Below are 57,671 nucleotides of genomic sequence, written 5' to 3'. Positions count from 1 at the left end.
GCGGGATAGCCGCAGCTCGCGGGCGATCGCCTGTCGGTCGTCGGGCTCCGGGTCGGACTCGGCGTTGTCGGGTTCGGCTTCACGCAGGTCGGCGCGGCAGGTGATGACGGTCTTCTCGACCGCGTCGCACAGGTTCTGCCAGAGATGGAGCGATCAGCCACTTGCGTGGCCTCAGGCGCCCCGGTCCTGGCGCCGTTGGCGTAGCCGCCGGCCCGGTCGCGGCAGATCACCTGGATCCCGGGGTGGGCCTCCAGCCAGGCCGCGAGGGTGTCGGCGGTGCGGTCGGCCAGGATGTCGATGAGCTGATGCGTGTCCATGTCGATCAGCACGGTGGCGTAGGAGTGCCCGCGTTTCTTCGAGAAGTCGTCGACGCCCAGGACGGTGACCTGGCCGATCTTCGGGTCGGGCAGGGCGCGGATGAGGCCGATCAGCGTGTCCTTGCCCACGTGCACGCCGAGTAAGGCCAGCAGCCGGGAGGCGGCCCGTCCGGCCGGCGCGAGCGACATCAGCTCCAACAGCCGGCGCAGCAGCATCGTGCGGCGGGCATGTCGCTGGGTCAGGCCGGGCACCGGCTCGGCGAACGTTCGCACCGGGCAGGCCGGGTTCTGGCAGATCAGGCGGCGGACCGTGAGCGCGATCAGGACCGGGCGGCCTGCGGCGGGCAGGTCACGCAGCAGCCGGCGGTAGTGGCCGTGCACCCGAGCCGAGGGCGAGCCGCACGCCCAGCACACCGCCGGCGCATTCGGGGTACGCGCCGTGACCAGTACGTATTGACCGTGGTCGGTCACCTCGTCGACCACCAGGGCGGCCAGGTGGGGGAATAACATCTTCAGGCAGCAGGCATCGCCTGCTACTGCATGCTGCGCACAGGGCACAGTGAACCTCGCGGCCGCTCAAGTGGTGATCAAGTTCTTGGACAAACAAGATCTTCACGGAGCGGCTGCGCCTACGCGCGGCGTGTTGCACGATCGCGATCAGCACTTGGACGAAATTCCGGCCACTATCCGTGACGGCACCACACAAAGATCGCCAGAGCCAAAATCACAGAGCGCCATCAGCGCCACCGCCTACCGCTACATCCACAAAGGAATCGACGTTCTCGCAGTTCAAGCGCCACATCTGCCCGAAGCTATCGAGCGCGCACAAGCCGACGGCCTGGCCTATGTGATCCTGGACGGCACCCTGATCCCCATCGACCGATGCGCCGAACAGACCATCAGCGTCAAGGGCGAACCCATCGACGCCTGGTACTCAGGCAAGGCCCACCAGCACGCCGGCAATCTCCAAGCACTGACGGCGCCAAACGGGCTGCCTTGTGGATCGCCGAGGTCATGGACAGAGCCGGACTCGACCTCAATGTGTTCTCCCGCCGTGTGGTCGGCCGTAACTGGCCAGGAGTTGCCGGACAGCAGGAGGAACAACTGAGAACCGCCGACCGTACAGTTCGACCCGCAGGGTTCTTCATCGAGCCGTGCGCCTCGTTGACGTCAACCGACGTCAGCTTGTCTCACGGCCCCCGGCGATCACGGCGGGCCTGTCGTTTCGCACACCACCCTCGCCACCTCGATGATCGGCGGCGCCGGTGCGTGGCCACGCCCCCGGAGTGGGTGCGGCGCTACGACCCGGGACGGACCGTTACACGTGTGCTCATGGTGAAGGGAAACACGACATACATAAGAGCGACGATCGTCAGAACCGAGGCGATGCCCATCAAGACCCAGCGCCGCTCCCGCAGGCCCGTCACCAGGACGTAAACATTGACAATGAGTCCCGCCGGCGCGTAGAGAAACGTCAGGATCGCTCCGGCGAGCATGTACATCTCGGTTCGCAGTTCACTGTTCATGATCTCATCGATTCGTGGGGAGAATGGAGCCATCACCATCACGCGTCAACGAGTGACAACGCGCGAGTGGTGCGGAGCCTTCCAGTGAAGTCCCCGCACCACGGCGATGCGAACGTCATACTACCGGAAACCGGCCCATTTAGCTGTAGACCCGATAATCTACGTTGCCGTTATTGTGCGCCCAGATATTGACCACCGGCTGCCAGACGCCGTCCCAGAAACCGGCCAGCGAGCCGGCCCGGAAGGAGAAGTCGAACTGCACACGGTAGTGCACACCGCCGTTGTTCCTGCCCGCTCGGTAGTATCCGCGGATCTTCTCGTAGACCGGCTGGTTGCGGACACATCCCAGAATGTTGACGGAGAACCATCCCACGCAGCGCGCTGACCAGTCTCCATCCCAGTTGGAGACAGTTTTTCCATTGTAGCATCGATAAACGCGCGCATACGCCTCCGCGAACGTGGACCCGCCACTGGAGGCGCTCGCCCCTATCCAGCCGGTCCAGTTGCAACGCTTCTTCGCCGCTTCTCCCGTCAGGTCGAAGACTTCGATCGGATTCTGGTTCGCGTAATCATAGGACGTCGCCGATCCACCGGCCACTGGATCGGTTTGCAGGAAACGCCCCGTCGACGGGTTGTAAATCCGGACACCCATAAGGCCGATTCCAGCCAGTCCGGCGAAGGACCGCTCATACTTACCGAGCCAGGCGTACCTGCTGGGGTTGGTGATGTTGTCGGCGCGCGGTGACCCGTATTCGGTCTGCTCGAAGTACGAACTGATTCCGGTCGCGGACGGGCTGTTATCGGCGGTGGCCACGATGTCACCGTGAAGGTTGCTGAGTTGCAGTGTGATGATGCCATCACTTGACTGAGTGGCCGCCAGTCCGGCGATGCCCACGACGTTACGGGTCCAGGTGCCGTCGGCCTCGGCGATCCAGACGGGGGAATCCCCGGTTGTGGCGTAGTGGTTCGTCATGGTGCCGGACACAAGGCCGCCACTACTGGTCATGGCGCGAACTCGGCCGAGCGGGTCCAGCGTGAACTCCCGCGTGTGCAGACCTTGAGTGAGAGAGGCGACCATGTCGTCGGCGTGGTAGCCGACATTGAGGTCGACCCCACCAGAGACGTGGCCGGCCGGGACGGTACTGGTCCGCCCGAACTCGTCATATGTATAACCGGTGGTCGTGAGCCTGTCGGCGGCGTCGTAGGTGTAGGCCTGGGTGACGGGTGTGGTGGCCGTACTGCAAGCTCCACCGCCAGCGGCCGGGTAGGTGGTCAAACTGGTCCGGTTGCTGTTAAGGCTGAACCCGTACTGCCGAGTGACACACGTCCCCGCATAACTGTCAGTCGCATTCGACAGGCGTGCGGCCGCGTCGTACGCGTACATCTGCCTGCTGCCACCGGAACCGGTCTGAAGGACGGTATGCCCGTCGTTGTCAGGGGTCGCGGTGAACTCCAGCCAGGTACTCCCAGCCTTGGCGTAGGTCAGCGCCACTGACTTGCCGGCGTTGTCATACCGCCACATGGCGGTGAGCCCACCGGGGTGGCTCTGGACACGCGGCTGACCATTGGCGTCGAAGGCCGCGCCGACTGTTCCGGGGGTGCCGGTGTTGACACTGGTGATCATCCCGCGTCGTTCGGCCTGCCCGGAGGCGTCGGTTCCGTCGTAGGTGTAGGTGTACGACCCCTTGCCGTCGTTCAGGCTGGCGAGACGGCCATAGGTGTCGTAGGTGGAGACGGAGGAGTTACCGTCGGCGTCGGTGATCGAGCTGACGCGGCCCAGCGCGTCGTAACTTCTGGTGACCGTGGCTCCACCCGCACTCACCGTATTGGGCAGACCGGTGCTGGCATGGTAGGCGAAGGTGACGGCGGGAACGGGCGTCCCAGTGGCGGAGGTGGGGCTAGCGGCGACCGCCCGGGTGGCCGGACGGCCCGCGGTGTCGAAGGTGACAGTGGTGGTGCGGGTCGCAGAGCCCGAGGTTTCGGTCTTGACGGCTTCCTGGCCGTAGTAGCCGTAGGTGATCGTGGTCGCGGGTATCGTCTGGCCGCCAGGTTGTGCAGCCGGAGCCGTACGGCATGTCAACGTCGCCCATTGAGGCTTGTTGCCACACGCGGCCACCGATGGGTGGGTCCCGGCTGTGTAGTAGGCGGTGATGGTGGTACCGGCGTCGGACCCGTTCGAGGCGGGCATGTGACGTTCGATCTCGCGGCCGGCCGCGTCGTAGCGCGTTCGCTTGACGATGTCGGTACCGCCAGGCATGACCGTGGTGAGGCTGGTCGACTTGAACAGGTCCCAGCCTGTGGTGTCGCCGGACACGATGGCGTTATAGCCGGTCTTGGTCGTCCGGGTGTCAGCGGGCCCGGGGGTTACGGTGCCGTCTATAACCCGGGGCTGGACCGTGGTGGTGGTCACCAGGTGGTAGTTGACGTTCGGGTCGGGTTTGCCCTCGTCGTAGACGCTGCTGGTGCGCTGCCGGGCCGAGACGACGGATCCGGAGGCAAGCTTCACCTGATGGGCCGGTCCCTCTCGGGCGAGAAGATCACCGTCCGTGTTGTACGTCGAAATGGTGGCCAGCAGGTCAGCGCGCGCGGTCGGGCTGGTGAGCCCGCGAACGTAGGGATCGGTATCGGCGGCGGGAGTGAGCGCCTGGAGGCGGTTACCGGGAGTGAGATCCCAGACGGTGTTCCCGTTGTCGTCATAGCGGGTCGCGGAGATCTGCCAGGCGCCGGCCCCATATGAGGCGGTGTTGACCGGGCGGCCGTTGACGTCGATGTAGGTGAGCCGGCCGTACTCCCAGTCGGCGGTGGCGGGCTGGTAGGCGCCGCTGCCCGCGCGGGCCGGGACGCGCCAGGCGGGGAAGACGGCGGCGCCGACGCGCGGCAGGTCCACCGACTGGCCCCACGTCGCTGTGGTAGCGCCGGTGAGGTCGATCGGCGAGTTGCCCAGGCGGCCCCGGTCACCACGGCGCCCGTGAGTCGCGGCGACCTTGCCCGACGTTCCCGCCTCCCACATCGCGGGCGCGGCCGCGGCGGCGACCAGTTTCTTCTTGCCGCCGGTCAGTTCTAGGCGGCCGTCCGCGGTGGTACCTGCGGTCAGCCCCTCGGTTCTGAGGGGAACCTTGAACTCCACGTTCCCGCGCGGACGCTCCCGCAGCACGATGTCGAAGCGCATGCCGGTCGGCAGGGCGGTGACGACCAGATCCCCGCCCGGCCCGGCGACCCCGGCGTAAGTGGCGGTGTTGTCCTTGATGACCGGCTTGGGCAGCTCAGAGGGCCACGACAGCGCCAGGGACCTGCCCGGCTCCCGGGTCATCTTGGCGAACGGCGTCCGGCCGCCCGCGGAGAACTCCAGCTCCGGCTTCACGGCCCTGGCCTTCAGCACGCCGTTGCCAGCGTCGGACAGCCGAGGGTCGACCGGGGTCCAGCGACCGTCCTTCTGGACCCGCGCCACCCCGCTCACGGTCTCGACGGTGAAGGTCCCGTCCCCGTTGGCGTAGGTCTGACTGGACTCGGTTGTCTCGCCACTGATCAGCACCCGGCTGCCCTGAAGCCGCGCCGCCAGCGCCGCCGACACCCGGTCGGGACGCTCGGTGACGCGCTCCGGGGCGGCGGCACGCTTGGTGACGCGCGAGACGGAGGCGGCGGACGCCACAGGGACACCCGGCAGGCTGGAGACGCCAACCGCCAGCGCCAGCGCCGCCACGCCCGCTTTCAGCCGGGCCCTCCCTCTGCCCGGCGCCACGGGCGGCCGGGGCTTCACGGATAAGAACGCCATGTTTACTCCACGTGTTCTGGCCAGTTGACAAACATGTGGAAGGTACGAAACACCCGGCATATTCGCGGCATACGCGTGGCACATCGAAAATGTACCGAGCGCATTCGGGCGATCTTGTCACGGTTCACAGGAAGCTTTAAGATAGCGAGGTCGGTGGGAATCACGACGTTATGCCACGGGGGCGGATGTAGTGCTTTTTCGAGTGCTCGGACCTCTTTCGCTCAGCGGCCACAACGGAAAGTTCATCGACATTTCAAGGAAAAGGCACCGGGGGCTTCTGGGTCTCCTGCTGCTGCACGCGAACGTCGCCGTTTCGCAGTCTTATCTGGTCGAACACCTTTGGGACGGCCGTCCTCCCAAGTCCGCCGACGGCAATCTCAAGACCTACGTGTCCCAGCTACGACGTCTTCTGTCGTCGACCGGCGTTCCAGACCTGCGCATCGTCACGTCCAGCAACGGCTACGCGATCACGGTGGACCCCGAGGACCTCGACGCGACCGTCTTCGACCGTCTCGTCGCGGACGGCCGCGCGCGACTCGCCGACGACGATCTGGCAGGTGCGTACGAGGTTCTGGAGAGCGCTTTGGGACTATGGCGGGGGGACCCTCTTCACGGGATCGACCTGGCCGGGGATCTGGCTCCGTGGGCGGGCCGCTTACGGGAAGAACACGTCTCGGCCACGGAGGACTTTTTCGACGTGAAATTACGGATGGGCCGTAACTGGGAATTGCTCGGCCGGCTCCGTGCGTGGACTTCCGTGCACGGGTTGCGGGAGCGGCCTCATGCGCAATTGATGCTCGCACTGCATCGCTCGGGCAGGCAGGCCGAGGCGCTGGGCGTCTACCGCAATCTCTGGCGCTCGCTCGTGACGCACGCGGGTACGGAGCCGAGTGGCGATGTGCGCGACCTGCACCAGCGAATTCTCAGAGGTGATCCCGCGTTGCTTCCCGAGGCCGGAGGCAGGGAGCTCTGGCGATTGTCGGTGCGGTGAACCGCGCGGTACCCGGATCGTCTAGGGAGTGCCGGCCCTGTCCACGCGGCGGCGCAGGAACTCGATCTCGCGGCGCAGTTCGGCCATCTCACGCTTGAGCGCCTGGACCTCCCAGAGGGCGTCCCGGACGTCCTGCCGGTGGTCGGCCCGTGTGACGTACCGCCCGTCGAGCCGCCGAAGCACGGCACGCCGCACCCGCATGGGCAGTAACGCCCGCATGACAAACCGCGCCATGACGGTCACCCTAGCGGCAAAACATGATCTACCCGAACCCGACGAAGGCCGTGAGCTTTCGACCCGTGGCCCCCGTCGTTCCCAGGTCTCGCAAGTCATCCACAGCAATGTGGGAACGTCAGTCCCGGATCTCTTGCCGGGCTTCCGGTCTCGGCTGCAAGCGGATCTCTTGGCGCGCCTGTGTCGCGCCGCCGACCGAGAGTTCTCGATCAGCGAGCCGGCGGCCGATCTCGACTACCCCATCAGCACCACGCAGCGCGAGGCCGATCGGCTGGTGGCGGCCAGGCTGCTGCGGGAACGGAGAATCAGGCGTACCCGACTGCTCCAGGCCAACAAGGTCGATGAGCATTCAGCGGCCGGTGAAGTCGGGCTTGGTTTTTTGGGTGAAGGCCGTGAGGCCGGTGTGGGCGTCCTCGGTGGCGAAGAGGGCCGAGAAGTGCAGGCGTTCGATCTCGAGGCCGGTGTCCAGGTCGACGTCGAGGCCGTGGTCGACGGCCTGCTTGGCGGCGCGCAGGGCCAGGGGCGGCCCGGCGGCGAAGCGCTCGGCGAGGGCGAGGGCCTCGGTGTACACGTCGGCGTCGGGGACGACCTTGTCGACCAGGCCCATGGTGAGGGCCTCGGCGGCGTCGACGTGGCGGCCGGTGAAGATGAGGTCCTTGGCGCGGGCGGGTCCGATCAGCCGGGGCAGGCGCTGGGTGCCGCCCGCGCCCGGGATGATGCCGAGCGCGATCTCGGGCTGGCCGAGCTTGGCGCCCGCGCCCGCGACGCGGAAGTCGGCGCAGAGGGCGAGCTCGCAGCCGCCGCCGAGCGCGTACCCGGTGATCGCGGCCACGACGGGCTTGCCGATCTTCGCCACGGCGGTGAAGCACGCCTGGAGGCCGCCTGAGTGCGCCGACATCTCGGCGTAGCCCATGTGGGCCATCTCTTTGATGTCCACCCCGGCGGCGAACACCCGCTCGCCGCCGTAGATCACAACGGCGCGCACGTCCGGGTCGGCGTCCACCTGCCGGGCGGACGCGCCGAGCTCTTCCTGCATCTGGCCGTTGAGGGCGTTCATCTTCGGCCGGTCCAGGCGGATCGTCGCGATGCCGCCGCCGGACTCGACGCGCACGAACTCTCCCATGACGCCCTCCTCAGGGGTGTGGCGCCGCGCCCCCGGCGGCGCGGCACCCCCCACCTTAGGGTGCCGCCGATCACCGGCGGCCCGCGGGTGCCGCGCGCGTGAGGGCTCCGCCCCGGAAGCCGGGGCGGAGCCCTCCGTCAGCGCAGGGTGCCGTTGGTCATCCCCACCGGCTCCTCCGGCGAGGCGATCAGCCCGAGCTCGGCCGGGGAGGACATCAGCGTGTGGAACGGCACGACGCGGACGGTGTACCCGAACGCGCCGGTCCGGTCCAGCGGGACCACGCCGGTGTAGGTGGCCTTGCCGTCGTCGCCCACCGCCTCCACGGCCAGCGAGACGTACGACGGCTTGATCAGGTCGTCGTGGCCGCCGACCTTGCCGTAGGCCGCCTGCACGCTCACGTCGTCCGGGGACAGCTCCCCGAGCGCGATCGTGGCGCGCACGGCCATGGACGCCCCCAGCTCGGGCGTGTCGCCGATGCCGGAGGTCTCGACGTGCTCCACGCGGACGCCCGGCCAGGCGCGGGTGACCCGCAGCTTCCAGGCGGCGAACTCACGCGCCCGGACGTGGTCGGCCTTGGACAGCTCGCGTGCCGACCCCGCCGCCGGGGTGTAGAGATCGACGACGTAGTCGCGCAGCATGCGCCCGGCCAGGACCTTCGGGCCGAGCGAGCTGAGCGTGTGCTTGACCATCTCGAGCCAGCGCCGGGGGTACCCGTCGGCGGCGCGGTCGTAGAAGCGGGACGAGACCTCGCGCTCGATCAGGTCGTACAGCGCGGAGGCCTCCAGTTCGTCGCGGCGGTCGGCGTCCTCGACGCCGTCGGCCGTCGGGATGGCCCACCCGTTGTCGCCGTCGAACCACTCGTCCCACCAACCGTCCTTGATGGACAGGTTGAGGCCGCCGTTGAGCGCGGCCTTCATGCCGGAGGTCCCGCAGGCCTCCAGGGGACGCAGCGGGTTGTTCATCCACACGTCGCAGCCCTGCACCATGAGCTGCCCGAGGTTCATGTCGTAGTCGGGCAGGAAGACGATGCGGTGCCGGACGTCCTCGCCGTCGGCGAACCGGACGATCTGCTGGATCAGCTTCTTGCCGCCCTCGTCGGCCGGGTGCGCCTTGCCCGCGATGACGATCTGGACGGGGCGCTCCGGGTCGAGCAGCAGCTCCTTGAGTCGCTCGGGCTCCTTCAGCATCAGCGTGAGCCGCTTGTAGGACGGCACGCGCCGGGCGAAGCCGATCGTCAGGACGTCCGGGTCGAGGGCCTCGTCGATCCAGCCGAGCTCGGCGCTGGAGGCGCCGCGGGACCGCCAGGAGGCCCGCAGGCGCGCCCGGGCCCCCTCGACGAGCTGCCGGCGCAGCCTGCCGCGGATGCCCCAGATGTCCTCGTCGGAGAGCTTCTGGATGCCCTCCCAGCCCTGCGCCTTCTCGATCAGCGAGGGGAGCTCCTTGCCCGCCAGCTCCATCACCTCGCGGCCCACCCAGGTGGGGGCGTGCACGCCGTTGGTGATCGAGCCGATCGGGATGTCGTCCAGGTCGAAGCCCGGCCAGAGCCCCTGGAACATCTCGCGGCTGACTTCGCCGTGCAGCTCGGAGACGCCGTTGACGCGCTGGGCGAGCCGCATGCCCATGACGGCCATGTTGAACACCGAGCCCTCGCCCGGGGTCTCCGGCGTGCCCGGCTCGGCGCCGAGCGCGAGGATGCGCTCCACGGGCACCGTCGGCCAGGAGTTGGCGCCGCCGAACTGCCGCTCGATCATCTCGACGGGGAAGCGGTCGATGCCCGCGGGCACCGGCGTGTGGGTGGTGAACACCGTGCCGGCCCGCACGGCTTCCAGCGCCTCGTCGAAGGACAGCCTGTGCTCGGTGAGCTCGCGGATGCGCTCCAGGCCGAGGAAGCCGGCGTGGCCCTCGTTGGTGTGGAAGACCTCGGGGTCGGGGTGCCCGGTGATCCGGCAGTACGCGCGCAGCGCCCGCACGCCGCCGATGCCGAGCAGCAGCTCCTGCAGGAGGCGGTGGTCGGTGCCGCCGCCGTACAGCCGGTCGGTGACGTCGCGGGCGACGTTGTCGTTCTCGGCGACGTCGGAGTCGAGCAGGAGCAGCGGGACGCGGCCGACCTGCTCCACCCAGATCTGGGCGTGCAGCGTGCGGTCGCCCGGCAGCGGGATCGCGATGCGGGCGGGAGTGCCGTCCGCCTCCTTGAGCAGGGACAGCGGCAGGCCGCCGGGGTCCAGGCTCGGGTAGTGCTCCTGCTGCCAGCCCTCGGCCGACAGGGACTGCGTGAAGTAGCCGTGCCGGTAGAGAAGCCCGACGCCGAGGATGGGCACGCCGAGGTCGCTGGCGGCCTTCAGGTGGTCGCCGGCGAGGATGCCGAGCCCGCCGGAGTACTGCGGGAGGGCGGCGGCGATGCCGTACTCGGGGGAGAAATATCCGATGGCCGCCGGCGCGCCGGGCAACGTCTGGTACCAGCGGGGGGCGGTCATGTACTCGCGCAGGTCGTCGGCGGCGTCCGCCAGCCTGCGGAGGAATCTGCGATCACGTGCGAGCTCGGACAGCCTGTCGGCCTCCACCGCTCCCAGGAGCGCCACGGGATCGTGGCCTACCCGCTCCCAGGTGTACGGGTCAACCTCCGCGAACAGGTCCATGGTCTCGGGGTGCCAGGACCAGCGCAGGTTGTGCACCAGCTCGCCCAGGGCGGCCAGCTCGACGGGAAGGACGGTACGGACGGTGAATCTGCGGATTGCTCTCACGGGGCCAGACCCTAGTTACTCAGCGCCACGACGCGCGACCGAAACGCTCTTTGCGTCTGCCAGATCTCTTGCGATTCGCTCTCACCACTAGCAAACATGCTCAAACCTCACTAAAGCCGACGCGGCACAGTGATCACAACTCGATCATGTACGACTGTCGCGCACACCGGCAACATGATGGAGAAAGGGCGCGCCGGGCCCCCCTAACTTCCCCCGAGCAGGCTTGAGGAGGGACTATGGGGGCAGTCCCATGTAAGAGCCTCACCTTCACACCTCCGGTCCCGAGGGTGACACAGGTCACTCCTGACCGGTCGCGACCGTGCCCACAACCACTCTCCGGCAGCAGACCGGAACTACCCGAAAGCAAAGATCAATCCTTGCCCTCACAATTCCCGGTGGCGCCCGGTGCGTCGCCGCTACCTTGAGACGCGATGATCGGACGAATCCCAATTCAGGACATTCACCCAGTCGTCGACTGCGGGCGCTGGCCCGCGAAATCCGCGGCGGGCGAGACTTTCGAGATAGCCGCCACGGTGTTCCGCGAGGGACACGACGCGGTGGCGGCCGGGGTGGTTCTGTTCGCCCCGGACGGCACTCGAAAGCCGCTCCTGCTCATGCGGGAGGGGGAGCCCGGCACCGACCGGTGGTCGGTGGAGGTGACGCTGCCCACGGAGGGCACCTGGCAGTACCGGGTCGAGGCGTGGAGCGACCCGGCGGCCACGTGGCTGCACGACGCGGGCATCAAGATCCCTCGCGGCATCGACGTCGACCTGATGTGCGAGGAGGGCGCCCGCGTCTTCGAGCGGGCCGCGAAGGGCGTGCGCCCCGCGGGCTGTGACGACTGCGCCCACCGCGCGGCGCTGCAGGCCGTGGCGGACAAGCTGCGCGACGACGAGCTGGACCCGCGGGCGCGGCTCGCGGCCGCCCAACTCCCCGAGACCGCCGCCGCCCTGGCCGCCCACCCGCCGCGCGATCTGGTGACGCGCGGGCCGAGGTACCGCGTCCATGTCGAGCGGCGCCGGGCGCTGTTCGGGTCGTGGTACGAGCTGTTCCCCCGGTCGGAGGGCGCGGTCGTCGAGGAGGACAACGTCCCCAGGTCCGGAAATTTCCGGACTGCTACCGAGAGGCTGCCGGCCGTCGCGGGCATGGGCTTCGACGTCGTCTACCTGCCTCCGATCCACCCGATCGGCGACGCCTTCCGCAAGGGCCGCAACAACACCCTGAACCCCGAGTCGTACGACGTCGGCTCGCCGTGGGCCATCGGCTCGGCGGACGGCGGCCACGACGCGATCCACCCCGACCTCGGCACGCTGGAGGACTTCGACGCCTTCGTCAGGCGCGCGGGCGAGCTGGGCCTGGAGGTCGCGCTCGACCTGGCGCTCCAGTGCTCCCCGGACCACCCGTGGGTCAAGGAGCACCCGGAGTGGTTCACCGTCAGGGCCGACGGGACGATCGCGTACGCCGAGAACCCCCCCAAGAAGTACCAGGACATCTATCCCCTGAACTTCGACAAGGACCCCGAAGGGATCTTGGCGGAGGTCCTGCGCGTCGTCCGTCACTGGATGGACCACGGCGTGCGCATCTTCCGCGTCGACAACCCCCACACCAAGCCGGTGGAGTTCTGGGAGCGGCTGCTCGGCGAGATCCGCGCCACCGACCCGGACGTCGTGTTCCTGTCGGAGGCCTTCACCCGGCCGCCGATGCTGCGCGCCCTGGCCAAGGTGGGCTTCCACCAGTCGTACACGTACTTCACGTGGAGGACCACCGAACGGGAGCTGGAGGAGTACCTCTTCGAGCTCTCGCACGAGACGTCGCACTACCTGCGGCCGAACCTCTTCGTCAACACCCCCGATATCCTGCATGAATACCTCCAGACCGGGGGCATGCCGGCCTTCAAGATCAGGGCCGTCCTGGCCGCGCTGGCCTCGCCGTCGTGGGGTGTCTACGCGGGCTACGAGCTCGGGGAGAACACCCCGGTACGTCCGGGCAGCGAGGAATATCTGAACAGCGAGAAATACGAGCTGAGGCCGCGCGATTGGGCGACGGCCGAACGCGAGGGCCGCAGCCTTGCGCCTTTCCTCACGACGCTCAATTTGTTCAGAAGAGCGCACCCGGCGGCCCAGGAACTGCGTAATCTACGGTTCCACAACGTCGACCACCCGGATATGATCTGCTTCTCAAAGCGGCTGCCCGGCGCCTTTGACCCGTCCACACGACGGCACGGCATAGGCGATGTGGTCCTGGTCGTCGTCAACCTCGATCCGCACAACACCCACGAGGCGACGGTCACGCTGGACATGCCTGCCCTCGGCCTCGATTGGGGCGCGGAATTCATCGTGGACGACGAGCTCTCGGGTGAGTCGTATCACTGGCGGCATGCCAACTACGTACGACTCGACCCACATATCAACCCAGCCCACGTCCTCACACTGCGAGCGACGCCGGCGAGCCGGCCATAGGCGCCCGGCCGCGTAGGCGGATGCGCGCATAAGCACAGCGGGGAGTCCACAGGTGAGCTTGACGCCTCAGCCCGTCCCGAACACCTTCACACACGAAACACCACGCGACCCGCGTTGGTACAAGCGTGCCGTCTTCTACGAGGTCCTCATCCGAGGATTCGCGGACTCCAACGGAGACGGTACCGGAGACATCCGGGGTCTGATCAACAAGCTGGATTATCTCCAGTGGCTCGGCGTCGATTGCCTGTGGCTCCTGCCGCTCTACGAATCCCCCCTCAAAGACGGCGGATACGACATTTCCGACTTTATGAAGATTCTCCCCGACTTCGGGGATCTGGGAGACTTCATCAAGCTCGTCGACGAAGCGCACAAGCGGGGCATGCGGGTCATCGCCGACCTCGTCATGAACCACACCAGCGACCAGCACCCGTGGTTCCAGGCATCCCGCCACGACCCCACGGGGCCGTTCGGGGACTTCTACGTCTGGTCGGACGACAACGAGGCGTACAGCGACGCCCGGATCATCTTCATCGACACCGAGGCGTCCAACTGGACCTACGACCCGGTGCGCGGGCAGTACTACTGGCACAGGTTCTTCCACCACCAGCCGGACCTCAACTACGAGAACCCGGCCGTGCAGGACGCCATGCTGGAGGTGCTGAGGTTCTGGCTCGACCTCGGCATCGACGGCTTCCGCCTGGACGCGGTGCCGTACCTGTTCGAGCAGGAGGGCACCAACTGCGAGAACCTGGCCCCGACCCACGCCTACCTCAAGCGGGTCAGGCGCGAGGTCGACCGCCTCTACCCCGACCGCGTGCTGCTCGCCGAGGCCAACCAGTGGCCCGCCGACGTCGTCGAGTACTTCGGCGACCCGGTGACCGGCGGCGACGAGTGCCACATGGCCTTCCATTTCCCGCTCATGCCGCGCATCTTCATGGCCGTGCGCCGGGAGACCCGCTACCCGATCTCCGAGATCATGGCCCAGACGCCCAAGATCCCCGAGAACTGCCAGTGGGGCATCTTCCTGCGCAACCACGACGAGCTGACGCTCGAGATGGTGACCGACGAAGAGCGCGACTACATGTACACCGAGTACGCCAAGGACCCGCGCATGCGGGCGAACGTCGGCATCCGCCGGCGCCTGGCGCCGCTGCTGGAGAACGACCGCAACCAGATCGAGCTGTTCACCGCCCTGCTGATGAGCCTGCCGGGGAGCCCGGTGCTCTACTACGGCGACGAGATCGGCATGGGCGACAACATCTGGCTGGGCGACCGCGACGGCGTCCGCACGCCCATGCAGTGGACCCCGGACCGCAACGCCGGGTTCTCCGACTGCGACCCGGGCCGCCTCTACCTGCCCGTGATCATGGACCCGATCTACGGGTACCAGGCGCTCAACGTCGAGGCGCAGCAGAAGAACTCCGGCTCGCTGCTGCACTTCACCAAGAAGATGATCGAGATCCGCAAGCGCCACCCGGTCTTCGGTCTCGGCGAGTTCACGGAGCTCAACTCTTCCAACCCCAGTGTTCTGGCCTTCGTCCGGGAGCTAGGCGACGATCGAGTTCTGTGCGTCAACAACCTGTCCCGCTTCCCGCAACCCGTGGAGCTGGACCTGCGGAGGTTTGAGGGGGTCACGCCGGTGGAGTGCACGGGTGGGGTTCCCTTTCCACCGATTGGTGAACTTCCGTATCTTTTGACGCTCCCTGGGCATGGGTTCTATTGGTTCACCCTTCCGCCAACGAGCGCAGCAGCCGAGGAGACGTGACACATACTCTCGAAGCGCTTCTTGCCGGCTGGATCACCGGTCAACGGTGGTTCGCCGGCAAGAGCCGCGCGATCAGCGAGCTCGCCGTCGAATCCGCCACCCCGCTACCCCTCCGTGGTCCTGAAGAAATCCTCCACAACGCTGTGGCGGGTTCCTCCAGGACCACGGACCCGGTGGCCCGGCCGCGGACCCGCGGGCAGGTATCCGTCCGACACCTGGTGATCACCGTCCGGCAGGGCGACACCACCGACCGTTATCAGCTTCTGGTGGGCTTTCGCCCGGAACTGCCGCAACGGCTGCGGCACGTCGCGATCGGCCTCACCGACGAGGGCTACGCCTACGACGCCCTCCACGACGCCGACGTCACGGGCGTGCTGCTCTCGGCCGTCGCCGGGGACGCCGACGTCGGCCCCCTGCGCTTCCGCCACATGCCGGGCACCGAGATCGACACCTCGGCGCGCAGCCTCGTCCTCGGGGGCGAGCAGTCCAACACCTCGCTGGTGTTCGGCGACGCCTACATCTGCAAGCTGTTCCGCAAGCTGATCCCCGGGGTCAACCCGGAGGTGGAGGTCGTCTCCGCCCTCGCCCGGCGCGGCTCGCGCAACATCGCCCGCCCCTACGGCTGGATCGAGGCCGACATCGCGGGGCAGAACACCACGCTCGCCTTCACCCAGGAGTTCCTGCCCACCGCGAGCGACGGCTGGTCGCTGGCCCTCACCAGCGTCCGCGACCTGTACGGATCGCCGCCGGGCACGCCCTGCTGCGACGCGGGAGGCGACTTCGCCGCCGAGTCCCACCGGCTCGGCGTGGCCACCGCCAACCTGCACCGCCAGATGGCCGACGCCTTCCCCACCAGCACGATCGAGGCGCCGGAGGTCAAGCGGATGGTCGAGGGCTTCAGGCGCCGCCTGGACTCGGCCATCACGGAGGTGCCCGAGCTGGCCGCCCACGCCGCGTCCGCCCACGAGGCGTTCGACCGGCTGGCCGACATGGGACGGCCGATCACCGTCCAGCGGGTCCACGGCGACTACCACCTCGGCCAGGTGATGCGCACGCCCAGCGAGTGGGTCGTCCTGGACTTCGAGGGCGAGCCCGGGCAGCCGCTCAGCGAGCGCCGCGCCCTGGACTCCCCGCTCCGGGACGTCGCCGGCATGCTCAGGTCGTTCGAGTACGCCGCCCGCCACCTGCTGTTCGGCCGCGCGGACGCCGCGGCGCTGGAGCCGTGCGCGGCCGAGTGGGCCGAGCGCAACCGGGCGGCGTTCATCGCCGGGTACTCCGCGGGCGGCGGCAGGATCCACGGCGACGACGCGATCCTGCTGCGGGCGCTGGAGCTGAGCAAGGCGGCGTACGAGGTCGTCTACGAGGCGCGCAACCGCCCGGCGTGGCTTCCCATCCCGCTCGCCGCCTTCACCCACGCCGCCGCGTAGATTACGATCCGTAATCGCGTTCATGCGAGGCGTGAGGCGGTGGGAGGATGCGGCGAAGGGGGCTCGCCGTCGCGGGGGCCGGGGCCTTCGCCCTGGCCCTTCTGCTGACGGCGTGCCTGGCGGAGCCGCCGGACTGGCGGGCGTCCGGGGCCTACGGCGATCCGGGGCCGGACGCCGCGCGGCCCGGTGTCCCCCGGCCCTCGGCCTCGCCGTCGATGCGCCCGGCTCCGGAGCCCTGGGAGGAAGCGCGGGCCACGGACGTGCTGCTGGCGCATCCGGCGCTCGGCCGCACGGTCAGAAGGGCGTACGCCCGGGCTGCGGGCCGGCCGCTGCGGTCGGCCGCGGACCTGCGCGTCCGCACGTTGATCTTCCGGCGGCACGGCTGCGAGGCCCATCGCTGCCTGCAACTGTTCGTCGAGTTCCCGGGCCATCGATGGCTGGACGTCGGGCGCGTGATCGTCGATCTTTCCACCGGCGACGTACGAGTCCTGAAATGGTGAGATATGCACCTCCGTAACCCCCAGACCGCACGTTTGCCATAGGCAAGGTGTGATCCCGCCGAGATCGTGGGTTGGCGGTCCGATCTGGGGCAGGGTTAGGTGAACACACACGTTGAGGCGAGCGACGGCGGCAAGGAGCCGAGGAGCGGTGAGCGACTGATGAACGCGGAGAACGCCGAGAACGCGGAGAACGCGGACCTGGACCTGGACCTGAACCGGCTGGCCGGCGGCGCGCACCACGATCCGCATTCGATCCTGGGCGCGCACCCCACCCCCGGCGGGCTGACCGTACGGGCGCTGAAGCCCCTGGCCAAGAAGGTCGAGCTGGTCCTCGACGACGGCGACCAGCGCGTGACCCACCAGATGACCCACCAGCAGTACGGCGTCTTCGCGGTGACGCTGCCGGGCGTGGACAAGATCCCGCCGTACAGCCTGCGGGTCACCTACGAGGGCGCCGAGCCGCTGGAGGTCGGCGACCCGTACCGCCACTGGCCCACCCTCGGCGAGGTCGACCTGCACCTGATCGGCGAGGGCCGCCACGAGCGCCTGTGGGAGGTACTCGGCGCCCGGGTGACGCGCCACGACGACGAGGACGGCACCGCCTTCTCCGTGTGGGCCCCGAACGCGCGCGGCGTCCGCGTCGAGGGCGGCTTCAACCACTGGAACGGCTCCGGCCACCCGATGCGGTCCCTCGGCCGGTCCGGCGTGTGGGAGCTGTTCGTCCCCGGCCTCGGACCGGGCGACCACTACAAGTTCTCCGTCCTCGGCGCCGACGGCGTCTGGCGGTCCAAGGCCGACCCGATGGCCCGGCGCACCGAGGTCCCGCCCGCGACCGCCTCGATCATCGAGTCCTCCACCTACGCCTGGGGCGACGAGGAGTGGATGCGCCGGCGGGCCGAGCGCGACAACCTCGCCGAGCCGATGGCCGCCTACGAGGTGCACCTCGGCTCCTGGCGCCCCGGCCTGTCCTACGCCGAGCTCGCGACCGAGCTGGTCGCGTACGTCCGGAACATGGGCTTCACGCACGTCGAGTTCCTGCCCGTCGCCGAGCACCCCTTCGGCGGCTCCTGGGGCTACCAGATCAGCTCGTACTACGCCCCGACCGCGCGGTTCGGCACCCCCGACGAGTTCCGGCACCTCGTGGACAGCCTGCACGCGGCCGGCATCGGCGTCCTGCTCGACTGGGTGCCCGCCCACTTCCCCAAGGACGAGTGGGCGCTCGGCCGGTTCGACGGCACCCCGCTGTACGAGCACGCCGACCCCCGGCGCGGCACCCACCCGGAGTGGGGCACCTACATCTTCGACTACGGCCGCAACGAGGTGCGCAACTTCCTGGTCGCCAACGCGGCGTACTGGCTCAAGGAGTTCCACATCGACGGCCTGCGCGTGGACGCCGTCGCCTCGATGCTCTACCTCGACTACTCGCGGCGCGAGGGCGAGTGGACGCCCAACATCTACGGCGGGCGCGAGAACCTCGACGCGGTGGAGTTCCTCAAGGAGATGAACTCGGTCGCCTACCGCGAGGCGCCGGGCATCGTCACGATCGCCGAGGAGTCCACCGCCTGGCCCGGCGTGTCCCGTCCCGTCTACCTGGGCGGGCTCGGCTTCGGCTTCAAGTGGAACATGGGCTGGATGCACGACACGCTGGCCTACCTGCAGCACGAGCCGATCTTCCGCCAGTACCACCACCACCAGATGACGTTCTCGCTGATGTACGCCTACTCCGAGAACTTCGTCCTGCCGCTCTCGCACGACGAGGTCGTCCACGGCAAGGGCTCGCTGCTCGGGAAGATGCCCGGCGACGAGTGGCAGCGGTTCGCCAACCTGCGGGCCCTGCTCGCCTTCATGTGGGCCCACCCGGGCAAGAAGCTGCTGTTCATGGGCAGCGAGTTCGGCCAGGGCTCGGAGTGGTCCGAGGAGCGCGGGCTGGACTGGTGGGTGCTCGACTTCGAACCCCACCAGGGCGTCCAGAAGCTCGTGCGCGACCTCAACCGCGTGTACGGCGAGACGCGGGCGATGTTCTCGAGGGACCACTCGCCGGAGGGGTTCCAGTGGATCGACGCCGACGACGCCTCGGGCAACGTCTTCTCGTTCGTCCGCCACGGTGACGACGGGTCGATGGTGGCCTGCGTCGCCAACTTCTCCGGCCGGCCGCACGAGGAGTACATCCTCGGCCTGCCCGCCGGGGGGCACTGGGACGAGGTGGTCAACACCGACGCCTTCGACTACCACGGCAGCGGCGTCGGCAACTTCGGGTCGATCGAGGCGGTCGAGGAGCCGTGGCACGGGCTTCCGTACTCGGCCCGCCTGCGGGTGCCGCCGCTCGGGGCGCTGTGGCTGCGCCGCGCCGCGGAGCCCGTGACCGAGACCCCTGCGGCGGTGACCGCCGAGGCCGCCGTGGCCGAGGAGGCCGATGAGAACGCGGTCGAGGAGGACGCGTGACGGGCGGCGTGGTTCGCCAGGGGAAAACGCTGCGCCTCTTTACGCTCCACGTCGCCTAGGGTGTCGCTATGGACGCGACAAAGGCGATCATCGAATCGGTCGACCGGTTCCGGCAGAGGCGCACGGCCCCGTTGATCCTCGAACTCGACCTCACCGAAGGGCTCGCCGAGGGGCCTCCCTCCGACCCGCTGGGGGCGCTCCTGTCCATGCGCAAGACCCGCCTGTCCGACGTGCTGGAGGGGCTGCGCCGCGCGCGTAAGGACCCGCGCGTCAAGGGCCTCGTCGTCAAGATCGGCGGACGGCCGCTCGGGCTGGCCCAGGTGCAGGAGCTGCGCACGGCGATCGTCCAGCTCCGGGCGGCGGGCAAGCTGACGGTGGCGTTCGCCGAGACCTTCGGCGAGTTCGGCGCGGGCACGGTCCCCTACTACCTGGCCAGCGCCTTCGAGAAGGTCTACCTCCAGCCGTCCGGCGACGTCGGGCTGACCGGCGTCAGCCTGGAACAGCGGTTCCTCAAGAACGCCCTCGGCAAGATCGGCGTGGAGTACCAGATCGGCCAGCGGCACGAGTACAAGACCGCGGCCAACATGTACACCCAGGACCACATGACCGACGCGCACCGCGAGTCCGCCGCCCGCATCGCCGAGTCGGTCATCGAGCAGATCGTCGCGGGCGTCGCCGAGGGGCGCGGCCTGCCGCCCGAGCGCGTCCGCGAGCTCATCGACCAGGGCCCGTTCATCGGCACCGAGGCGCTGGAGGCCGGGCTGGTCGACAAGCTCGCCTACCGCGACGAGGTGTACGACGAGATCCGCTCCGAGGGCGATCTGCTGCTGTACGTCTCGCGGTACGCCAAGGGGCCGATCTCGGGCAAGCTGCCCCACCCGGGCGAGCGGGTCGTGGCGCTGATCCACGGCAACGGCATGATCCGTCTCGGCCGCAGCGGGCGCAGCCCCCTCGGCGGCGGGGGCGCCATGGGGTCGGACACGATCAGCGCGGCGTTCCGCGCCGCCCGACGCGACGACAGCGTCCGGGCGGTCGTGTTCCGCGTGGACAGCCCCGGCGGGTCGTACGTCGCCTCGGACGTCGTCTGGCGCGAGGTCGTGCTCACGCGCAAGGCCGGCAAACCGGTGATCATCTCGATGGGCGACCTCGCGGCCTCGGGCGGCTACTTCGTCTCCATGGCCGCCGACGTGATCGTCGCCCAGCCCGGCACGCTCACCGGCTCGATCGGCGTGTTCGGCGGCAAGCCGTCGGTGGCCGAGCTGCTCGACCGCATCGGCGTCACCTCCGAGTCGGTCGACGTCGGCGCCAACTCGGGCATGTTCTCCCCGAGCCGGGCCTACTCCGAGCCGCAGTGGCAGCGGGTGAACGCCTGGCTCGACCGCATCTACGACGACTTCGTGGGCAAGGTGGCCGAGGGGCGGGGCATCGGCCGCGACCGCGCGCACGACCTGGCGCGCGGCCGGGTCTGGACGGGCGCGGACGCGTTCGACAGCGGGCTGGTCGACCAGCTCGGCAGCCTGGAGGACGCACTCGGACTGGCCCGCGGCCGCGCCGGCCTGCCGCAGAACGCCCCGGTCCGCACCTACCCGCGCGTGCACCCGCTGGAGCGCCTGCGTCCCGCCGAGTCCAGCGAGGACCGCGCGGCCGCGCTGAGCCGGGTCCGCCTGGAGGCCTGGGGGCCCCTCACCCGCCTGACCGCCGAGCTCGGCCTTCCGGCGTACGGCCCGCTGATGCTTCCCGGCCAGTGGACGATCCGCTGACCGGTCAGGCGATCCAGGCGGGCAGCAGCTTGTCGCCGTCGGGCAGGGCGCGGCCCGGCTTGACGGCGACCCCCAGTCAGGCCGACATGCGGCAGGCGCTCGACGCCGCCGTGGCGCCGGCGCGCCCGGCATCCTGGCCAGGATCGGCGACGAGCGCGGCACCTGGATCGCCAACCGTGCGAGTCGGCGATCTCGTTCCCACGACCGTGGTCAGGACAAGCGGCCCTGCCTCTCCACCTGATCGAGGAAGTCGAGAACGCGGGGCAGGACCACGTCCGGTGCTTCGAGGACGGGGCTGTGACCGATCTTCTCGAGGCGCCACAGGGTGGCGTTCGGCAGGTGCTCGACCATCTCGTCCTGCCACGGGACAGGACGCGGCTTGTCCTCCTCGCCGGAGACGATGAAGACGGGAACGCTGATCTGCGGAAGCAGGTGCACGGCGGTGCCGCGTTCGATGACACCCGCCATCGCGGGGCGCAGGGTCGGGGGGACCTCGGCGATCCGCGACTCCCACAGCTTGACGATGTCCTGCTTGGCGGGGTCGTTGCGGGTGGTGACGCCGAACATGATCTCCATGGTCTCCTGGAGCACGTCACCGACGAAGCCCTGGCGGCCGACGTTGTCGACCCACTCGCGGAAGAGCGCCAGTTGATCGGCCGGCTCGGAGCAGGCGGACGAGCCGAGGACGACCATCGACCTGATCGGTGCGGGCCGGGTCACCGCCAGCCGGAAACCCACGTCACCGCCCATGGACTGCACGAGCAGGTGCACCCGTGCGAGGTTCAGGGCCTCGGACAGTGCGATGACGTCGGCGGTGACGGTGTCCAGATGGATGATGTCGCCCTCGGCCGCCGCGCTCCGGCCCTGACCGCGGAAGTCGGGGCGGACGACCCGGTACCTGCCGGCGGCGGCGTCCTTGAAGCCCTCGAACATGCGGCCGTCGAGGAACAGCGAGTGGAGGGCGAGGACAACGGGAAGATCCTCCTCTCCGGTGTCGCGGACGAAGAGTTCCGTTCCGTTGGCCTTGATCCTGGTCTCGGTTTCGGTGCCGCTCATGATGGTGCCTCTCATAGGTGTGGAAAGGGGGACGGGTATCTGTGCACCGGGCAGGCGGGCGTCGAGGAAGGCGACAATCGCCAGGGGCCCGTCAGCGCCGCGCCGAGGCGAGAAGCAGGCGACGGCTGGTGCTGCTCAAAGCGGTGGCGGCTACCAGGATCCCGCCCTGGAAGAGGAACTGGACGTAGGACTGGGCGCCCAGGAGGGACAGCCCGTTAAAGGTGACGGTGACGATGAGGACGCCCACGAGCGTGCCCAGGATGTGGAAGTCTCCGTCCCTGAGCACGGACGCGCCGAGGAAGGCCGCGGCGAACGCGTTCAGCAGGTATCCGTCGCCGGCCGTGACCTGCCCGCTGCCGATGCGCGCCGACAGGACGACGCCCGCCAGGCCGGCGCACAGCCCGCAGATGACGAAGGCGGCCATGGTGATGCGGGCGACCCGTACACCCGCCATGCGGGCGGCCACCTGGTTGGCGCCCACCGCCTGCATGTGATGTCCCAGCAGCGTGAAGTTCAGCGCGACCCATAGGCCGCCCAGAACGACTGCCGTGAGGATGACGGGGACGGGGATGCCGAGCACCGAGGCACGGGCGATGTCGGTGAAGGGGCCGGGTTCGAGCGTGATGGGTGTGCCGTTGGAGTAGGCGTAGTTGATTCCCAGCAGCATGGTGCTGGTGCCCAGGGTGGCGACGATCGGGTTGATGCGTAGATGCGCGACGAGCAGCCCGTTGACCAGCCCGATGATCGCGGCAGCGGCCAGGGCGAGCAGTATGGCGGCGAACCACGGAAGGCTGCTGCGCTCCAGGAAGCCGACCGCGAGGATGCCGGAAAGGCTCACCACGGAGGCGAAGCTGAGGTCGAACTTGCCCGCCACCAGCGGGAGGGTGAGGCCGCCGGCGACGATGGCCAGCGTGGCGCTCTGGTTGAGGATGTTCAGCAGGTTCTGACCGGTCATGAACGCCTGCGGGCTGGCCGCGGTGAAGCCGATCAGGAGCAGGACGAGGACGGCGGGGGTTCCATACCTGCCGGCGAGAACCAGCGTGCGCTGCGCTTTGCCCGGCTCGGCCCCCGGCTCGGCCGACGGCTTCGTGGCTTGTTGGATGATGCCTTCCATGGCGGGTACTCCAGTTTCTTGACCGCGCGGCGTCGATCACGCGTAGCAGCGATGCAACATGTCGGGGACGGTGATCTCGTCGCCTGTGAGCTCGCCGACGATGCGGCCCTCGGCCATGACGAGCACCCGGTTGCACTCGAGGAGTTCCTCGAACTCCGATGAGATGACGAGAACGGCGGATCCGGACTCGCCGGCCTCGCGGATCCGCTCGTAGATGTCGGCGCGCGCGCCCACGTCCACACCACGCGTCGGCTCGTCCAGGATGAGGATCTTCGGGTTGGTGGCCAGCCAGCGGCCCATGACGACCTTCTGCTGATTTCCGCCGCTGAGACCCACCACCGGCCGGCGGGCATCGGCCGTCTTGATCCCGAGGGTGCGGCAGGTGCGATTCGCCGCGGCATGGGACGAGCGGGACCGGATGAGCGGTAGCCACCTGCTGACGCGCCACCGGTCCCACACCGTGATGTGGAGGTTTTCCTCCACCGAATGCGTGAGGAACAGCGCCTCGGAGCGCCGTTCCTCGGGAACATAGGCGACGCCCTGGGTGATGGCCTGCGGAATGGAGCGTGGCCGGTACGGCTTGCCGTCCAGGACCATCGTGCCGCTGTCGGGGCGATCGGCACCAAAGATCAGCCGTGCCAGCTCCGTACGCCCGGAGCCGACCAAGCCGGCGATGCCGACCACCTCGCCCTCGTGAAGCGTGAGGGACACCTCGCGCACGCTCCGTCCTCGGCGCACTTCCCGCAGGTCCAGGACGACGCGGCGGTGTTCGGTCGCTTCGAGGGCCGTGGCCCCGGCGCCGGGGGTGACCTCCTGGCCCACGATGACACGCACAAGGGCTTCTCGGGTGATCTCCGCCCGCGGCAGCGACAGGGCCACCGATCCGTCCTTGAATGCGGTGACCCGGTCACAGACGGCCGTCACCTCGTCGAGCCGGTGACTGATGAACACCACGGCCACGCCGGAGGCGGCCAGTTCACGCGCCACCTTCAGCAGCGTGGCCGCCTCCTGGGCGTCCAGGGATCCGGTCGGCTCGTCCATGGCGATGAGGGCACGGTCCTCGACCAGCGCCCGCGCGATGGTGACGAGCCATTGCTGATGAACGGTCAGTTCGGAGACGGGGACGTCGAGCGGGAAGTCGATCCCGACCCGCCGGGCGGCATCGAGCACCGCGCGAGGCACGCCGCTGAACCGGCGCAGGGCCACCATCGATCCGCGGTGGCTGCCGAGCATGATGTTCTGCGCTCCGGTGAAGGAGTTCACCAGGTTCAGCTCCTGGTGGATGAACGCGAGTCCGAGGCGGGCCGCGTCGGCTGGGCCGTGAACGTGGGTGATCTCGCCGTCGACCAGGATGTCGCCCGCGTCGGGTCGCTCCAGACCGGCCAGACAGTTGATCAGCGTGGACTTGCCGGCGCCGTTCGCTCCGACGAGCCCGTGGATCTCGCCCCGCCGGAAGGAGACGTCGACGCCGCGCAGCGCGCGGATGGCCCCGTAGGACTTCGCCAGCCCCCGCACCTGGACCAAGGGGGCCGCCTGGCCGGGCGGCACCGGGTCCCCCGGCCCCGTCGTTGCTGCCGTCATGACTACTTCCTCAATTCGGGATGGTCCGCCAGGAAGCCGTCGACGTTGGACCTATCGATGATCTTGTAGTCGCCATCGATCTCGACCGGCTCGAAGTCGTCGGGAGCGGCCCAGTACTTCTCCATCAGTTGAGCGATCTCGCGTCCCTGGGACGGTCCGTCGATCCACTGGGTCGCGGTCAGCTTCCCCGCCTTGACCAGGGACAGCGCCTCGGCGGTGCCGTTGAGACCGTAGGTGAGGACATCGGTGCGGCCGAGTTGCTGCAGGGCCGCGACGGCGCCGGTGGCCGGGTCGTCGAAACAGGCCCACACGGCGAGCTTGCCGCCCTTGGGGTGGGCCTGCGCCCAAGCCTGCGTCGCCTTGTCCGCCGATTCGACCTGCCCGGGGATGGTGATCTGCTGGGCGTCTACCTGGATGTCCGTCTTCGCCACGGCCTCGTCGAGCGCCTTCTCGCGGCGCTGGCATGGCAGTCCCGGGCGATAACCGAGGGCCAGCAGCGCTCCCTTGCCGCCCAGGTCGTTCACCACCCGCTCGGCCATCGGCGCACCGATCGACACGTCCGCCGCGATGGGGACGCCCGGCCCGATGCCGCCTCCCCAGTTGGCCACGGGAATGCCCGCGGCCTGTGCCGAGGCGACTCCCGAGGCCAGCGCAGCGGTGGGGAATACGGAGATGGCGATCGCGTCGACACCCTTGGTGGCCAGGTTGGTCAACGCCGTGTTGGCGAAGTCGACGCTGCCGTTGGCGTCCACCTCCGTGATCTCCCAGCCCTTGCTCTTTCCATAGGCGGCGATGGCGTCAAGGGCGCTGTTGGCGTATACGTCCGATCCGGAGAATCGGATCAGTCCCACGGTTTTGACACCTTCTCCACCGGCGTTGGTGGTTCCGGCGGTGCAGCCGGCAAGTACGGCGGTCAGGCCGCTCAGGGCGGCGAGGGTACGTATGACAGTTGTGCGGCGTTTCATGGCGCACTCCTTCGTCTTCGTGAAGGGGTGGGGGTCTGCGGCCTGCTGGTGTGAGTTCAGGCGGGGCGCGTTGTCGTGGCCGTGGGCGGGGGTGGGCCGAGGGCTGCACCGAGCCCGTGGATCCGCGGAAAGGTGAGTGTTCAAGCGGAATCAGGGCAGGCCGAAGGGATGGACCGCCCCTGGTGCGGCCCTCCTGGAAGTGAACGGAAGAACGTCAGCCGATCGGCGCGTTCACCCCGTGAACAGTTCGGGGTGCCGCGACAGCGCGAGCCGTGTCCGGCGGATGTGGCCCGCCAGGAAGCGCTCGGCGTCGGTGGGATCGCCTCGTTTGATCGCCTCTATGATCAGCCGGTGCTCGAAGTTGATCAGTTCACGCCCGGTCGGATCAATGAGGTGGGCGTAGGCCCGCCGGTAATGCTGAGTGGTGTTCCAGAAACGGCGGACCATCGTGTGAAGCTGATCGATGCGGCAGCCCGAGTAAGTTATGAGATGCAGTTCTCGGTCGAGGGTGAGGAAATGGTCGACGTCGCGGTTGACTTCGATCTCATGCTGAATCTTGTCCAGCCGGGCGAGGTCGTCGGACGTGAGATTCGGCATTGACTCGCTGAGGGCGAGGGGTTCCACCCGCTCTCTCAGCTTGTAGGTCGCCTGGCACTCGGCCAGGTCCATCTTGGAGACCCACGCCCCGCTGTTCGGCTTCAGGACGACCAGGCCTTCGGCCTCCAGGATCCGCAGGGCCTCGCGGACCGGAAGCCGGCTGGAGCCGAGGGACGCGGCGACTTCCTCCTGCATGATTCGCGCGCCCGGGGTGAGGCCCCCAGAGAGGATCTGCTTGCGCAGTGTGTCGGCGACCCTCTGACTGGCGACAGAGGACTGTCTGTCGAGGCCTGGCGGCATGGTCTTCCTAACGTGACAGGTGATCCGGCATCTCAGGTTGCCATAACCTCACCCCCCGCCCCCCGCCGCGATCAAGGGCCCTTTCGTACGCCTTGCCGCGCGGAAACGAGACAAGCTCGAACTGCATGCCCCAGGGGGCGAGGAAGTACACCCAGCGCTGCCCCTCGCTCGGGCCGGTGCTGTCGGTCGGCTCACCCAGCACCGTCACCTCGTGCGCCTGCAGGTGCGCCACGGCCGCGTCCAGGTCCTGAACGTAGAAGGCCAGGTGATGGCCGCCGATGTCGCTGTTGCGGGGCGGGATCGAGTGCTGGTCCGGGGATTCGTACTGGAACACCTCGAAGTTGGGACCGTTGGCACAGCGGAAGAAGGCCAGGCGGCGCATCACCGCCCGCGGGTGGACGTTGAGCCGGTCGGCCATCCACGTGCCGTCGGACCGGAAGGGTCCCAGTGTGTAGACCAGTTCGCACCCGATGACCTCGGTGAGGAACCGGGTGGCCGCGTCCAGGTCGGGCACGGTGAAACCGACGTGTTCGACCCCTGCCAGTCCGGGCAGGCCGCGGGCGCGGGCCGGCCTCACCGCCGCTCCCGGGGCAGCGGCTCGGACGGTCTGCGGCGCCTGGGGACCTCGATGGCCTCGACGATCAGGCCGACGCTGCCCTGGGTGTCGAAGTAGGCGAACCCCCCGTCGCCGTCCTGCCCGTATCCGCTGCCGGACTGGAGCAGACCGACCCCACGCGCCGTCACCTCACGGATGGCCGCTTCCGCGGACGGAACCCGGAAGCCCAGGTGGTGAAGGCCGTAGCCGTGCTCACTGATCCACTCCGTGTAGATGCTCGGCCCCTCCAGCGACTCGATCAGTTCGATCTGCGGGGCGTTCCCGACGAGGGCGACCCGCATCCGGAACGTCCCCGGCTTGCCGCGGTAGGCCAGGTGGGGAACGGTGTCGGGCGCGTAGGTGTAGATGAGCCAGTCGTTCGCTCCCAGCAGGGCCGACCAGGTGGCCACGCCTGCCGCAAGGTCGGGTACGAGGATGCCGACCTGGGCCACCGGCAGCCCCGCCAGGGGCGCCGGCAGCACAGCGGGATCCGGGATGCCGGCCGAGAGACCGCTCATCACCGAGTCCCCCGTACGAAGTCGCGCACCGTCTGGTTGAACTCGACCGGGTTCTCGATCATCGGGTAGTGGCCGGTTCCCTCAAGGACGGCGATCCGGCTGCCGGGGATGCGGCTGGAGACCTGCTCGACCATGTCCTGCGGGACGAGCCAGTCCGCGTCACCGCGCAGCAGCAGCACCGGGCTCTCGATCCGGCCGACCTGACCCCGGCGGTCGAAGCCCGCGTAGCCGGTGAGATCTGCGGCGATCACCTCCGGGCACACCCTGCGCAGCTGCCACACGACCTCGCGGGCGCGGTCGGGCGGGGTGCGGCGGCCCGTCATGGAGCGGGACCAGCCTTCCAGGATCTGCGGCCCGTTCAGCAGCAGCATCTCCAGCAGCGTGTCGCTGACGGTCGGGGTGTAGTCGGAGCCCTCGGCCGAGATGACGGCGCGGTAGAAGTCCGGCCGCCGGGAGGCCAGTTCGAGAACCATGTTGCCGCCCATCGAGCACCCCACGATGACCGGGTTCTCCAAGCCGAGAGCTTCGATGAACGCCTCGTTGAAGTCGGCGTGGTCGCTGATGTCGCGGAAGGCGCCGCCGGCCGGTTCGAGGGTCTTGCCGTGGCCGGGGGCGTCGATGGAGATGACGCGGAACTCGTCGGACAGTCCCTCCACGACGTGGCGGTACATCAGGGTGTCCTGGCCCGCCGCATGGATGCAGACGATCGGGATGCCCTCACCGGCCTCCTCGTAGTACGTCCGCAGACCGTTGACCCGCAGGTAGCGTCCGGTGATGACGGCGTGGCGGTCCGTCTCGGGGTCGGGAGAGTAAGGCCCGCCCTCGACCGCGGGCCTGCCGGCCGTGGACAGCGCGCCGAGCAGCCGCCACATCGCCTTGACGTTGCGCATGGCGGCGATCCCGTCGCCCTCCACGGTGATGCGGCCCAGCCCCGGCGACGTGCCCGCGAACCAGTCGGTCTCCCTGTCGATCACGCGGCGCCACTCCGCGTCCGGGGCGACGATGGTGATGTCGGCTCCCTGCGGGTGAGCTCCCTGCCGCACGGAGACGACCCGCCCGTCGCGCGTGTCCATCGTCCAGGAGGCGTGGTCGCCGCGGAACTCGATGCGGGCGGGGAAATATCTGGCCGCCTCCGTCCACTCGGAGTCCGCGTTGAGCTCGGCTTGAACCGCCTCCCACCAGGACTCCTGCTCAAACTCCTTGAGGTCGCTGGGGCCGCTCGGTGTCTTAGCCATGACCGTTCTCCTTGGATCCATGCTTCTTCAAGGCAGACCTTCACGCCTGCAACGCTCCCAGTCAATAGCCACATCCATCCGAGCTTTATAACGAAGCAATAACGCAATCTTGTCTATGGATCCATTCATCGGGATCGTGGGACAACCGCAAGAGCTGGGCGGCCGAGCCCGGCGAGCCGGGTGCTCATGTCTTGGAGGCGTTCGTGCCCACACACAAGAAGCTCAGCCCAGATGCCCCCTGGGTCGAGGTCGTCACGACGAGGAAGGACTGGGACGCAGCCGATCCGGCACTGCTCATCTCGATGTTCACCCAGACGCTGCTCATCAGGACCTTCGAGGAACACGTCCTGTCCTTGGCGTCGCAAGGCCTGGTGCACGGACCCGCCCACTCCAGCATCGGTCAGGAGGGCGGCGCGGTCGGCTCGGTGCTCACGCTCACCGGCAGCGACTACGTCAACGGCTCGCACCGCGGGCACCACCAGTTCCTCGCCAAGGCGTTCGGCTACGTGGCTCCCGAGGGCATCGACCTGAGGACCCCTCTTCCCGGCGCGGTCCACACGGTGCTCTCCCGCACCCTGGCGGAGATCTGCGGCCTCGCGGACGGCTTCTGCCGTGGGCGCGGTGGATCCATGCACCTGCGGTGGCGCGAGGCCGGCGCCATGGGCACCAACGCCATCGTGGGCGGAGGCGTCCCCCAGGCCGCCGGATTCGCCTGGTCGGCCCGGTATGCCGGCACCGACGCGGTCTCCGTCTCCTACTTCGGCGACGGCGCGGTCAACATCGGCTCGGTTCTGGAGACCTTCAACCTCGCCGGGGCGTGGCATCTCCCGGTGTGCTTCTTCATCGAGAACAACCAGTACGCCGTCTCCACGCACGTCAACGAGGTCACCGCCGAACCGCGGCTGTCCGCACGTGGGTTGGGCTTCAACATCCCCAGTTGGCGCGTCGACGGGATGGATCCGCTCGCCGTGTACCTGGCGACCGGCGAAGCGGTCGCCCACATGCGGTCAGGCGGTGGTCCCACGATCGTGGAGGCCGACGTCTACCGCTACTTCCACCAGAACGGCCCCTTCCCGGGCAGCGCCTTCGGTTACCGCAGCAAGGAAGAAGAGAAGGAGTGGCGGGAGCGGGACCCGCTGGCGCTCATCACGTCCCATCTGCTGCGCCGCGGGCTCCTTACCGAGGCGGAGGTGGCCCGGTGCACCGAAGGTGCCGAGGCCGAGATGGAGGCCGTCGCAAGCGAACTCCTTGAGCCGGTGCCCGGAGGAAAGCCCGGCCGGCGGATCAAGCAGAACCTGTGGCCGGACCCCGATTTCCGGAATGTCGGTATTCGGGGAGACCTCAACGAGTTCGACGGGGTACGGACCGCCGATCTCACGTCCTTCCAGGGGAAGCTGGAAGAGCGCAGGTTCATCGACGTGGTAGCCGAGGTCATGGCCCGGGGCATGGCCGAGGACGAACGGATCGTTGTGCTCGGGGAAGACGTCCACCGTCTCAAGGGCGGTACGAACGGCGCGACCCGGGGCCTCGCCGAGGCGTTCCCCGAACGCGTTCTCGGCACGCCCATCAGTGAGAACGCGTTCGCCGGTCTGGCCGGCGGCATAGCAATCGAGGGGCGTTACCGGCCGGTGGTGGAGTTCATGTACGCGGACTTCATGTGGGTCGCCGCCGACCAGCTCTTCAACCAGATCGGCAAGGCCCGGCACATGTTCGGAGGCAGCGGTGACGTACCTCTCGTCCTGCGCAGCAAGGTCGCCATGGGCACGGGGTACGGCTCCCAGCACTCCATGGACCCCGCCGGGATCTTCGCCACCGCGCCGGGCTGGCGCATCGTCGCGCCTTCCACGCCCTTCGACTACATCGGCCTGATGAACAGTGCGCTGCGCTGCAACGACCCCGTCGTCGTCCTGGAACACGTGGACCTCTACCCCACCACGGGACAGGTCCCGGCGGAGGACCTGGACTTCTGCCTGCCGGTGGGGAAGGCCGCGGTCAGGCGGACGGGTTCGGACCTCACCGTGCTGACCTACCTGGCCATGACGAACTACGTCCTTGAGGCCGTGGCGAGCGTCGACGTCGACGTCGAGGTGATCGATCTGCGCTGGCTGGACCGGGCGAGCATCGACTGGGACACCATCGGCGCGAGCATCCGCAAGACCAACAGCGTTCTGATCGCCGAGCAGGGGGCCGTCGGCACCTCTTACGGCGGCTGGCTGGCGGACGAGGTCCAGCGTCGCTTCTTCGACTGGCTGGACCAGCCCGTCCAGCGCGTCACCGGAGGCGAGGCGTCCCCGAGCATCAGCAAGGTGCTGGAGCGGGCCGCCATAGCCCAGACCGACGAGGTCGTCGCCGAACTCAAGAAGATCACCGGTCACTGAACCGCCGACATCCACACTACGGAGGAAACCATGGCTGAGCTGCTCCGCATGCCGGAGGTCGCAGCCGGTTCGACAGCAGCGGTCCTGTCCGGCTGGCCCGTGTCCGAGGGCACCTCGTTCCACGTGGGTGACGCGATCGCGATCGTCGAGACCGAAAAGGCCGAGGTGGACGTTCCGGCCCACACGGACGGCACTCTGATCAAGACACTCGTTCCCAGCGGTAGCGAGGTCGAGGTGGGCAGCCCGATAGCGGTCATCGCCGCACCGGGCGAGGACGTGGGTGACCTCGGCGACCTTCTCGCGCAACTCGGTGTCGCGGGACCGGCGGAGGCCAGGGTGGCCGTCCGGAGGGACGTTCCCGGAGCCGAGCAGACCGCCGGAGCCGCAGCGTCACCGGATCCCGTCGTCCGGCCTACAGACCGGCGGTTCTTCGCCAGCCCGTTGGCACGACGGCTGGCCCGCGATGCGGGTGTCTCCATCGACACCATCACCGGAACGGGGCCAGGGGGACGAGTGGTGCGGGACGACGTCAACGCCGCGATCGCCGCCCGGGTATCGCCGCCCGCCGGCGCTGCTCCCGACCCAGCTCCGGCCGTGGTCGCCGAGCCGTCCGCCGCTCCGCGGGTCACCGCGTCCGACGCCGGCGTGGCGTACGACGCGATTCCGCACTCGCGAATGCGGCGGGCCGTCGCCACCAGACTGGCGCGGAGCAAGCAGGACGCTCCCCACTTCTACGTCAAGGGACGGGTCCGCGTCGGTGAGCTTCTCGCCCTCCGGCAGCGGATCAACGCGGAAGGCAGGGTGAAGATCTCCGTCAATGACCTGCTCATCAAGGCCGTTGCCACGGCTCACGTGCAGGTGCCCGAGATGAACGTCGTCTGGACGGCTGACGCGGTGCACCGTTTTCGCACCGTTGACGTGTCGGTCGCCGTCGCCACGAACGACGGGCTCGTCACACCGGTACTGAGGGGTGTCGAGTCGCTGTCCCTGTCGGCCATCTCCGCCCAGGTCCGTGCCTTCGGCGAGCAGGCACGTAGCGGCGTCTTGCGCCAGAACGACCTGGAAGGAGGTTCGATCACCATCAGCAACCTCGGTATGTACGGGGTCGAGGAGTTCAGCGCGATCATCAATCCGCCGCAGGCCGCCATCCTGGCCGTCGGTACGACGACGTGGACGCCGGTCGTCGCCGAGGACGGCGGCCTGGAGGCCGCGCAGGTAATGGCACTGACCCTCTCCGTAGACCACCGGCCCGTGGACGGCGTGTTGGCGGCCCGATGGTTCGCCGCGCTGCGGGAGAGCATCGAGAAGCCGGTTCGGCTGGTGATCTGAAACGGAATCCCCGTAGCACCGGCCGCAAATCCACGCGGACAAAGATCCTCGAATGACGTCGGGCCGCTGAGCCTGATCCCGTGGTCATGGCGTTGCTGTGTGGCCCGCATCGGCATCGCCAACGCGGGCCTCCGGCATGGGGCGCCTGTTCACCGCGAAGAGTTCGCGTGGCGGTGGGAGCCGGCGACCGAGCGGATCGTCACGTTGATGCGGTTCCAGGCGTTGATCTGGGCGATCGCCATGACGAGCGCGGCCAGGGACTGCTCGTCGTAGTGGTCGGCGGCGTCGTCCCACACATGGTCGGGCACGCCCTCGCTGTCGGCCAGCCGGGTCATGGACTCGGCCAGGGCCAGGGCGGCGCGCTCCTCTGCGGTGTAGTACGGCGCCTCTCTCCACCCCGCGAGCGCGTACAGCCGTTCATCGGTCTCGCCTGCGCGCTTGGCATCGTGGTAGTGCATGTCCAGGCAGAACCCGCAGCCGTTGATCTGGCTGGCCCGGATCTTCACCAGCTCCAGCGTGCTGTGCGGGACGCCGCTCTGCGCGAGGTACGCCTCGACCTGCTGCATCGCGCGGTAGCCACCGGCGGCGATCTTCGCGAAGTTGTTCACACGTGGCTGCATTGCGGTCTCCTGTCATTCGTGATCTCCGCACGGCGGGCCGCCGTACGGATGTGTCCGGGTGTGGGGCAGTCTCGCGCGCCCGGCGGTCGCCACCGTCCGGCCCGCGAGCATTCGCCCGCATTTCGTGATGTACGCCGGTCGAAACCTGGACGTTTTGTATCCACTTTCATCGCTTACGTGTGCGCCGATCGTCCCCATGTGCATTGATCAGCCCCGCCCGTACCAGCGCCGGACGCCCTCGCCCAGGTTCGGCACGTGACGTTCGGCCGCCGCCGCGACCTCGGCGAGCGTCTGCGCCGCCAGCGCGCGCCGGTAGGCCGGCTCGGCCTTGCGCATGGCGGTCGAAACGGCGGCGACGGCGCCCCGAACGGTCATGTGACGGGCTTGTAGCGGCCGCGCATGCGTACCAGGGGTGGGAGGGACGGGTCCACGTAGTCGACGGCGAGGACCTGCGCCAGGAAGAGGGTGTGGTCGCCGGCGGGGATGACGCGAGCAGTCTCGGCCTCCAGCGCGGCGACACCACCGTCGATGACGAACGCCTCCGTGTGGTGGCCCCGGTGGTGGGGGGTACCGGCGACGAGGAGACGGGCACTCGGGCGGCCGGGCGTGGCGAAGCGACTGGCGATCACGGCCTGGCCGCCGGAGAGCAGGCTCGCGGCCCAGCGGTCCTGGCGCAACATCACCTCGCACAGATACCCCGAGGCGGTGAGGCTGACCAGCACCATCGGCGGGTCCGCGGAGAGAGACGCGAAGGTGGTGACGGTCGTCCCGATATCGTCGCGCCCATCACGGATGGTGACCACGGCCACCCCCGCGACAAGCTGCCTCATCGCCTCCGTGAACTCGTTCATGGCTCCCTCTCCCCTGATCGCGCTCAGCGCGAGAAGCCGATCATAAGACCAGCTCAAACCAGGTCGTAGTCCCCGCGTCACCCACACGAACGCCGAACCGACTCGCGAGCGCCTGTACCAGCAGAAGGCCTCGTCCACCGAGTGCCATCGGGTCACCGGATCCCATCTCCGGCACAGAATCGTACGCCGTCGTCCACGACCTTGACCCGAATCGTGCCATTGACACTGATCACTACGTGGACCTGGCCCACATCGCGTGATCGGCTATAGCGAATGGAGTTGGTGGCGAGCTCTGTCGTCAGCAACTCGACATCGCCGATCACCTCCTTGTACCGAGGATCCTTCAGAGTCTCGCGTACGAACGTCCGTATATGTGCGACCTGCCGTGGCACTCCGGCAAAGGACGCCATCGCATGGATCTCTGGCGCTGCCCCCTCCCTGACAAGGCGTGACGACCGAAGCCCGCCTTCGGTAGTACCTCCCATGAACATGAACCCCTTCGCTACCTTGCGCGATCGATTGATCGCACTACGTGATCGACTCTTGGCATGGCGAAGCCGACGACTTCACCCGTCGAGCCCGCCGGTCGGTGAGTCTTGGTAGGTACCAAGAACAGCATGACCAACCACGCCTGTCAACGCTTGGTACCTACCAAGTGGCGTAGGGTGTGGACGTCATCGGTAAAGGGAGGCAGGGACGCGATGAGGAACAAGGCTGACCGTGCTGACGGACGAACATCGGCTGAACCACGCCATGTGATCCTCGCGACCACGCTTCGCGAGGCGATCGCCCGTGGCGACTTCAGTCCGGGCGAACGCCTGCCGCCGGAACGGGACCTCGCCGAGCGTTTCAACGCCTCACGGACGACCGTGCGTCTGGCGCTCTCCGCTCTCAAGTCGCAGGGCCTGATCGGATCAGGACATGGGCAGGGCACCTATGTCCGTCGGCCGCGTCCAATCCGGGTGATGGCCATGGACCAGGATCGGCGTGATCGAAGAGCGGAGAATGACGCCGCCACCTTCAACGCGGAGATCGCACGCCAGGGCGGCATAGGACGCCAGCAGATCGTGAGCGTCAGTCCTGTGCCCGCAACCGGAGAGACGGCGAAATGGCTCGCGGTGCCGGAGGGAACGATGCTGCTGGCCCGGCGCAGGGTGATGCTCGTGGATGAGGAGCCATATCAACTCGGAGACAGCTACTACGTCTACGAACTGGTCCGTGACACGGCCATCGCGGAGATGGCACCCGTCGAGGAGGGGGTGCTCAGTGTGCTCGAACAAGCCCACGGAAGTCCGATCGACCACTTCGTCGACGAACTCAGCTTCCGGATGCCAACGCCTGAGGAAACCACCGCACTGCGCCTGGCCCCAGGCGTTTGCGTCGTCCGGGTGATCCGGGTCGCCTTTGACGCCTACGACAGGCCAATCGAGGCATTCGACCAACTCATGGCCGGTGACAAGCACGTGCTCGTCTACAGGGTGCCTGCGGAATGACAACCCCTTTCATCGAGATCGGGCCGGTCACCCTCGTGGGTGAACTGGTCAGGCTCGAACCGCTGACCATGGAGCACCTCGCCGACCTGTCAGTCGCGGGGAACCACCACGAGATCTGGACGTATCTAGACGAGCCGACACCCGGCGAGGACGAGATGGCCGCGCTGATCGTGGACGCTCTGGACGAGCAGGCGCGAGGGCTACGACTGCCCTTCGCGATCATCGAACGCGCCGACGCACGAGCGATCGGCAGCATCAGTTACATCGACATCCAGCGGACGCACCGCGCTGTGGAGATCGGCTGGGCATGGGTCACACCCGGTCACTGGTGCGCGGGGGTCGCACGAGAGGCGGCCGTTCTCCTGATCCGGCATGCGTTCGAAACCCTCGGCGCGATCCGAGTGGCGTTCAAGACCGACAGCCGCAACATCCGATCGCAAAGGGCACTAGAAGGGCTGGGGGCGACCCGCGAAGGCACGTTCCGCAATCACCGGATCCTGCGTGACGGCCACGTACGCCACTCGATCTACTACAGCGTCATACCAGAAGAATGGCCCGACGTAGCACCCTGACGGCGGGCGAGCCGGACGCGCTCGGGACCCCCCGCATAGGACGATCATCCGGCACGAGAGCCGTCACGGACCGGCGAATACGCGAAAGGTCCTCCCGGGCTTCCGGAAGGACCTTTCGGAGATCGGCTTCGTCAGGGGTGGGCACCGGCGACCGGTCTCATCGACGAGGCGAGGCGAGACGGCCACCGGCACGCGAACGGCCCGGGGGTCAGCTTAGGCCGTTCTGGGTCAGCCAGTCCTTGGCGACGGCCGGCGGGTCGTCCTTGTCGACGGCGACGCGCTTCATCATGTCGACCAGCGCGGTCGTGTCGAGCTTGGCGGAGATGGCGTTGAGCGTCGTGCGCACGGTGTCGTCGGTGCCGGCCTTGTTGACCAGCGGGGTGACGTTCTGGGCGCTGAAGACGCTCTTCGGGTCCTGCAGCGACACCAGGCCGTTGATCAGGATCTTGGGGTCGGTGGTGAAGACGTTGCCCACCTGGACGGCGCCGCTCTTGATGGCGTCGGCCGTGGTATCGCCGGTGGGCTTCCACTCCTTGAACGTCAGGCCGTACACGTCCTTGAACTGGGCCTCGCGGCGCTTCTTGAACTCCGGCGGGCCGCCGACGACGAAGTCCTTGGAGACCTTGGCCAGGTCCTCGATGGTGGTCAGGCCGTTCTTCTGGGCGGTCTCCTTGGTGACGGACAGCGAGTCGTTGTCCTCGGCCGCGGAGGAGTCCAGGAGCTCCAGCTCGGCGGGCAGCTTGGACTTGAGCTCGGCGTCGACGTCGTCCTTGCTGGCGGCGGTGCTCTTGGGGTCGATGAAGCTCAGCAGGCCGCCGTTGTACTCGGGCAGGATGGTCAGCGCGCCGGACTTGATCTGGTCGTAGATGACCTCACGGCTGCCGATGTTGAACTTCTCCTCCACCTGGACGCCCTTGGCCTGCAGGGCCTGGGAGTAGATGGAGGCGAGCAGGACGTTCTCGGGGAAGTTGGCGGAGCCGACGACGACCTTGGCGGCCTCGGCGGGGGAGCCGGACGTGCTCGGGGCAGAGCCGGCGCTCGTGGTGCTGAGCGGATCCCCGCCGCCGCCGCACGCTCCTAGAGTTAACACCGCGGCGGCCGTGACCGCCACGGTGGCGAAGATTCGCCTCATCGTGCAATTTCCTTCCATTTCAGTAGGTAATGAGACTAGCGGACGCGGGCCCGCTGGCTCACCCCCGGTGAGACGACGACTCGCTGCAACAGCGAGAAAGCGAGCTGCACGACGAGCGCCAGCGCGGCTACCAGCACCGCGCCGCCGATCGTGCTGGGGAAGTCCTTGGTCGCGAGTCCGTCGATGATGTAGCGCCCCAGCCCGCCGAGGCCGACGTACGCGGCGACGGTGGCGGTCGCGACCACCTGGATCGCGGCGATGCGCAGGCCGAGCAGGATCAGCGGCAGCGCGACGGGGACGAGCACCCGCAGCAGCACCTGCCCGCCGCGCAGGCCCATGCCGTACGCGGCGTCGCGCAGGTCCTCGTCGACGCCGCGGACGCCCTCGTAGGTGTTGACCAGGATCGGCGGGACCGCGAGGGCGACCAGTGGCAGCAGCACGGGCCATGTGGTGCCGACGCCCGCCAGCAGGACGATCAGCACGACCAGGCCGAGGGTCGGCAGCGCGCGGGCGGCGTTGGCGGCGACGACCACCAGGACGGCCCCGCGCCGGGTGTGGCCGATCAGCAGGCCGAGCGGGATCGCGATGGCCATGGCCAGGAGCAGCGCGGCGAAGGAGAACTCGACGTGCTCCAGCAGGCGGACCGGGATGCCGCCGGAGCCGGACCAGTTCGCGGAGTCGCCGAAGAAGTCGATCAGCCAGTTCACGCGGTCCTCCTCGCGCGGGCCCAGGGCGTCAGCAGACGCTGCGCGAGGACGATCAGCCCGTCCGCCAGCACGGCCAGGGCCATCACCAGCACGATGCCGACGACGATCGGCGTGTAGAACTGGCGTTGCCAGCCGTCGATGAACAGGTAGCCGAGCCCTCCGCGGCCGATCAGCGCGCCGACGCTGACGAGGCTGATGCTGGACACCGTGGCCACCCGCAGGCCGGCGAGCACGACCGGCACCGCGATGGGCAGGTCGACCTGGAGCAGCCGCCGCATCGGCCCGAACCCCATGGCGACGGCCGACTGGCGCACGCTGTCGGGCACGGCCCCGAGCCCGTCCACCACCGCCGGGATGAGCACGGCCAGCGAGTAGAACGTCAGCGGGACGATCACGGTGGTGCGCTCGGCGAGGCCCGTGATCGGGATCAGCACGATGAAGACGGCGAGTGACGGCAGGGAGTAGACGACGTTCATGAGCCCGACCGTGGGCTGGTAGAGCACCCGCCAGCGCGCGCTCGCGAGGCCGAGCGGAAGTGCGATGACCAGGCCGAGCACCACCGGGATCAGCGCCATCACGATGTGGTCGATGAGGAGCTGCTGGATGCTGGGCCAGTTACGGCCGATCCAGTCCCAGCGGACCAGCGGCTCGGTGTCACCCATCGCCCGGCACCCGCCCCGCTCGCCGCAGGGCCTCGTCCAGCGCCTCCCGGGTGACGACGCCGGCGAACCGGCCGTCGCCGTCGACCGCGATGGCGGACCCGGGCGGCGCGAGCAGGGCGGCGTCCAGCGCGGCGCGCAGCGAGTCCTTCTTGAGGTCGAACGTCCCGAACGGCTGGAGCCCGTCGCCGCCGTCCGCGCGCCAGCCGATGGGGCGGCCGTCCTCGTCCAGCGCGACCGACCAGCCGGGGACGCCGCGCTCGGTGCTCACGGCGAGGCCGGAGGCCGGGACGAACGACAGGCGGCGGATGCCGCGGTCCTTGCCGAGGAAGCCCTCGACGAACGCGTCGGCGGGCTCGGCGAGTAGCGTCGCGGGCGCGGCCATCTGCGCGAGGCGCCCGCCGACGCGCATCACCGCGACGGTGTCGCCGAGCTTGATGGCCTCGTCGATGTCGTGGGTGACGAACACGATCGTCTTGTTCAGCTCGGACTGAAGGCGCAGCAGTTCGTCCTGCAGGCTGGTGCGCACCACGGGGTCGACGGCGCTGAACGGCTCGTCCATGAGCAGCACCGGCGGGTCGGCGGCGAGCGCCCTGGCCACGCCGACGCGCTGCTGCTGCCCGCCGGAGAGCTGGAACGGGTAGCGCTCCGCCAGCTTGGTGTCCAGCCCGACGCGTTCGAGCAGCTCCATCGCCCGCGCGCGGGCCTTCTTTCTGTCCCAGCCGAGCAGGTAGGGGACGGTGGCGACGTTGTCCACGATCTTGCGGTGCGGGAACAGGCCGGCCTGCTGGATCACGTAGCCGATGCCCCGGCGCAGGGTCGGCGGGTCGATCGTGCGGACGTCCTGGTCGTCCAGGAGGATGCGCCCATCGGTCGCGTCGATCATGCGGTTGATCATGCGGAGCGAGGTGGTCTTGCCACAGCCGGACGGCCCGACGAACACCGTGATGGCCCCGTCGGGCACCTGGAGGCTGAGATTGTCGACGGCCACCGTGCCGTCCCCATAGCGCTTGGTGACGCCTTCGAATGTGATCACGCACGACCTCGTGCTTCTCGGCCGGGTCCATCAGGCCCGGAATCGTCGAGCCGGTTGCACCCGGCTACCACCCGCTCGGCAGCCCCCACGGTAGGTGACGGCCCGACCGCGGGTCCACTTGATCTCCCCCGGCCACAGCCTACGGTGATCGGCACCATCTGTCCCAGGACACTACTCATACCAAAGTTGTCGGGATTACCGAAAAGGGGGAACGGCCACCGGGACACCGCGTCTAGCTGGTACTTTCGCGATATCTATCAAACTTGCATCGATTGGCGCGGCGGTCGTGACAGCCTTGGCATGATTGGCTATCACGCCTCCCAGAGTTCCCAGGCTTCCCTCTATCCTCCTCAGCCAGGCCAAACCCACACGCCCGCACGAGAATTCCAGAGGATCCGGCTGTGACCCCTTCGCTCATCGATCGCCGCCCCAGGGCCGAGCTGATCGCCGAGCTCTACGACCGTCACGCCGCCGGGCTGTTCGCGTACTGCCACGACCAGCTCGGTGACACCGCCTCGGCCGCCGACGCGCTGGTGGCCGTTCTCACGGCCGTGCCGGCCATAGAGCCCCCGCGCGCGGCGCTGTACGCGCTCGCCCGCCGCGAGATCTACCGGCGCGACGTCGCCTACGCGTTCCCCAGCGTCGACCCGGCCGCCGACCCGGTGACCGCGCTGGTCGAGCGGGTCGTGCGCGAGGTCCGGCCGCACCAGCGCGAGGTGCTGCTGCTGTCCGCCGTCTGCGGGCTGGACACCCCCGAGCTGGCCTGGGTGCTGGACGTCGCCGCCGACACCGCCGAGCAACTGGAGATCAGCGCCCGCCACCGCTTCACCCGGTCGCTCACCGCCGCCATCGCCTCCGCCCGGTCCGGGCCGCTCGTGCCCACGTCGGTGTCCGAGGTGTACGACGCACTCGTGATCGCTCCGGCGGAGGACGCGCTGGCCCGGCTGCCCTGGCGCACGCCGCCCATCGCGCTGCGCACGCAGGTGCTCAACGGCATCCCGGAGGACGCGAGCGTCGTCCCCGCGAGCCGGCAGGACGTCAAGCACCTCTGGCCGACGACGCCCCGCTGGCCGCTCCCGCTGGCCGAGCCGAACCCGGTCACCAACGCCGGGGTGTTCCCCGCGGAGCTGACGCCTCCCAAGCGCGGGCGCAGGTCGAAGCACGAGGCCACGACCGAGCCGATGCCGAAGGTGCGCGACGCGGCTCCCCCGGAGACGCCGCTGGTGCTCGCCGCGCCGGTGCCCGCGGACGTGCTGGACGCGCCGGCGCCCCCGGACGCCGTGCCCTCGGACACCGCGCCCCCGGACACCGTGCCCTCGAAGTCCGAGCACGTGTCCACGCCCGCATCCGAGTCGGCGTTCGGCAGGGCGCTGGCCACCGGGCAGTGGCCCACGTTGCAGCGCACGCGCAGGCGGGCGCGGCCCAAGCCGTCCAGGAAGCCGGAGCCCTCCGAGGCCCCCACCACCACCGAAGCCCACCCGGCCGAGGCCGGGCCCGCCGAGGCCCGCGCGAGCGAGGCGCGGACCTCGGCACCCGAGCCGGCGGTCCATGCGACCGGCGACGTGCTCGTGGCCGGGCAACCGATCGTGGCGCTCCCCGAGATCGACCCGGCCGACGCTCTCACGGCCACGCAGCCGATGGACATCGTGATACTCACGGACGACGCCGAGCCGGTGACGGTGGGCGAGACGGTTGTGAGCGCCGCCGCCGTCGAGGCGAAGACGCCCGTCGAGGCGAAGACGCCCATCGGGGCCAAGGCGCCCGAGGTCGCGGAGGCCGTCGCCGAGGTCGTTACGGCCACCGAGCCGGACGCGACGGTGCCGGCGGACGCGGCGGCGACGGCGTCCGAGTCGGTGGCCACGATCGCCGCCGAACCGGGCGCGGACGCCGAGGAGGCCGGCGAGCCGGCGAAGGCGCGGTCCGTCAGGACGAAGGCGCGTCGGCACAAGCGGCCCAAGCCGATCAAGGTGGGCGAGCACCACTACGACTGGCTGTGGGAGCTGGTCGGTTTCCTGATCTGCGTCGCCATCGCGCTGGCCGTCTTCTTCGCGGTCCCGACGCTCGTCACCCCCTGAGACTCCTCGCGCCCGGCGCGCGGGAGCGTGGGGTCAGCGCGGGAGGTGGAGGCGGACGGTGCCGGTGGCGTGGTCGCCCAGGCCGACCGTGCCGCGCACCTCGACCGTGACCTCACCGGCCTCGTAGGCGGCGACGGTGCCGTTGAAGATCAGCGTGTCGCCGGCGTACGCGGGGACGCCCAGCCGGACGTTGATGCTGCGGATCAGCGCCTCGGGGCCTGCCCAGTCGGTGACGTACCGCTCGACCAGGCCCATGGTGGTCAGGATGTTCAGGAAATCGTCCCGCGCGCCCGGGTCCTCAGATTGCGCCCGCCTGTCGTCCATGCCCTCGGGTGCGGCCGAGAGGACGTTGACGGAGGTGACGTCAATGCGCAGCGGGGGCAGGGCTGCGCCGCACTCGATGTCGTCTTCCGTCAGTGTGCGCATCACGGCTCCCGGAGCGCCCGCAGGGGCGAATACCAGCTCCTCGTCCGCCTCGCGGCGGGTCACCCGCACCGGCATATCTATACCCACCTTCTCCGCGTCGCATTCAGCAATGTTTCCGGCAATTCACGGACCTTCAGGTAATTCCATTACGGTCACGACAAAAGGCGGCACGGTGCCCGGCATGGGCGAGCCGTGGTGCCCGGCGAAGCCCGCGAGCCTCACCGAACCCGCTCGTCACCACCCATTTTCCGGCCTCCCGTCCCGCGCGAAGGGCACACCGGTCCCGGCGGGGGCCGGAACTCGCCGCAGGCCGGGAATTTCTGGATCTGTGGCTCGCCTGCCCGTCCACCGTCCCAGAAAATCGCGGCATCACGGTTGACCACGGCATTCAGAGGATATGACGGCCGCTCCTCAGACCCGGCTTTCTTCTCCCGGAGAAGAAACTTCAATACCCGGAACATCATTTCCCTCACCGGCTCGCCGTCGGAACACCACACAACCGGTCATGCCATGAAATATCCCACCCTGACGACTTCTGCCGCGCACCGGCCACGCCACCAGATCACCCTCGAACTAGAACAGATTCCAATCTGCACCCGAGGCCGCTTTTGGGAACGCTTCGGGAGCCCGGCCCCCCACCCAAACCGCATGGAAGACCGGCATTCCCCACAACCGGTCGGTAACAAAGCCCGCTTGCGTCCTATCCGGTAACGTGTTCTCATGCGATCCCCGCATGCCGCCCCCGTCACCCCCGCCGCCCCCGACGGCGGCGAGCACCCGGCGCCTCCCACGGCCTCGGCGGCCGCCGGCGTCCGCACGCGCAGTCAGCACCAGCGGCGCAAGCGCATCGTCCAGGCCGCCGCCGCGCTCGCGTCCCGGGGCGGCGTCGAGGCCATGCAGATGCGGACGGTCGCCGAGCGCGCCGGGGTCGCCCTCGGCACTCTTTACCGCTACTTCCCCTCCAAGATGGATCTCGTGGTCGCCGTCGTCAGCGAAGAGATCGACCTGCTGGAGGCCAGCATCGAGCGCAGGCCGCCGAGCGCCGCGACCCCGGCGGGCCGCGCGGTCGACGTGCTGATGCGGGCCACGCGCGGGCTCATGCGCGAGCCGGAACTGGCCGACGCGCTGATCCGCTCGCTGATCATGGCCGATGTCGAGACCCCCTTCGGCGACCGCATGGCCGGACTGCTGCTGCGCGTGTCGGCCGACGGCCTCAGCCTGGAGTCCGCCGACGAAGAACAGTACGCGCTGGCCGGGTCGCTCGCGGGCGTGTGGGTGCACGAACTGCTGGAGATGCTGCGGGGCCGGCGTACGTACGAGCAGGTCCAGCGGCGCATCGAGATCGCGGCGGGCCGTCTGTTCGCCGGCCTCGGCGCCTGAGGTGAACGGCGCCCGGCGGGGCCACGAGCATGCCGACCGGGCCTGGAACACCCGCGACACACAGGCCACATCTGAGGCCCCCGGTGCGCGGTCCTGTTCACGACAGGGTCACATTGACCACTTACACTCATAGACATCCGATGTCTCGGCAGCATCAGCGTTGTTGCGCGCGTATATAGGGTGGTGACTTCGTGGCGGTCACAGACGCTGCGATCGAAAAGATCAAAGGAATGATCGTCTCCGGCGAGCTCGCCCCCGGCGCGCGGCTGCCCAAGGAGGCCGATCTCGCGGAACGGCTCGGCCTGTCCCGCAACTCGCTGCGCGAGGCCGTCCGCGCGCTCGCCCTGATCAACGTCCTCGACGTGCGCCAGGGCGACGGCACGTACGTCACCAGCCTGGAGCCCCGGCTGCTCCTCGACGCGCTGTCGTTCGTGGTCGACTTCCACCGCGACGACACCGTGCTGGAGTTCTTCCAGGTCCGGCGCATCCTGGAGCCGTCCGCCACGGGCATGGCGGCCACCAACATGGACGACGCGGACATCGCCGAGCTGAAGACCATCCTCGACGCCCTGCCCGAGAACCCGAGCATCGAAGAGCTCGTGGCCAACGACCTGCGGTTCCACCAGTTCATCGCCAAGGGCTCCGGCAACACGGTGCTGGCCTCGCTGATCGAGAGCCTGTCCGGCCCCACCACCCGGGCCCGCATCTGGCGCGGTCTCACCCAGGAAGGCGCCGCGGCCAAGACCCGCGAGCAGCACACCGCGATCTACGAGGCCATCTCCGCCCGCCAGCCCGACATCGCCCGCGCCTGGGCGACGGTCCACGTGGCGGGCGGCGAAGAATGGCTCCGCCGGGCCCTCTGACCCGGTCCCGCCTCCCCCATGCCTTACGGCTCACGCCGGCCTGGCGCCCGCCACCGTCCCCGCATGGCATCCTGACCAGGGCGAACGCCCCGAGCGCCCGGTAAAGAAAAATCTCCCGTGATTTCATCGCACGGCACGTCGATCCGGGCGGGTCTCGCGCGTCGGACTCCATACCGAGCCCGGACAGGGCATCGCGAAACACCCGGAAGGAACTGACATGGCGAAATATCTGATCCTGATCTACGAGGACGAGGCCTCCTGGGCCAACGCGGGCCCCGAGGACTACGAGCGGGCGATGAAGGAGCACACCGCGTTCGGCGAGAACAACCGCGACGTCCTGCGCGGCGGCGAGGCCCTGCACCCGGGTTCGATGGGCACCAGCGTCCGCAAGGACGCCTCCGGCGACTTCGTGGTCACCGACGGCGCCTTCTTCGAGACCAAGGAGGGTCTGGGCGGCTACTACCTGATCGAGGTGGACGACCTCGACCAGGCCATCGCCGTCGCCAAGCAGGTCCCCGCCCCGTACGGCGGCGTCGAGGTCCGCCCGGTCATGGTCTTCAGCTGAGACAAGTTCCCATGTCCCGGGCGATCGTTCACGCACCTCGGCCTCACGGGTCCGGCCCGCCCGGATCCCCGGCCACGACGCCCGGGACCGGGACGTGAACCCCGCCGTCGCCGACGCGGTCGCGGACGCGCACCGTCGCGAGTGGGCCTTCGTGCTCGCCGCGACGGTCCGCGTCACCCGCGACCTCGACCTCGCCGAGGAGTGCGTCCAGGACGCGTACGCGAAGGCCCTGGCGACGTGGGACGAACGGGGCATCCCGGCCAGCCCGGGGGCCTGGCTGACCACGGTGGCGAAGAACCGCGCCCTGGACCTGCTGCGCCGGGACGCGACGATGCGCCGTTCGCTGCCCCTGCTGCTCGACGAACAGACCACCCCCGAACCCCCCGAACCCGACGGCTCGCCGGTCGAGGACGACCGGCTGCGGCTGATCTTCACCTGCTGCCATCCCGCGCTGTCCGAGCAGGCGCAGGTCGCCCTGACCCTGCGCCTGCTGTGCGGGCTCACCACCGCCGAGGTCGCCCACGCGTTCCTCGTCAGCGAGACGACCATGGCCGCCCGCATCACCCGGGCCAAGAAGAAGATCGCCACGGCCCGCATCCCGTACCGCGTGCCGCCCGCCGAGGACCTGCCCGCGCGCATCGACGCCGTCCTCACCGTCGTCCACCTGCTGTTCACGACCGGCCACACCGCCCCGGCCGGCGACACGCTCGTCCGCCACGACCTGCTGGACCGTTCGCTCGACCTGGTCCGCATGCTGCGCGCCCTGCTGCCGGGAAACGGCGACGTCACCGGCCTGCTGGCGCTGATCGTGCTCACCCACGCGCGCAGCGCCGCCCGCGTGGCCGGCGACGGCCGCATGCTGCTGCTCGCCGACCAGGACCGCACCCGCTGGGACCACGCCGCCATCGACGAGGGCGTCGCGCTCGTCCGCGAGTCGCTCCAGAGCCGTCCCATCGGCCGCTACGCGATCATGGCGGCGATCGCGGCCCTGCACGCGGAGGCGCCGTCCTGGGAGGAGACCGACTGGCACGAGGTGGTCTGCCTGTACGACCTCCTGCTACGCGTCTGGCCGTCCCCGGTCGTCGCCCTCAACCGTGCCGTCGCCGTGGGCTTCGCCGACGGTTTCGCCTACGGCCTCAAGGAACTGGACGACCTCGCCGCCGACCCCCGCCTCGCCGGCTACCCGTACCTGCCCGCCGCCCGCGCCGACTTCCTCCACCGCCTCGGCCGCACCGCCGAGTCCCGCACCGCCTACGAACAGGCCCTGACCCTCACCGACAACACCCTCGAAAAAACCTTCCTCACCACCCGCCTGAACGACCTCGGCCCCGACCAGAATCACCCACCGGCGAACCTGCGAGGACGAGGCCCCACCCGGCGTAACCGCGATTGACTTCCGCAGTCGTTCGACTACGATAGGTCACGCGCGGTCGGGTTCGAACCGCGAAGTGAGGCCGGGCTTCCCGCCGGATGACGGGCACCCGGCCATCGCGTTTTCACCCCCATCCCCGAAACCCTTCCGCCCGCACCCACGCGAGCACCGGCCCTAGCGCTTCCACATACTCACCCCCACGCCCCAGCAGGCGAGCGGCGACGGCTCCCGCGACGATGTCCGGCAACCAGAGCAAGGGCTCTTTGGCCGATGAAGCATGTTCCACGGTGAACCGAGGCGGACGCCCCGCCGCGTCGCCGCGTCGCCGTCGGCACGGCGACCGCGATGGCCGCGATCCACGGCGCCGGAGTCGTCCACCGCGATTTCAAGCCCGGCAACGTGCTGATGGGCCCCGACGGGCCGCGCGTCATCGACTTCGGCATCTCGCGCGTAATGGACACGACGGCCACCACCGGCAGGGTGCCGGTGGGCACGCCCGCGTACCTGTCACCCGAGCAGCTCAAGGGGGAGCGCGCGGGCCCGCCGGCGGACGTGTTCGCCTGGGCCCTCACCGTGGCGTTCACCGCGGGCGGCCGGCACGCGTACGCGGCCGGCACCTTCGAGGCGATCCTCGGCCGCATCCTCTTCGGACGGCCGGACCTGGACCCGCTCAGCGGGCCGCTGCGGGAGCTCGTCGCCGACTGCCTCGTCGAGGACCCGGCGCGGCGGCCGACCGCCGACGAGGTGCTGCGCCGGCTCATCGCCCGCAGCGCGGCCGGGGTCGCCTCGTCCGGAGAGGTGCTGAAGGCGGGCGCGGGTCTGGCGGCGGAGGGCGCCGGGGAAGCGGAGGGGCCGGCGACGCTGACCTCCCTGCCGCCCGTGGGACGGCGGCGGTTGTGGTGGCCCGCCGTCATCGCCGGGAGCGCCGTGCTGGTGGCCGGGGTGGCGGCGGCCGCGGTGGCGTGGCGGGATTGCGGCGCGACGCCGGGCGCGTACGCGGGGCGGTGGACGGGTAGCGCCGAGCATCCGACGGCGGGGCGCGTGTTCCCTGTGGAGGTGCGGCTGGGCGACGCCACCTCGACGTGGGACGGGCCGGGCCGCATGCGGTGGGGGGAGGACCTGCGCTGCGCCGGGCGGCTTTCCCTGACGGAGGACAACGGCGTGACGGCGACCTACAGGCTCGACCAGGTGCGCGGGAAGCAGTGCTTCCCGGGCACGCTCGCGCTCAGATCCACGGCCGACGGCCGGGCGACGTTCTCGGTCACCCGGGACGACGAGCCGGTCCCGCGTTACTCGGGGACGCTCGCCCGCACGTCCTGAACGGACGCTCGGCCCCTCGCGCGTCATCGCGGGAAGCCGGCGTCACACCGGCCCCGGCGCGTCGCTGCACGACCGGGCGGGCGTCAGAGGTCAGAAGTCGGCGTTGACGCAGGCGAGGCGCGGGCCCGCCGTTCCGGCGTGGCCGGCGTCGGTGTGGGTGTGCTCGGCGTGGATGACCACGGAGCGCGGGTGGCGGTCGGTGAACTTCCAGTCCAGGGCGGAGCGCGCGGAGGCGTCGCCGTGGGCGTCCGTGGTGAAGTCCAGCCAGACCTCGTTGCGGGCGTTGGCGTACTTGGGGTCGGTGGAGGGGGTCTTCGGGTCCTGCTGATGCTGGTAGTGCGGGCCGGCGTCCTCTCCCTTGGCCCCGCACGGCTTCATGTGCACGTGCGCGCCGTAGGAGTGGTTCGGGAGCAGGCCGTTGACGCGGAGCTGGACGATCGAGTGCCCGTCGTTGCCGGGGAGGTACCCGACGGCCACCGCGGCGCCCGCCGGGACGAGCTTCTGGTCGTAGGTGGTGGCCACCTGCCCGGCGGTGTACGGTCCGAAGCGGCCGAGCGCGAGGATCGGGTCCTGGCCGCTCGTGGAGCGCACCGGGGCCTGGCGACCGTGCGCGCCGGGGAGGGCGGCGCCCGTGCTGAGCAACGTCACCGGCAAGAGCAATGCCACCATTCCCGCACGGACCGCCATCATGACATCTCCCTTTCCTCGCCGGGGCCGACGCCTAGTCGTCGGCTTTTGCCGATATACCCGGACATCACGCTGGGTTGGGCCAATGTCGCGTTAAAAGTCCACAATGCATGCCCCTGAGCAGCGCGAACACCGATCCCACCGACGGCCGGACAGGGAAAGGAAATCACCGCCCAGCGGCAGGTGTCATCGCATCGACGGCGTCCAGAATGCCGCCCCCCCCCGCACGGTCCCCCGTTTCCGGACAATCCCGCGCATTTCCCGCACTCCACCGGCAATGGCCGCCCCCAGAGGGCAGAAAAGGGATAAATCCCGAAAAGTCCCCCATTAAGCCGACCCCGGGATCACACGTGCAACGCGTACGCCGCCCGGGCCGTGCCCTCGAAGACCAGATCGCGCTCGGACATGCTCAGCCCACCCGTGAGGCTCCGCGCGAGCTCCACAACCTGCCCGTAGGAGGCGGCCGGCTCGCACGCCGGCCCGTCCGACCCGAACATCACCCGTTCGGCCCCGAAGCAGGACAGGAAATGGCCGGCGTACGGTGCGAGGGCGGCGACGTCCCAGGACCGCCAGTCCACCTCGATGACGAGCCCGGACAGCTTGCACATCACGTTGTCGAAGTCTGCATCGCCGCCGAGCCGTCCTCGCAGGTCATGAGCTCGTCCGGCCTCGTCGAGGACGGCGGGCGCTCTTCCCCGGGCGGTCCGACTCGCAGTAGCTTCACACGTCCCCCTCGCAATCATCCGACGTCTTGAGCGGAAAGATTACGCGGAGATAGGCCAGCACCAAGAGCGCAGGTCGACACTCGGAACATTCATCCGATGCCCATTTCATAACGAAGGCGCTCCACGAGATTCGTACGGTGACATGCTGGATACGGTCCGCCATGCGCGGTGGTCGCGGCCCCGGCGCCACGAGGGCGGCCCGGCACGCCCGTACCCGCGGCATAGAACACGTTCTAGAATTCTCGAGCACGCTGCCGATCGAGTCTCTGGGTGGTCAAATGGAAATCAACCTCGTCGACCAGGACCATTACGCGCGGTACGGCGCACCGCACGAGCAGCTCAAGTGGCTGCGCGACAACGACCCGGTCTTCTGGCACGAGGGTGACGAGGAGCGCGGCTGGCCGGGCTTCTGGGCGATCACCAAGCACGAGGACGTCGTCCACGTCTCCCGCAACTCGGAGATCTTCTCCTCCGCCAGGAGGCTCGCGCTGTTCAACGAGGTCCCCGAGGAGCAGCTCCTGCTCCAGCGCATGATGATGCTCAACCAGGACCCGCCGGAGCACACCCGCAGGCGGTCGCTGGTCAACCGCGGTTTCACGCCCCGGCAGATCAACACCCTGGAGACCCACATCCGCGAGATCTGCCACGAGCTGATCGACGAGGTCGCGGACAAGGGCGCCATCGACTTCGTCACCGACGTCGCCGCGCCCCTCCCCCTGTACGTCATCTGCGAGCTGCTCGGTGCGCCGGTCGAGGACCGGAACCAGCTGTTCGAGTGGTCCAACCGCATGATCGGCGCCGAGGACCCGGACTACGCCGGCGGGCCGACCGACGGCGCCGACGCGGCGATGGAGGTCTACGCGTACGCCAACAAGCTCGCCGCCGAGCGCCGCGAACAGCCGCGCCCCGACATCGTCACCAAGCTGCTCCAGCCCGACGAGAACGGCGAGACGCTCAGCGAGAACGAATTCGACCTGTTCGTCCTGCTCCTCGTCGTCGCGGGCAACGAGACCACCCGCAACGCGGCCTCCGGCGGCATGCTGACCCTCTTCGAGCACCCCGACCAGTGGGAGCGCCTCGTCCGCGACCCCGCCCTCACTGGCACGGCCTCCGACGAGATCGTCCGCTGGGTCTCCCCCGTGAACATGTTCCGCCGCACGGCCACCCGCGACACCGTCCTGCGCGGCAAGCAGATCAAGGAAGGGGACAAGGTCGTCGTCTTCTACTCCTCGGCCAACCGGGACGAGGACGTCTTCGCGGCCCCGGCGTCCTTCGACATCGCCCGCGACCCCAACCCGCACATCGGCTTCGGCGGCGGCGGCGCCCACTTCTGCCTCGGCAACCACCTCGCCAAGCTCGAACTGCGCGTGCTGTTCGAGGTCGTCACCGAGCGGCTGCCCAACCTGCGGCAGACCGGCGAGGCCAAGCGGCTGCGCTCCAACTTCATCAACGGCATCAAGACACTCCCCGTGGAGGTCTGAGCGACGCCCCCGCCGCCACCGGAGGTCTGGGGCCGTCGCCGAAGGCCTGAGCGGCACCATCGCCGACGCCGGGGCCCCTACGGAGGGGCCCTGTGGAGGCCCGGCCGTGCCGGGGCCCGGCACTTTAGGGGCCCCGGCTTCGGCCCGCGCGCCTGTCCGCGGGCCAGGACCCCGGCTTACGATGAGCGTGCCCGATCATCCGTACCGGCGGAGGCGCAGATGTCCCCCACGCTCACGGCCGGCGGCCCGCGCGGCGCGCGGATCGCCCACGGGCTCGCCGCGTCCTACGAGGAACTGGCCGCTCTCATGGAAGGCCTCACCGACGGCCAGTGGCGCGAGCCGACCCGCTGCGCGGGCTGGGAGGTGCGCGACGTCGCCGGGCACGTCACCGGCCTCGCGTCCGACGTCGCGAACGGCGCCGTCGGCAGCCGCACCGGCGACCAGCAGGCCGCCGACCTGCGCGAGCTGTCCCCGCCTGAGATGGCGGAGAGCCTCAGAGGCTCGGCCGCGGCGATCGGACGGTTCCTGGACGGGCTCGGCGAGGACACGTGGCGCGCGCCGAGCGGGATCGGCACCGACACCTTCGAGCAGAGCTACCGGCGCCTATGGAACGACCTGTACGTCCACACCGACGACATCCGGACGGCCCTCGGCCTGCCCTCCGGCCGCGGTCCCGCGCTGGCCGCCAGCGTGGCGCACATGGAGGACCGGCTGAAGCGGGCCGGCTTCGGCCCCGCCCGCGTCCTTCTCCACGCTCCCGGCGACACCGCGCCGGACGTTCCCGGTGGCGTGCTGGAGCTGGTGTTCGGGGACGCGGACGGCGCGCCCGCGACGCCGCTCACCGACCCGCTGCGGTTCGTCCTCGTCGCCACCGGCCGCGTGGACCCGTCCGAGCTGGGCCTGCCGCCCGAGGTCAACATCTACCGGACGTACTCCGGACGCCCCTGACGCCGCGCGCGGACCACTCCCCATCCCGCAGCCGCCGAGGCCCCGCCGCGCTGGAGTACACCCGCTGAGGCTCGATCGACATGACCGCCGGCCTGGCCCTCGCCGCGACCCTCGCCCGCTGCGCGCTCACGGTCCCCCTCGCGGGGGCCGGCTGGTGGTTCGTCCAGGAGAAACTCACTCTCACCCTTCCCCTGGCGGTCGCCGGTGCCCTCACCTGGGTCGTCCGCAAGCGGGAACGAGCGGTGTTGGTGAGCGGGCGGTCAGGAGAAGCCGAGGCGGGCCAGGGGTTCGACCAGTTCGCGTTCCTCGTAGGAGAGGTGGGACAGCAGCGCGTCGGTGAGCAGGTCCACCGCGGCCTGGAGGGACTTCAGGCCGTCCGGCTCGGTCACCAGGGCGACCAGCGCTTGGTCGACGCCTTCGAGGACCTCGTGGATCACGTGGTGTTCCTGCTCCAGGCGGTCGACGACCGGCGCGAGGCCGGGCATGGCATGGCGCAGGTGGGGGAAGACGCTGGCGTCCTCCAGCGTGTGGTGGGTGGTGACCACCCGACAGTAGGACTGGCAGTAGACGCCGAGCGTCCAGTTGTTCTGCCGCATGGTCATCTCGTTGATCTGGGAGCGGGCGGTCCCGGGGTCCATCGTCCCGGCCACGACCTGCTCGACGAGCCCGCGCAGGTTGCGCAGCTCTTCCCGCAGGTGGTCGTGCACGTCGATGAGGTGACGGCCGGCGGCCTGCTCGTGCGCGGTGTAGCGGCGGCCGAGGTCGGGCGCGGGGCCGGTGGGGCGGGTCGTCTCATCCCAGACCCGCACGTCGCTGAGCCGGGTGCCGTCGTCGGGGGTCGGCACGACCGCGAGCGCCGAGGTGGGGACGGCGGGCCGGGCACGGGTAGGCGAGCTGGACGGGGTGGTGGCCGCTGAAGCGGTGACCGCCGAGGTCGTACCCGGTGAGGTCGTGTTCGGTGAGGCCGTGTTCGGTGAGGTCGTGTTCGGTGAGGCCGTGTTCGGTGAGGCCGTGTTCGGTGAGGTCGTGGACACCGCGGCCTGCTCTCGGTCATCGGCGGCGCCGCCCGGCTGCGAGCCCTCCGACGGCGGCGGGTTCGTCCGTCCCGCGCGCTCGGTCGCGACCAGTTCCTGGACGGCCGGGGCGACCTCGGCGGCGAAGCGGCGGATCACGTCCGGGTCGTCGCCCATCACGATGTAGCCGCTCATGCCCTGCGTGAGGGTGAGCTCGGCGAGCTGCTCGGCCCACACGTGCGCCGGTCCGTTGAGGAAGCCCGTCCCGCGCGCCGCGAACGTGCCGGCGATGTTGTACAGCCGCCGCACGTCGGACGGCTGACGCCCGGCCTCCAACGCGGCCTCGTCGATCATCGCGTTCATCGCGGGCAGCTCGTCCGGCCCCGCGTACGGGCTGCTGGGGAGCCATCCGTCGGCGAGCCGTCCGGTCAGCGCGAGCATGCGCTTCTTATACGAGCCCACCCAGATGCCGACATCGTGGGCGGGCGCGGGGCCGGGGTGGGCGCCCCATACGCGGTAGTGCGCACCGTCCACCCGGACCGTCCCACCGTCGGCCGCCCAGATCGCCCGGATGATCTCGATGGCCTCCTCCAGGGCCTCGACGCCCTGCGGCGGGGTGAGCCGCCGCCCGCCCATCGCGGCGACGCCGTCCCAGAACGCCCCGGCGCCGAGGCCGAGCTCTACCCGCCCGCCGCTGAGGATGTCGAGGGTGGCCACACTGCGGGCGAGCACGGCCGGCGGCCGCAGGGGCAGGTTGGCGACGTTCGGGGAGACGTGCACGGTCGAGGTGGCGGCGGCGATGACCGACAGCAGCGTCCAGGTGTCCAGGAACCGCGCCTGGTAGGGGTGGTCCTGGACGGTCACCAGATCCAGGCCCACCTGCTCGGTGAGCTGGGCGAGCGCGACGACGCGGTCGGCCTGGTCCGCCTGTGGGGTGATGAAGGTTCCGAACAGCAACTCGTGCCCGTAGTCGGCCATGTCGCTTCCCGCCGTCTCAGTCAGGTGGTCGGTACGCGAGAGATAGTATGTGAAACAGAAGAGTTGTCAAACAGAAGGTTGCAGACTCAAGGATCGGCCCCGCACCGGACGACCTCCCACCGCTTCGCAGGGCACACGATCGAGCCGAGCGAAATCACTCTTCCACGCTTTCCGACGCGTCCGGCCCAGATCGGCGAGCACGCATTCTCGCGGGCGGAACGGTGGATATGCCCGCACGCGGGACGGTACACATGTCCGTAGGCGGAACGGTGCGCGAACGGGAGTTTTCGCGCGTTGCTCGACCTCCTGGGCGCGGCGAAGGTCCATAGTGGCGCGGGCTTCGCGTCGATACGCTTGGAGCCCGCGCTCGACGTCCATGGAGGAGCTCATGGCCCCTGGCCCCCTGCAGTCGGGGGATCCCCCCGCGCTGGGCGCGTTCCGGCTCGTCGGGCGCCTGGGCGAGGGCGGGCAGGGAGTCGTCTACGAGGGGCTGGACCCGTCCGGCGGGCGCGTGGCCGTCAAGGTCCTCAAGGGCGGCGCCGATCCGGACACCCGCCGCAGGCTGGCCAGAGAGCTGGAGTCGGCGCGCCGGGTGGCGCCCTTCTGCACGGCCCGCGTGCTGGCGGCCGACCTCGACCGAGCCGATCCGTACGTCGTCAGCGAGTTCGTCGCGGGCCCGTCCTTACAGGAACGGGTGCGGGACGGCGGCCCGCTGCGCGACGGCGACCTCGACCGGCTCGCGGTCGGCACGGCCTCCGCACTCGCGGCCATCCACGGCGCCGGGGTCGTCCACCGCGACTTCAAGCCGGCCAACGTGCTGCTCGGCCCGGACGGCCCCCGCGTGGTCGACTTCGGCATCGCCCGGCCGCTGGACGCCAGCACGGCGCCCTCGGCGCTGTCGGGCACCCCGCCGTACATGGCGCCCGAGCAGCTCAAGGGCGTGCACGGGTCCCCTGCCGCCGACGTGTTCGCCTGGGCCGCCACCATCGTCTTCGCCGCGACCGGACGGCCCCCGTTCGGCAGCGACACGATCGCCGCCGTCTTCAACCGCATCCTCACCCAGGATCCCGATCTGACCGGCGTTCCCGAGGGCCTGCGCGCGACCCTGCTCACCTGCCTCACCAAGGACCCGCAGGCGCGCCCCTCGGCGCGGTCGCTCCTGGTACGCCTGGTCGACCCGGGAGCCGCCACCGTCACGGTCCCCGAGGTCGGCCCGGTCCCGACCGCGTACGTCCCCGCCGGCTGGTCCGGCACCGGCCCTGCCGGTCAGGGAACGCTTCCCTACGCGCCTGGCGCCGGGCCTGCCGGACAGGGGACCGTTTCCTATGCGCCCGGCGCCGACCCGGCCGGCCATCAGGTCCCGGGGCCACCCAGGCCCGGCGGTCTGCACGGCCTCGGGCCAAGCGGTCCGAATGGACCCGGTGCGACCAAGGTGCTCCCGGCTGACCCCGGAGCGCCCACGACCATACGTGCCACCACCGTGCCCCCAGAGCCTGTCGGGACATATCCGGCGACGCCGTACCGCGAGCGCAGCACGCGGAGGACCGGACGCGCCGTACCGCTGACCATCGCGGCCGTGGCCCTGGCGGGGGTCGCCACGACGGGCGTGCTGTACGCGAACGGGACGATCGGCCGCTCGCCCGGTGGAACCCAGGCGACCGATCAGGCGACATCCGGCAAGACCAAGGGCCAGGAATCGACGGCACCAGCCTCGGCACCGTCGTCCGCTCCGGCCGCGACCACGGAAGCGCCGGCGCCCACGCAGGCATCCGACCCGACCGGCGCCTCCGAACCGGCGTCTGGACCGACGTCGGCTCCGCCGCCCGCCCAGGGCGGCGGCATCCCGGCGACCTTCGCGGGAACCTGGACCGGACAGATCGAGTCCCAGGACAGCCGCAAGGTCACGTACAACCTGACAATCACGATGCGGGCCGGACAGAGCATCGCGCAGTGGGCGCACGACGACTGCCGTCAGCAGGCCACGCTCACCAGCGTTACCAGCGGCACGGAGCTCCTGTTGAGGGTCGAGCAGAGCTACCCATGCCCGGGCGGAGACGCGACCCTCAAGCTGAGAGATTCCCAGACCTGGTTGGACAATGTATGGCAGGAGGGCGAAGGCGGGTTGGAGTACCGCGGAAGCCTCCGCCATTCCTGACCGTTCAGCCGGTCCGCACCGCCCTGAGCGTTCGAGACCGGCCCGCACGTTCAAGAGCCCGCGCAGTCAGGACCGGCCCGCACGTTCGGGACTAGCCCGCGCGGTCAGGACCGCCCCCCACGTTCAAGGCCGGTCCGTGCGGTCAAAGCCGCGTGCGCGCCGCCCGTTCGAGCGGCGCGCACATCACCCGTTCAGCCGACGGGCGATTGGAATGAGATCGACCGTTCAGCTGGCGCGGGCGATCTGGAAGGAGTACGTCCCGGCCTTCGCCGCGCCTGCCCTGACGACGAGCGCGTAGCGTCCGCTTGCGTTCGCGAGGGGGATCTCGAACTCGTTGCCGCACAGCGGGTAGGGCTGCCGGGCCTCGGCGACGCTCTTCTGAGCCGCGTCGAAGAGTTCCATATCGATGTTGCCGCACTGGCCACCGATGATCTTGATGGCGGTGGCGCCGTCCGCGTCGAACTCGAAGCGGTCGATCCGCCCCGGCGGGTCCAGCCGTCCCGCTCCGCCGGGGCTGCCCTCACCGATCTTCAGGCCGATCGCGGCGGGGAACGTGCGCACCTTCACGGTCGCGATCCGGAAGCTGTACGCCCCGACGACGTTCGTATTGCCCCAGACCTCCAGCCGGTGCTTGCCCACCTTGGTGAGCTTGAACAGCGAGGTGCCGTAGCTGAGGCTGGCGGGGGCCGGCCCCAGCGGCTCACCGTCCACCTCGGAGTACACCTGGAACTGGATGTCGGCGCCCTCCATGTCGGTGACCCAGAACTCCCTGGCGTCGCCCAGGTCCAGGGTGAACTTGTCCCGCTGCCCGGCACGGGTCAGCTCGGACGAGACCGTGCTGCCGTCGACGAGGACCCCGCCGGGCGCGACGGGTGCCGCGGCCTTCTCCGCGGTCCCGGTTTCCAGGGGTGTGCTCTCGCTCTGCGGAGGCGTGCTCTCGGCCGGGACGGGCGTGTTCTCCGCCTGCACCGGAGTGCTCACGACGGGCGTGCTTTCACTCGGGGCGGGGGTGCTCGCGACGGGCGCGGTCGCCACGCCTCCGCTCACCTGCGCGGAGGGGGTGGCGTCACCGCCCGTGGTCCCGATACCGGCGAGGCCGCACCCGGCGAGGGCGGTGAGCGCGAGGACGACGGCACCGTGCCGAACCGGTGCGAGGAGGCGCGATGCGCAGAAGTTCGTCATGTCCGTCATTCTTGGAGAGCCCGCTTACAACCCGGTTGCCGCACACTTTCCATTTCCGACACAACTCCGCATCGCCGGACTCGGGTCACCTCGTTGGCATTCATTCCTCACGCGGAGGGGACGGCGCGGCAGACGTCGACGAGGCCCGTCCTCGGCCGTGACCGGCCGTCGTTTGTGAACACCCCCCGCCGATACTTAGTGACGAACACCAAGTGCGCGTGAAGGTTGCAGACGACATGCCGCCCGCCGCGCACATCCGGGTCCGGTTTCCATCCCGGTGACGCAACGAAACGATACGATCACGGTGTGGCGAAGGTAAAGCAGGCGCGGGCGCATGTGGCCCGCCTGGAGTTGAGCACGGCCCAGGCGGCGGTGCTGGACGGTCAGGCGCACACCGCCCGCGCGCTGTGGAACCTGCTGCACGAGTACGCCACCTTCCGGCAGGGCCGGTTGGCGACGTTGAAGCAGTGCGACGAGGCGATCCGGGCGGCTCGTCGTGAGATCGACTGGATGGGCCGGCTGCCCGCCCAGGCCGCCCAAGCGGTGCTGAAGACCTACCGGCAGGCGTGGGCGAACTTCTTCGACCCTGATCACCCCGCGGGGCGCCCGACGTTCAAGGCCCGGTTGCGATCCCGGCCCGCTGTGGATGTGCCCCAGGCCCGCGATCTGCAGATCAAGCGGGTCGACCGGCGGTGGGGTGCGGTCA

Annotated in this window: 49 protein-coding genes and 2 pseudogenes (1 of these 51 running past the window's edge); 22 read left to right on the top strand and 29 right to left on the bottom strand. The window is 69.4% G+C overall.

Annotated elements, in window-relative coordinates; all coding sequences use genetic code 11:
- On the bottom strand, positions 1–827 hold the 5' portion of the coding sequence (locus tag AB0M95_RS31245) for an ISL3 family transposase (protein ID WP_363772273.1). Its footprint begins 100 nt before the window's first position; 827 of the gene's 927 nt are visible here — the first part of the coding sequence; its start codon is at positions 825–827; the stop codon falls past the left edge of the window.
- A gap of 73 nt (positions 828–900) precedes the next feature.
- Between AB0M95_RS31245 and AB0M95_RS31240 the strand changes: the two genes are divergently transcribed.
- Entirely contained in the window at positions 901–1,425 is a 525-nt protein-coding gene (locus tag AB0M95_RS31240; protein ID WP_363772270.1) for a hypothetical protein, read from the top strand.
- 190 nt (positions 1,426–1,615) lie between these two features.
- On the opposite strand, the gene AB0M95_RS31235 is transcribed toward AB0M95_RS31240, so the two are convergent.
- Positions 1,616–1,843, bottom strand: a complete 228-nt coding sequence (locus tag AB0M95_RS31235; RefSeq protein ID WP_363772267.1) for a hypothetical protein — start codon at positions 1,841–1,843, stop codon at positions 1,616–1,618.
- A gap of 139 nt (positions 1,844–1,982) precedes the next feature.
- On the bottom strand, positions 1,983–5,615 hold the full coding sequence (locus tag AB0M95_RS31230; protein WP_363772264.1) for an RHS repeat-associated core domain-containing protein: 3,633 nt from the start codon (positions 5,613–5,615) through the stop codon (positions 1,983–1,985).
- 202 nt (positions 5,616–5,817) lie between these two features.
- Between AB0M95_RS31230 and AB0M95_RS31225 the strand changes: the two genes are divergently transcribed.
- Entirely contained in the window at positions 5,818–6,606 is a 789-nt protein-coding gene (locus AB0M95_RS31225; protein ID WP_363772261.1) for an AfsR/SARP family transcriptional regulator, read from the top strand.
- 21 nt (positions 6,607–6,627) lie between these two features.
- On the opposite strand, the gene AB0M95_RS31220 is transcribed toward AB0M95_RS31225, so the two are convergent.
- The 4 genes from AB0M95_RS31220 to glgP all read right to left on the bottom strand — a co-directional run bounded on the left by AB0M95_RS31220 (position 6,628) and on the right by glgP (position 10,704).
- Positions 6,628–6,840: a hypothetical protein gene (locus tag AB0M95_RS31220; protein WP_358511651.1), complete on the bottom strand. Its 213-nt coding sequence runs from the start codon at positions 6,838–6,840 to the stop codon at positions 6,628–6,630.
- 118 nt (positions 6,841–6,958) lie between these two features.
- Positions 6,959–7,189, bottom strand: coding sequence for a hypothetical protein (locus tag AB0M95_RS31215; RefSeq protein WP_363772258.1), 231 nt, complete (start codon positions 7,187–7,189; stop codon positions 6,959–6,961).
- Positions 7,190–7,963, bottom strand: coding sequence for an enoyl-CoA hydratase-related protein (locus tag AB0M95_RS31210; RefSeq protein ID WP_363772255.1), 774 nt, complete (start codon positions 7,961–7,963; stop codon positions 7,190–7,192).
- A gap of 137 nt (positions 7,964–8,100) precedes the next feature.
- Positions 8,101–10,704 (bottom strand): alpha-glucan family phosphorylase, encoded by a 2,604-nt coding sequence (gene glgP / locus AB0M95_RS31205; RefSeq protein WP_363772252.1) that lies wholly within the window; start codon positions 10,702–10,704, stop codon positions 8,101–8,103.
- Between the two features lie 431 nt (positions 10,705–11,135).
- Here glgP and AB0M95_RS31200 point away from each other — a divergent pair, with 431 nt between their 5' ends.
- The 6 genes from AB0M95_RS31200 to AB0M95_RS31175 all read left to right on the top strand — a co-directional run bounded on the left by AB0M95_RS31200 (position 11,136) and on the right by AB0M95_RS31175 (position 21,057).
- Positions 11,136–13,163, top strand: a complete 2,028-nt coding sequence (locus tag AB0M95_RS31200; protein WP_363772249.1) for an alpha-1,4-glucan--maltose-1-phosphate maltosyltransferase — start codon at positions 11,136–11,138, stop codon at positions 13,161–13,163.
- A 52-nt stretch (positions 13,164–13,215) separates the two neighbouring features.
- Entirely contained in the window at positions 13,216–14,928 is a 1,713-nt protein-coding gene (gene treS, locus AB0M95_RS31195; protein WP_358511636.1) for a maltose alpha-D-glucosyltransferase, read from the top strand.
- Complete coding sequence (locus AB0M95_RS31190) at positions 14,925–16,355, top strand: aminoglycoside phosphotransferase (RefSeq protein WP_363772245.1); 1,431 nt, start codon at positions 14,925–14,927, stop codon at positions 16,353–16,355. The genes treS and AB0M95_RS31190 overlap by 4 nt, the downstream gene beginning before the upstream one ends.
- Before the next feature lie 47 nt (positions 16,356–16,402).
- On the top strand, positions 16,403–16,855 hold the full coding sequence (locus AB0M95_RS31185; protein WP_363772242.1) for a hypothetical protein: 453 nt from the start codon (positions 16,403–16,405) through the stop codon (positions 16,853–16,855).
- A 159-nt stretch (positions 16,856–17,014) separates the two neighbouring features.
- Positions 17,015–19,297: a 1,4-alpha-glucan branching protein GlgB gene (gene glgB, locus AB0M95_RS31180; protein ID WP_363772287.1), complete on the top strand. Its 2,283-nt coding sequence runs from the start codon at positions 17,015–17,017 to the stop codon at positions 19,295–19,297.
- Between the two features lie 68 nt (positions 19,298–19,365).
- Positions 19,366–21,057 carry a S49 family peptidase gene (locus AB0M95_RS31175; protein ID WP_363772239.1) on the top strand — a complete coding sequence of 564 codons (1,692 nt, stop codon included), beginning with the start codon at positions 19,366–19,368 and terminating at the stop codon, positions 21,055–21,057.
- Positions 21,058–21,267: 210 nt separating this feature from the next.
- Here AB0M95_RS31175 and AB0M95_RS31170 read toward each other — a convergent pair whose 3' ends face one another.
- From AB0M95_RS31170 to AB0M95_RS31135, 8 genes are all read right to left on the bottom strand, one after another.
- Positions 21,268–22,113: an alpha/beta hydrolase gene (locus AB0M95_RS31170; protein ID WP_363772236.1), complete on the bottom strand. Its 846-nt coding sequence runs from the start codon at positions 22,111–22,113 to the stop codon at positions 21,268–21,270.
- Between the two features lie 91 nt (positions 22,114–22,204).
- Positions 22,205–23,227, bottom strand: a complete 1,023-nt coding sequence (locus tag AB0M95_RS31165; protein ID WP_363772233.1) for an ABC transporter permease — start codon at positions 23,225–23,227, stop codon at positions 22,205–22,207.
- A gap of 36 nt (positions 23,228–23,263) precedes the next feature.
- Positions 23,264–24,808: a sugar ABC transporter ATP-binding protein gene (locus tag AB0M95_RS31160; RefSeq protein WP_363772231.1), complete on the bottom strand. Its 1,545-nt coding sequence runs from the start codon at positions 24,806–24,808 to the stop codon at positions 23,264–23,266.
- Positions 24,809–24,810: 2 nt separating this feature from the next.
- Positions 24,811–25,773, bottom strand: coding sequence for a sugar ABC transporter substrate-binding protein (locus AB0M95_RS31155; RefSeq protein ID WP_363772228.1), 963 nt, complete (start codon positions 25,771–25,773; stop codon positions 24,811–24,813).
- A 231-nt stretch (positions 25,774–26,004) separates the two neighbouring features.
- Positions 26,005–26,670: a GntR family transcriptional regulator gene (locus AB0M95_RS31150; RefSeq protein WP_363772226.1), complete on the bottom strand. Its 666-nt coding sequence runs from the start codon at positions 26,668–26,670 to the stop codon at positions 26,005–26,007.
- A gap of 7 nt (positions 26,671–26,677) precedes the next feature.
- Positions 26,678–27,247: a VOC family protein gene (locus tag AB0M95_RS31145; RefSeq protein WP_363772223.1), complete on the bottom strand. Its 570-nt coding sequence runs from the start codon at positions 27,245–27,247 to the stop codon at positions 26,678–26,680.
- Positions 27,244–27,783, bottom strand: coding sequence for a VOC family protein (locus AB0M95_RS31140; protein ID WP_363772220.1), 540 nt, complete (start codon positions 27,781–27,783; stop codon positions 27,244–27,246). The genes AB0M95_RS31145 and AB0M95_RS31140 overlap by 4 nt, the downstream gene beginning before the upstream one ends.
- Entirely contained in the window at positions 27,783–29,018 is a 1,236-nt protein-coding gene (locus AB0M95_RS31135; RefSeq protein WP_363772217.1) for an alpha/beta fold hydrolase, read from the bottom strand. The genes AB0M95_RS31140 and AB0M95_RS31135 overlap by 1 nt, the downstream gene beginning before the upstream one ends.
- A gap of 203 nt (positions 29,019–29,221) precedes the next feature.
- Here AB0M95_RS31135 and AB0M95_RS31130 point away from each other — a divergent pair, with 203 nt between their 5' ends.
- Together AB0M95_RS31130 and AB0M95_RS31125 are read left to right on the top strand one after the other, a co-directional pair.
- A complete protein-coding gene (locus AB0M95_RS31130) occupies positions 29,222–31,396 on the top strand; it encodes a thiamine pyrophosphate-dependent enzyme (RefSeq protein ID WP_363772214.1) in 2,175 nt (724 codons plus the stop codon).
- 30 nt (positions 31,397–31,426) lie between these two features.
- The gene (locus AB0M95_RS31125; RefSeq protein ID WP_363772211.1) at positions 31,427–32,725 is read left to right on the top strand and encodes a dihydrolipoamide acetyltransferase family protein; all 1,299 of its coding nucleotides are present in this window, start codon (positions 31,427–31,429) and stop codon (positions 32,723–32,725) included.
- Positions 32,726–32,874: 149 nt separating this feature from the next.
- On the opposite strand, the gene AB0M95_RS31120 is transcribed toward AB0M95_RS31125, so the two are convergent.
- The 4 genes from AB0M95_RS31120 to AB0M95_RS31105 all read right to left on the bottom strand — a co-directional run bounded on the left by AB0M95_RS31120 (position 32,875) and on the right by AB0M95_RS31105 (position 34,606).
- Complete coding sequence (locus tag AB0M95_RS31120; protein WP_363772208.1) at positions 32,875–33,345, bottom strand: carboxymuconolactone decarboxylase family protein; 471 nt, start codon at positions 33,343–33,345, stop codon at positions 32,875–32,877.
- Positions 33,346–33,552: 207 nt separating this feature from the next.
- The gene (locus tag AB0M95_RS31115) at positions 33,553–33,720 is read right to left on the bottom strand and encodes a hypothetical protein (RefSeq protein WP_358511604.1); all 168 of its coding nucleotides are present in this window, start codon (positions 33,718–33,720) and stop codon (positions 33,553–33,555) included.
- Entirely contained in the window at positions 33,717–34,196 is a 480-nt protein-coding gene (locus tag AB0M95_RS31110) for a flavin reductase family protein (RefSeq protein WP_363772205.1), read from the bottom strand. Before AB0M95_RS31110 ends, AB0M95_RS31115 begins: the two co-directional genes overlap by 4 nt.
- A gap of 152 nt (positions 34,197–34,348) precedes the next feature.
- Positions 34,349–34,606 (bottom strand): ATP-binding protein, encoded by a 258-nt coding sequence (locus tag AB0M95_RS31105; RefSeq protein ID WP_363772284.1) that lies wholly within the window; start codon positions 34,604–34,606, stop codon positions 34,349–34,351.
- Between the two features lie 291 nt (positions 34,607–34,897).
- On the opposite strand from AB0M95_RS31105, the gene AB0M95_RS31100 reads away from it, so the two are divergent.
- Together AB0M95_RS31100 and AB0M95_RS31095 are read left to right on the top strand one after the other, a co-directional pair.
- Positions 34,898–35,689 (top strand): GntR family transcriptional regulator, encoded by a 792-nt coding sequence (locus tag AB0M95_RS31100; protein WP_363772202.1) that lies wholly within the window; start codon positions 34,898–34,900, stop codon positions 35,687–35,689.
- Positions 35,686–36,261, top strand: coding sequence for a GNAT family protein (locus tag AB0M95_RS31095; protein ID WP_363772199.1), 576 nt, complete (start codon positions 35,686–35,688; stop codon positions 36,259–36,261). The genes AB0M95_RS31100 and AB0M95_RS31095 overlap by 4 nt, the downstream gene beginning before the upstream one ends.
- A 208-nt stretch (positions 36,262–36,469) precedes the next feature.
- Here AB0M95_RS31095 and AB0M95_RS31090 read toward each other — a convergent pair whose 3' ends face one another.
- From AB0M95_RS31090 to AB0M95_RS31075, 4 genes are read right to left on the bottom strand one after another with little or no spacing between them, the layout of a single operon-like run.
- On the bottom strand, positions 36,470–37,393 hold the full coding sequence (locus tag AB0M95_RS31090) for an ABC transporter substrate-binding protein (protein WP_363772196.1): 924 nt from the start codon (positions 37,391–37,393) through the stop codon (positions 36,470–36,472).
- A gap of 35 nt (positions 37,394–37,428) precedes the next feature.
- Positions 37,429–38,100: an ABC transporter permease subunit gene (locus tag AB0M95_RS31085; protein ID WP_363772193.1), complete on the bottom strand. Its 672-nt coding sequence runs from the start codon at positions 38,098–38,100 to the stop codon at positions 37,429–37,431.
- On the bottom strand, positions 38,097–38,762 hold the full coding sequence (locus AB0M95_RS31080; protein ID WP_363772190.1) for an ABC transporter permease: 666 nt from the start codon (positions 38,760–38,762) through the stop codon (positions 38,097–38,099). The genes AB0M95_RS31085 and AB0M95_RS31080 overlap by 4 nt, the downstream gene beginning before the upstream one ends.
- Entirely contained in the window at positions 38,755–39,795 is a 1,041-nt protein-coding gene (locus AB0M95_RS31075; RefSeq protein WP_363772187.1) for an ABC transporter ATP-binding protein, read from the bottom strand. The genes AB0M95_RS31080 and AB0M95_RS31075 overlap by 8 nt, the downstream gene beginning before the upstream one ends.
- A gap of 401 nt (positions 39,796–40,196) precedes the next feature.
- On the opposite strand from AB0M95_RS31075, the gene AB0M95_RS31070 reads away from it, so the two are divergent.
- A complete protein-coding gene (locus tag AB0M95_RS31070) occupies positions 40,197–41,870 on the top strand; it encodes a hypothetical protein (protein WP_363772184.1) in 1,674 nt (557 codons plus the stop codon).
- 33 nt (positions 41,871–41,903) lie between these two features.
- Here AB0M95_RS31070 and AB0M95_RS31065 read toward each other — a convergent pair whose 3' ends face one another.
- Positions 41,904–42,371: an acyl dehydratase gene (locus AB0M95_RS31065; RefSeq protein ID WP_363772181.1), complete on the bottom strand. Its 468-nt coding sequence runs from the start codon at positions 42,369–42,371 to the stop codon at positions 41,904–41,906.
- Positions 42,372–43,016: 645 nt separating this feature from the next.
- On the opposite strand from AB0M95_RS31065, the gene AB0M95_RS31060 reads away from it, so the two are divergent.
- The 5 genes and pseudogenes from AB0M95_RS31060 to AB0M95_RS31040 form a co-directional block, all read left to right on the top strand.
- Positions 43,017–43,676 (top strand): TetR family transcriptional regulator, encoded by a 660-nt coding sequence (locus AB0M95_RS31060; RefSeq protein ID WP_363772178.1) that lies wholly within the window; start codon positions 43,017–43,019, stop codon positions 43,674–43,676.
- A 191-nt stretch (positions 43,677–43,867) separates the two neighbouring features.
- Positions 43,868–44,539, top strand: coding sequence for a FadR/GntR family transcriptional regulator (locus AB0M95_RS31055; RefSeq protein WP_358511575.1), 672 nt, complete (start codon positions 43,868–43,870; stop codon positions 44,537–44,539).
- A 217-nt stretch (positions 44,540–44,756) separates the two neighbouring features.
- Complete coding sequence (locus AB0M95_RS31050) at positions 44,757–45,104, top strand: YciI family protein (protein WP_363772175.1); 348 nt, start codon at positions 44,757–44,759, stop codon at positions 45,102–45,104.
- Positions 45,105–45,198: 94 nt separating this feature from the next.
- Positions 45,199–46,497, top strand: a complete 1,299-nt coding sequence (locus AB0M95_RS31045) for a sigma-70 family RNA polymerase sigma factor (protein WP_363772172.1) — start codon at positions 45,199–45,201, stop codon at positions 46,495–46,497.
- 306 nt (positions 46,498–46,803) lie between these two features.
- Positions 46,804–47,796 (top strand): annotated as a pseudogene (locus AB0M95_RS31040) (serine/threonine-protein kinase); the annotation flags it as partial.
- 90 nt (positions 47,797–47,886) lie between these two features.
- Here the strand turns inward: AB0M95_RS31040 and AB0M95_RS31035 are convergent.
- Together AB0M95_RS31035 and AB0M95_RS31030 are read right to left on the bottom strand one after the other, a co-directional pair.
- Positions 47,887–48,486 carry a superoxide dismutase family protein gene (locus tag AB0M95_RS31035; RefSeq protein WP_363772168.1) on the bottom strand — a complete coding sequence of 200 codons (600 nt, stop codon included), beginning with the start codon at positions 48,484–48,486 and terminating at the stop codon, positions 47,887–47,889.
- A gap of 341 nt (positions 48,487–48,827) precedes the next feature.
- Positions 48,828–49,226 carry an amidohydrolase family protein gene (locus tag AB0M95_RS31030; protein ID WP_363772166.1) on the bottom strand — a complete coding sequence of 133 codons (399 nt, stop codon included), beginning with the start codon at positions 49,224–49,226 and terminating at the stop codon, positions 48,828–48,830.
- A 260-nt stretch (positions 49,227–49,486) separates the two neighbouring features.
- On the opposite strand from AB0M95_RS31030, the gene AB0M95_RS31025 reads away from it, so the two are divergent.
- On the top strand, positions 49,487–50,689 hold the full coding sequence (locus tag AB0M95_RS31025) for a cytochrome P450 (RefSeq protein ID WP_363772164.1): 1,203 nt from the start codon (positions 49,487–49,489) through the stop codon (positions 50,687–50,689).
- Positions 50,690–50,908: 219 nt separating this feature from the next.
- Complete coding sequence (locus tag AB0M95_RS31020) at positions 50,909–51,637, top strand: maleylpyruvate isomerase family mycothiol-dependent enzyme (RefSeq protein ID WP_363772161.1); 729 nt, start codon at positions 50,909–50,911, stop codon at positions 51,635–51,637.
- A gap of 260 nt (positions 51,638–51,897) precedes the next feature.
- Here AB0M95_RS31020 and AB0M95_RS31015 read toward each other — a convergent pair whose 3' ends face one another.
- A complete protein-coding gene (locus tag AB0M95_RS31015) occupies positions 51,898–53,628 on the bottom strand; it encodes an LLM class flavin-dependent oxidoreductase (protein ID WP_363772158.1) in 1,731 nt (576 codons plus the stop codon).
- A 388-nt stretch (positions 53,629–54,016) separates the two neighbouring features.
- On the opposite strand from AB0M95_RS31015, the gene AB0M95_RS31010 reads away from it, so the two are divergent.
- A complete protein-coding gene (locus AB0M95_RS31010) occupies positions 54,017–55,783 on the top strand; it encodes a protein kinase (protein ID WP_363772155.1) in 1,767 nt (588 codons plus the stop codon).
- A gap of 225 nt (positions 55,784–56,008) precedes the next feature.
- Here AB0M95_RS31010 and AB0M95_RS31005 read toward each other — a convergent pair whose 3' ends face one another.
- Together AB0M95_RS31005 and AB0M95_RS31000 are read right to left on the bottom strand one after the other, a co-directional pair.
- The gene (locus tag AB0M95_RS31005) at positions 56,009–56,965 is read right to left on the bottom strand and encodes a hypothetical protein (RefSeq protein ID WP_363772152.1); all 957 of its coding nucleotides are present in this window, start codon (positions 56,963–56,965) and stop codon (positions 56,009–56,011) included.
- Between the two features lie 107 nt (positions 56,966–57,072).
- A complete protein-coding gene (locus tag AB0M95_RS31000; RefSeq protein WP_363772149.1) occupies positions 57,073–57,219 on the bottom strand; it encodes a transposase in 147 nt (48 codons plus the stop codon).
- A gap of 52 nt (positions 57,220–57,271) precedes the next feature.
- On the opposite strand from AB0M95_RS31000, the pseudogene AB0M95_RS30995 reads away from it, so the two are divergent.
- A pseudogene (locus AB0M95_RS30995) lies at positions 57,272–57,671 on the top strand (RNA-guided endonuclease TnpB family protein); the annotation flags it as partial.

The sequence above is a fragment of the Sphaerisporangium sp. NPDC051017 genome, from assembly GCF_040683095.1.
Lineage (GTDB): Bacteria > Actinomycetota > Actinomycetes > Streptosporangiales > Streptosporangiaceae > Sphaerisporangium.
The sequence above is the reverse complement of the archived record's forward strand: the minus strand, read 5'-3'. Positions and strand labels throughout refer to the sequence as shown.

Coding starts and splice junctions, on each gene's coding strand:
- AB0M95_RS31235 (WP_363772267.1), bottom strand. CDS start 1,843: ATGAACAGTGAACTGCGAACCGAGATGTACATGCTCGCCGGAGCGATC.
- AB0M95_RS31230 (WP_363772264.1), bottom strand. CDS start 5,615: ATGGCGTTCTTATCCGTGAAGCCCCGGCCGCCCGTGGCGCCGGGCAGA.
- AB0M95_RS31220 (WP_358511651.1), bottom strand. CDS start 6,840: ATGGCGCGGTTTGTCATGCGGGCGTTACTGCCCATGCGGGTGCGGCGT.
- AB0M95_RS31215 (WP_363772258.1), bottom strand. CDS start 7,189: ATGCTCATCGACCTTGTTGGCCTGGAGCAGTCGGGTACGCCTGATTCT.
- AB0M95_RS31210 (WP_363772255.1), bottom strand. CDS start 7,963: ATGGGAGAGTTCGTGCGCGTCGAGTCCGGCGGCGGCATCGCGACGATC.
- AB0M95_RS31200 (WP_363772249.1), top strand. CDS start 11,136: ATGATCGGACGAATCCCAATTCAGGACATTCACCCAGTCGTCGACTGC.
- AB0M95_RS31185 (WP_363772242.1), top strand. CDS start 16,403: ATGCGGCGAAGGGGGCTCGCCGTCGCGGGGGCCGGGGCCTTCGCCCTG.
- glgB (WP_363772287.1), top strand. CDS start 17,015: ATGAACGCGGAGAACGCCGAGAACGCGGAGAACGCGGACCTGGACCTG.
- AB0M95_RS31175 (WP_363772239.1), top strand. CDS start 19,366: ATGGACGCGACAAAGGCGATCATCGAATCGGTCGACCGGTTCCGGCAG.
- AB0M95_RS31170 (WP_363772236.1), bottom strand. CDS start 22,113: ATGAGCGGCACCGAAACCGAGACCAGGATCAAGGCCAACGGAACGGAA.
- AB0M95_RS31165 (WP_363772233.1), bottom strand. CDS start 23,227: ATGGAAGGCATCATCCAACAAGCCACGAAGCCGTCGGCCGAGCCGGGG.
- AB0M95_RS31160 (WP_363772231.1), bottom strand. CDS start 24,808: ATGACGGCAGCAACGACGGGGCCGGGGGACCCGGTGCCGCCCGGCCAG.
- AB0M95_RS31155 (WP_363772228.1), bottom strand. CDS start 25,773: ATGAAACGCCGCACAACTGTCATACGTACCCTCGCCGCCCTGAGCGGC.
- AB0M95_RS31150 (WP_363772226.1), bottom strand. CDS start 26,670: ATGCCGCCAGGCCTCGACAGACAGTCCTCTGTCGCCAGTCAGAGGGTC.
- AB0M95_RS31140 (WP_363772220.1), bottom strand. CDS start 27,783: ATGAGCGGTCTCTCGGCCGGCATCCCGGATCCCGCTGTGCTGCCGGCG.
- AB0M95_RS31135 (WP_363772217.1), bottom strand. CDS start 29,018: ATGGCTAAGACACCGAGCGGCCCCAGCGACCTCAAGGAGTTTGAGCAG.
- AB0M95_RS31125 (WP_363772211.1), top strand. CDS start 31,427: ATGGCTGAGCTGCTCCGCATGCCGGAGGTCGCAGCCGGTTCGACAGCA.
- AB0M95_RS31120 (WP_363772208.1), bottom strand. CDS start 33,345: ATGCAGCCACGTGTGAACAACTTCGCGAAGATCGCCGCCGGTGGCTAC.
- AB0M95_RS31115 (WP_358511604.1), bottom strand. CDS start 33,720: ATGACCGTTCGGGGCGCCGTCGCCGCCGTTTCGACCGCCATGCGCAAG.
- AB0M95_RS31110 (WP_363772205.1), bottom strand. CDS start 34,196: ATGAACGAGTTCACGGAGGCGATGAGGCAGCTTGTCGCGGGGGTGGCC.
- AB0M95_RS31105 (WP_363772284.1), bottom strand. CDS start 34,606: ATGGCGTCCTTTGCCGGAGTGCCACGGCAGGTCGCACATATACGGACG.
- AB0M95_RS31100 (WP_363772202.1), top strand. CDS start 34,898: ATGAGGAACAAGGCTGACCGTGCTGACGGACGAACATCGGCTGAACCA.
- AB0M95_RS31095 (WP_363772199.1), top strand. CDS start 35,686: ATGACAACCCCTTTCATCGAGATCGGGCCGGTCACCCTCGTGGGTGAA.
- AB0M95_RS31090 (WP_363772196.1), bottom strand. CDS start 37,393: ATGAGGCGAATCTTCGCCACCGTGGCGGTCACGGCCGCCGCGGTGTTA.
- AB0M95_RS31080 (WP_363772190.1), bottom strand. CDS start 38,762: ATGGGTGACACCGAGCCGCTGGTCCGCTGGGACTGGATCGGCCGTAAC.
- AB0M95_RS31065 (WP_363772181.1), bottom strand. CDS start 42,371: ATGCCGGTGCGGGTGACCCGCCGCGAGGCGGACGAGGAGCTGGTATTC.
- AB0M95_RS31060 (WP_363772178.1), top strand. CDS start 43,017: ATGCGATCCCCGCATGCCGCCCCCGTCACCCCCGCCGCCCCCGACGGC.
- AB0M95_RS31050 (WP_363772175.1), top strand. CDS start 44,757: ATGGCGAAATATCTGATCCTGATCTACGAGGACGAGGCCTCCTGGGCC.
- AB0M95_RS31035 (WP_363772168.1), bottom strand. CDS start 48,486: ATGATGGCGGTCCGTGCGGGAATGGTGGCATTGCTCTTGCCGGTGACG.
- AB0M95_RS31030 (WP_363772166.1), bottom strand. CDS start 49,226: ATGATTGCGAGGGGGACGTGTGAAGCTACTGCGAGTCGGACCGCCCGG.
- AB0M95_RS31025 (WP_363772164.1), top strand. CDS start 49,487: ATGGAAATCAACCTCGTCGACCAGGACCATTACGCGCGGTACGGCGCA.
- AB0M95_RS31020 (WP_363772161.1), top strand. CDS start 50,909: ATGTCCCCCACGCTCACGGCCGGCGGCCCGCGCGGCGCGCGGATCGCC.
- AB0M95_RS31015 (WP_363772158.1), bottom strand. CDS start 53,628: ATGGCCGACTACGGGCACGAGTTGCTGTTCGGAACCTTCATCACCCCA.
- AB0M95_RS31010 (WP_363772155.1), top strand. CDS start 54,017: ATGGCCCCTGGCCCCCTGCAGTCGGGGGATCCCCCCGCGCTGGGCGCG.
- AB0M95_RS31005 (WP_363772152.1), bottom strand. CDS start 56,965: ATGACGAACTTCTGCGCATCGCGCCTCCTCGCACCGGTTCGGCACGGT.